The organism is Cutibacterium avidum ATCC 25577 (genome assembly GCF_000227295.1).
Classification (GTDB): domain Bacteria; phylum Actinomycetota; class Actinomycetes; order Propionibacteriales; family Propionibacteriaceae; genus Cutibacterium; species Cutibacterium avidum.
The window spans coordinates 2,325,506-2,382,037 of the sequence record NZ_JH165054.1 but is presented as its reverse complement, the minus strand read 5'-3'; the positions used below and the strand labels follow the sequence as shown (position 1 = coordinate 2,382,037).

Genomic DNA, 56,532 nt, shown 5'->3' with positions numbered 1-56,532 from the left:
AAGCCGAGGGGCTGACGAAGGTGTACACACACCCCACCAGGATCAAGGCCAAGAGCAGCAGCACGGGTTTGGCTGCCCGGCTGTGCCGTTTCGTGGAGAGGACTCTCATCACCACAGTCACCTTTCTCGGGTTGGGGGTCAGCGCACGATGTAGATCACCGAAAACAGGATGATCCACACGACGTCAACGAAGTGCCAGTAGTAGGAAACGACCATTGCCGTGACCGCCTGCTCGTGGGTGAACCGACGAGCCATGTAGGTGCGGGCAAGGGTGAGCAGGAACAGGACCAGGCCGCCGGTCACGTGCAGGCCGTGGAAGCCGGTTGCCAAGAAGAAGGCCGAGAAATAGACGCTCGAGGAGATGGTGTGACCCTCGCCGATGAGGGTGATGTACTCCGCGACCTGTCCAGCGATGAACACCGCGCCCATGATGAAGGTCAGGGTGTACCACTCGCGCATGCCCCAGGAGGTGATGGCGCCGAGGCCCTTGGTCCGCTTGACCTGGCCATGCTCCGCGGCGTGAACACCCATCTGACAGGTCACCGACGACACCACCAGGATGAGGGTGTTGATGGCGGCGGCACCGACGGCCAGGTGACCGGATTCGGTCTGCCAGAGGGTCTGCTGCCCAGCCGTTGCCAAGTCGCTCGTCGTCTGGCGAATCATGAAGTAGGCCGCGAAGAGAGCGGCGAAGAACATGAGCTCGCTCGCCAGCCACACCCAGACACCCATGGGTAGGGCATCGGGACGACCTGCCGGCGCGTTGAGTCGCGTCGGCGCGATCGGATGGATGGCGCCCGTCGGTCGTTGTGAAGTCTGCGCTGAAGTGGCCACGGCCTCATTATGGCCGGAAATGTGTCATTGGTCATGTCGTTTCGCCGTTCCAGTTCGATTCGAGGTTGATTCTCTGGGGTCAGATGGCAAAATGCAGCGCTTTGTCCGAAGGTGTGATACTGGTCGTCTCAGTAGTCAGGATGGTCTCAGACCCAATGAGGCGCCGCAGGCTGTAGCATCACCCATGTTGCATCCGGCCTATTGGTGGCCGGCAGCTCAGTCAGTCCCACACAGTCGAGGGAAAGGGCCGCTCATGGGTGACAAGCACGGGGAGCCGTCGGGCGCTCTCAAGATTCTCGTTTACTCCGATGATCGCACTGTTCGTGAGCAGGTAAAGGTCGCGTTGAGCGGGACGATCGCCTCGGACCTTCCGCGTGCCGAGGTCATCGAGACAGCTACCCAGGCCTCGGTCGTCGATGCCGTGAGCAGCGGTCACTATGACGTCCTGGTCGCTGATGGTGAATCGACTCCGTATGGCGGGATGGGGGTGTGTCATCAGCTCAAGGACGAGGTTGAGGATTGTCCCCCGGCCGTCCTCCTGGTGGCTCGCATCGCCGATGCGTGGTTGGCGTCCTGGTCCCATGCTGACGCCGTCGCCACCCGTCCTGTCGATCCGGTGGCCCTGCCCCAGACGGTGGCGTCAGTGGTTCGTGTTTCCCGTGGCGAGACTGCGAAGCCCGCCGCACAGACCATCTGACTCGAAGGAGTTCTGTGTCCGAGGATCACATCGACGAATTCACCTGGGCCGACCTGCTGACCGATCTGGTCGCGAGGCGCGACATGGATCGTGGCACCGCTGCCGCAGCGATGGAGAGGGTCCTGTCCGGAGAACTGACTCCAGTACAGGTTGCGGGCTTCGCAGTGGCACTGCGGGCCAAGGGCGAAACCGCCGATGAGATCGCGGGTATGGCAGAGGGAATGATGGGCCAGGCCACACCGGTGGAATTGGATCGCGATGCCGTTGACATCGTCGGTACCGGTGGCGACCGTGCCAATACTGTCAACATCTCGACGATGGCGGCCCTCGTTGCCGCTGGCGCCGGGGCCAAGGTCGTCAAGCACGGCAATCGCGCCGCCAGCTCCGCCTGCGGAACGGCAGACTGCTTGGAGGCTCTTGGCGTTGGAGTCGACATTGATCCGGAGCGCCAGGCGGATGTTCTTGACGAGGTGGGCCTGGTCTTCCTCTTCGCCCCGCGCTACCACGCTTCCTTGCGTCACGCCGCCCCGGCCCGCAAGGAGCTCGGCATCCAGACCACCTTCAACCTCCTCGGCCCGCTGACGAACCCGGCCCGCCCGCACGCTGCGGCGATCGGTATCGCAGATGGTGCCATGGCTCCGCTGGTCGCCGACGCCTTGGCGGCGCGAGGCACTCGCGGACTGGTCTTCCATGGCGAGGATGGTCTCGATGAGCTGACGACCACGACGACGTCGCAGGTCTGGGTAATCTCCGACGGCAAGGTTGCCGAGACCGCGATCGATCCGGCCGCCTTGGGCCTGACTCCGGCTGCTCCGGCTGACCTGGTGGGTGGGGACCCACAGTTCAACGCTGGCGTCGTTCGCAAGGTCTTGGCGGGGGAGCGCGGCCCGGTGCGCGACATCGTCCTGCTGAACGCGGCGGTAGCCTTGCTGGCCCATGACGGGCCGACGATTGACGAGGAGCTCGTCCCGCAGCTGGCTCAGGAGCTGGAACGTGCGGTCCAGTCCATTGATTCCGGGGCTGCCAGTGGTCGCCTCGATCGCTGGATCGCTGTTACCTCAGACTGATTGCAAGCGCTATCCACGGCCCGGCCCACAAGGCCGGGCCGTATGCAAATGCTGATCCCCATGGTGAGGGTCGGCGTCGGCGGATGAGTGTCGTCACGATCGCCATTACCGCTCCCAGCACGGTTGAGGCAAGCAAAGTCGTCATGCCAGCCTGGAAGATGTCTGGGTGAGGGGCAAGAGCGCCCGTGGTCGCACCGAGAAACCCCGTCCCGGCTGACAGCCTGACGTCCCCATACCCAAGGGAGGAGCTCAGCCGCCACATCAGCCAGAAGAAACCTGTTGATACCGCTGCCACGGCAACGCACCCGACCAGGGCTGGTAAGTACGGTGGATCCGTGACAGCCAGACCTGCGACGAGTGCGACTGCTGATTCGGCGACACATCGACGCCACAACTTCACCGGCAGGAAGGTGGTTGCTTGATCGACGGCCGCCAGGGTCGCGACCGATCCGGACCAGACCCACCAGGGTCCCCAGCTCCACCGTGGAGCAAGGGTTGAGGATAATCCGCATACGGCGGCTGTTGCGGTGACGATGAGGGTCCGGGTCGGTGTGGCCAGGGAGTCATATCGCGGCTTGATGGCCAGGATCTCGTCACCCACCACCTCGACAGTTGGTTCTGCCAGCCGGGGGGACGGTGACGAGAAGATGCCACAACGCGAGCCCGCAGGAGATTGCAATCCCGATGACGGCCCACATGAGGATGGCTCACAAGGACGTGATGGGCTCGGGGGTGGCGAGCAGACCACGGGCCTCGCATGCCGCTCGACCCCGAAGTCGCGTCATCTCGGTGCACATGTCTTCCTCTCCGTCGAGGAGGGCCTGAGCCTGGGGGATCGTCACGTCGAGCATGGCGGCGATGTCCTCGACGTCACAACCAGTTTTCTGAAGGGCGAGAGCCCTGGTCTGGGTACTTCTGGCTGGTACGACCCTGTCGCGTGCTGCCTCGACATCGTCGACACTGACCGTGAGGATACGCATGGCATCGATAACACGAATCCGTTTCAGGGGCCGGTCACCCTGCCCGGCGAGCCGTCGGACGGTCTGGCTTGGGACGTGAGCGAGGAGGGCGATGACTCGCCATGGGATACGACATTCATGAACGAGGGAACGGACGTGGAGGGAGAAGTAGCGGGCGTCGACCCATGCTGTCGACGTTGCCGAGGACTGTAGATCGGGTCCAATCATGTGACAGGCCTTTCTGTCGGTGGGGTGTCCCGAGGGGTGTTGAACACTCATCTAATGGGCATAAGTGCCACCACAGAAGCCCAATGTGACATCAAAACTGTGTTGTTACATGACTGTTACATTGCGGACCATACAACGACACTGGATTACACAAATGGGAATCGGGCACGTGAGTGGAGCCGTTTCACCTCCGCGAAATGTTCGATACACACGACAACGGGGCCCGTCGAGTGACGAGCCCCGTTGAAATCGTGGAGTGAGAACTCAGCGCTGGGCCTTGGTGAACCCGGCAGCCTGGGCGGCCTCCTCAGTGGCGAACCACACGTCGGCGATGGTGCGGTCATAACCGCCGGAACCGGGGACATGGTACTTCATCGAGCGGTCATTGCCCTTGATGACGTAGCCTTCCGGCGGGTTCTCACCGACGTACGAGGTGACCTTAGACTCCTCGTCCTTCTTGCTCTCCTCGGGAGCCTTGGTGGCGCCGTCCTTGGTGGTCGTCTCAGAGCGAGCGCCCTCGTCGACGAAGACGGTGGTCTCAGCGGTCGTCTCGGGAGCAGCGGCTGCGGGACCACCCTCGTCAGCCATGGCGGCGACAGGGTCGGCCGGAACCGACTTGTCCTCCTTCTTCTTCGACTCGGGCTTGGCAACCGGCTTGGAACCGTGGCTGGCCCCAGCCTTCTCGGCAGACTTGTCCTGAGTCTTCTCCTCGGCTTTGGCGGCCGGCTTCGGAGCGGGCTTGTCGGCCACCTCATCCTTGTCTCCTGGAGTCCAGGAGTAGGTGGCCTTGGGCTCATGGGCCGTCCAGCCATCGTCGGAGGAGCTCATGAAGCGCCGGCTGGCGACGATGGCAGCAGCTGAGATTCCGCCGAGAATGGCGAGAGTGCCGAGCACCTTGCCGAACTTGCCGCGGCGCTTGGCCTTCTTGACCGACTTCGTCTCGATGCCAGCCTTGGTGGCCAGCTCAGTCGACTCGCCCTTGAGGGCGGAGACGGCGGCCTGTCCACGACGGGTGGCCTCCTCGACGGCGGGCAGGACAGTGACCTTCTCGGCACGCTCCTCGAGTCCGGGCAGGACGTCTTTCTGGAAGGTGTCATAAGCCTGGTGGAGAGCCGGGACAACCTTCTCCTGGGTGTACTCCTTCGAGACGTCAAGGGCCTTCTTGCCAGCCTCGACGGCCTGGCCGGAAATGGGTCCGAGCTTCTCGGAGATGGGGCCAATCTTGTCCGAGAGCTGATCGGTCAGCGGCCCGATCTTGTCATTGACCTGCGCGGCCAGCGGAGCGGCCTTGTCCTGGGCGGCTGTGAGGTATGCGGCGGCGATCTCCAGCGCCTGTGCACGCTGCTCCTTGAGCGTGCTGGGGCTGCTTGCGGCGGCGGTCTTGCGGGAAGCCTTCTTCTTGCAGGACACGGTTCCTCCAATTCGTATGGGATAAAGCTCGTGATCGAGCACTCCCCACGGTATCCATCAAATGGCCCTCAGACCAGGGAACCGCAGTTCCTGGTGTTCACTGGAGGGTCAATTCCGGTCAGTCCAGTGTGAGACTCAGTAGTCTGGAATCGACCACATCGTTTCTCATAGGAAGGCAGGCAGGTGGCCTCTACCGCGACTCTGCACACCAACCACGGCGACATCGTCCTCAATCTCTTTGCCGATCAGGCTCCCAAGACCGTCGAGAATTTCGTCGGCCTGGCTGGCGGCACCAAAGAGTACGTCGACCCGCACACTGGTCAGCCGACCACTGGCAAGTTCTACGACGGCTTGACCTTCCACCGTGTCATCGACGGGTTCATGATCCAGGGCGGTTGCCCCCTCGGTACCGGAACTGGCGGCCCCGGCTACCAGTTCGCTGACGAGTTCCACCCCGAGCTCGCCTTCTCCAAGCCCTACCTGCTGGCCATGGCCAATGCGGGCCCGGGCACCAACGGTTCCCAGTTCTTCATCACCGTCGCCCCGACCCCGCACCTGAACCGTCGTCACACCATCTTCGGTGAGGTCGCGAACGAGGAGTCCCGCAAGGTCGTCGACGAGATCGCTCAGGTTCGTACTGGCCGTATGGATCGTCCGGTCGAGCCGGTCGTCATCGAGAGCGTCGAGCTGTCCTGACGCCTTGTGCCCTGGTCCTCGCGGGCTTGTTCGCGAGAACCAGGGTGTCTGCCCCGAGGTGGCCGCACCTCGGGGCATTTCCACCACTGTCGCTTTTCCCCGTCATCGACGGCTCTGGACCGGAGGAGATTTATGCCTGACCGATGGAGTGAGCACCCCGTCCGCCCCGCCCCGGCACTGTGTCCGGCGTCGCTGGCCCTGGCCGTCGTGACCGTGCTGGTGACTATTGCGGCACGATTCACCCCCTTGTCGTCGATGTTGGCCTCTGGAGCCGTGAAGGCCTATGACTTCCAGATCTGGCGGCCGCTGGTCTTCTCCTTGACGACGTCGTCCATCTTCGGTGCCGTCCTGAGCGGTTTGCTCTTGGTGCTCATCGGCCATCAGATCGAGCCGATGACCGGTTCGGTGCAGTTCGCCTTCCTGTACCTGCTGTGTGGGGTCGGTGGATCGACGGCGATCAGCCTTGCGGGGGCGTCGTACTGCTTCGAAGGATCCCTGTGTGGCTTGTTTGGCTTGATGGCGGCATCGGCGGTCGTCAAGTACGTCCAGAAACAGGACGTTCGCGCGGACGTTGTGTTGCTGACGATGTTCATCATCTGGGCCATCGTGATTGGGTCGTACACCTGGATCGCCGATATCGGCGCAGTTGTCGTTGGAGCGGTGTCTGGCTGGGCATGGCTGCAGACCCGGTGGTCCTCACACCGTCGCCAGCTCGGGGCGGGATTGGCAATCCTCGCGGTCTGTCTCGCCGCCCTCGTCGTCACCTGGGTGGTGTGAGGCGGCTACTCGCACGGCGAGTTCTTCCGTGGACATCCAACAGTGGGCTGGCCATGACCATTCCCCGGTGATGTCAACGAGCCGGACCCCAGGTTCTTCAAACCATGATGCAACCAACTCGGCTTCCTCGATGGTGCATGCCGGTAGACCTGCTGGGGGAGGGGCGACGCTCTCCGCCGTTGCGCAGATCGCATCGATGGTGGGCATGGGGTCGGTTCCTGTGCGGCATCGTCCTGCTCCAGCCAGTCGGCCATGTCGGACGACGTGAATCTCCCAGAAAGCGCCTTCCCGCCGAGCCGCCACGATCTGGCGACAGGACGCCAAGGACGTCAACCGGGCACGTCGTCGGGTTGCCCTCAGCGCTTCTCGGGCGTCCTCGGTGTATTCTGCGGCCTCCTCGAAGCGCTCGGCGTCGGACAGGTGGGCGATTCGTTCCGCAAGCCGATCTGTGAGATCACGGACGTCCGAGGTCATGGCCGTGCGAGTGCGGTCGACGATTGCTGAGTAGTCGGTGGCAGGATTCAGGCAAGGGGCTGAGCACCGTCCCATCTCCGCCAACGGGCACCCGTCAGGATGACGTGACAGTGATCCGCTGCACTGTCGAAGGCCAAACGCTTCAGCGAGGACGATGGCGGCGCGAGTTGCCGCTCGACGACTCGTGAACGGTCCCCACGGCGGCTGTGAACCGCGATGGGCCCGTTGCATCACAGAGGGGCGGGGATGAGCTTCGTCAGTGAGGGTGACCCACCACACCGACCCTTGGCGACGCGAACGACGGTTGTACCGCGGCCGGTGGGCGTCAATGAGACGTAGCTCTCGCACTCCCGCCTCAAGACGAGTCGAGCATTCTCGGGCTTTCACCCCTGTTGCGACCCGGACCATCTCGTCCATCCGGCGCCGCGTCTCGGAGGCTGTGAAGTACTGCGACACCCGTCGTCGAATATTGACCGACGTGCCCACGTAAAGTACCTCGGGCGGGGAGGGCGCTGGTTTGTCGAGGCAGAACCAGTACACGCCAGGTCCTTCCGGGAGGCCCTTGGCCCACACCCGGCGGCGTCGCCGAGCTTGAGGGACCCGGTGAGTCATCTCCAGCAGGTCTTCCAAGGTGGTGACGCCGAGGTTTCCCACTCGTTCGATGAGACCGTGCAGGACGTCGACAGTCGCCCGAGCATCAGCCAGTGCGCGATGAGACGGCGTCGTCGTGGTCCGAAACAACTGGGACAGGGTGCCCAACCTGTAGTTGCGAACCTCGTCACGGGGGAGCACGGAGCGAGCCAGCGCGAGGGTGTCCACGACAGCAGGGTTCTCCCACGAGTAGTCATGCTCGGCATAGGCGCGCTTGAGGAAGCCGACGTCGAAGCGGGCGTTGTGGGCCACCAGCACCGTGCCCCGACTGAATTCTGACCAACTCGGCAGGACGGCGTCCAGTGGTGGTGCAGGCCGGACCATGGTGTCCGTGATACCGGTGAGGACCTGGACGGAAGCCGGAATTGGCTCGGACGGGCGGACGAGGGTCTGGAACTCACCTTCGACGTGACCTCCGCACACCTTGACCGCCCCGATCTCGGTGATCTGGGCGTTGTCGCCAGTGCCGGTGGTCTCGAGGTCGACGACGCAGAAGGTGACGTCGGGCAGAGGAGTGCCCAGATCGTCGAAGGAGGGCTGGAGAGGTGCGGCACTCATGATCGGGACGGTAGACACTCCCTGTGACAGGATGTGTTGGACATGGGCGAGACCGATGGAGAACAGCCGTGTCAGAGCCGTGGCGCGCACGGATATCGACGATGGACGCGCACTGGTGTGAGCGTTTTCCCTGAAGAGTTGCCCAGCTCCTGAGGACCACATAAGATTCTCTCAGTCGGCAAGGATGGTCCGGGCTCGACGGCCAAATCACAGTTGGACGGATGATTCGGTCCCACCGCGTCATGGTGCGGTCGGACTGGTCAGGTGATGGTGAAGGGTAGACAGTGGAGCGCAGATTTGGAGCTTCTCAGATGAGTGGTGGCACCCCTCGACGTGGACGGGGCGTCGCAGTAGCTGCGATGACGGGAGCAATCATCCTCGGCACGGTGGCATCGGTTGAGCTGGGAGCTCAGGCTGCTCCTGACCCCATCGATCAGGCGAAGACCCGCCTGGCTCAGCTCGACGAGCAGACCGCCAAGGTGCAGGAGGACTACACCAAGGCCCAGGCTGCTCTCGACAAGACTCAGAAGGATCTCAATCGTTCGCAGAAGGACCTCGGCGCACAGTCTGCCAAGGTGGCGACCATGCGCAAGGCCCTCGGTCGTGTTGCTCTGAGCGACTACCAGAGCGGTCGCGGCGTCTCGACGACCACCCAGCTCGTGACCAGTGGTGACTCCGGCCAGTTCCTGTCCAAGCTGGCAACCGTCCAGAACGTCACCGATCGCACCACTGAACAGTTCCAGGATTTTCAGGCTCAGCAGGCCCGGTTGGCTTCCCTGGAGTCGCAGGCCCAGGCTGACCGAGCCACCATCAAGGCTCAGCGTGACCAGCAGGCCAAGCTGCTGGCTGACGCCAAGAAGAAGGAGCAAGAGGCCAAGGAGGTCGTCGAACGCCTCTCCGCACAGCAGCGTGCCGAGCTCGAGCGTCGTCAGGCCGCCGAAGCGGCTGCTTCGACCGCCAACGTCGTGTCCCGGGCTGCGGGACGTTCTGCTGCCCCGTCAACTCCCCAGTCCGCTCAGAACGCGAAGGGTGATCAGGTCTCGATCCCCGCTCCTTCGGAAAGTGTCTCTTCCCGTGCTCAGGCCGCTCTCAGTTTCGCGATGGCCCAGCTCGGCAAGCCCTACATCTGGGGCGGAACTGGACCGTCCGGGTATGACTGCTCCGGTCTCATGATGGCCGCGTGGGGCAAGGCCGGCGTCGGTCTGCCGCGAACCGCAGCCGCTCAGTACGCGGCAGGTCGCCCAGTGGCGACATCCGACTTGCAGCCGGGTGACCTCGTCTTCTTCTACCCGGGCATCACCCACGTCGGCATGTACATCGGTGGCGGCAAGTTCGTTCACGCATCCAATCCGCGAACCGGCATCAAGATCTCCACCCTGACGTACCAGACCTCGTACCAGGGTGCGCGCCGCTTCGGCTGACCTTCCTTGCTTAGCGTCGGTATAGACATCGGCGGCACGAAAGTCGCCGCTGGTGTCGTGGATGAAAATGGCCAGATCGTTCAGCGTATCCAGTGCCCGACCCCCTCTCGCAGTCCGGAGGCCGTCGAGGACGCGATCGTCGAATCAGTTCGCGAGCTGTCCCACGACCTCCCGATATGCGCAGTCGGCATCGGAGCTGCGGGGTGGATAGACACCGAACAGGCGCTCGTGCGATTTTCCCCGCACTTGGCATGGCGTAACGAGCCGCTGCGAGATCGTCTTTCCGAGCGCATCACCGTCCCCGTTCTCGTCGACAATGACGCCAACGCAGCCGCTTGGGCCGAGTTCCGCTTCGGAGCTGGCAAGGGATCGCGTGTCATGGTGTGTCTCACCCTGGGAACCGGCATCGGTGGGGCGCTGGTCATCAATGGGCGGATGTTCCGTGGTCGTTATGGCATGGCCGGTGAATTCGGCCACATGACGGTTGTTCCAGACGGTCACTGGTGCCCGTGCGGCAACCGTGGCTGCTGGGAGCAGTACGCGTCCGGAAACTCTCTCGTGAGGGATGCTCGCGCCCTCCTGGCAGAAGGAGCTCCCGGGGTTCAGGATCTGTTGTCCTATGTCACCGATCGCGATCCTGATAACCTCGTCGGCCCTGATGTCACCCGCGCGGCCGTGGACGGCGACCGGTTGGCCATCGAACTCATTGCAGACATCGGTATCTGGCTGGGTCGTGGCATGGCCAACCTTGCCGCTGCCCTCGACCCTGACCTCTTCGTCGTTGGCGGGGGCGTCAGTGCTGCCGGGGACCTGCTGCTCGAGCCTGCCCGCACGGTGTACGCCCGCACCCTCACCGGTCGCGGTTTCCGGCCCATGGCCGACATCCAAAAGGCTCATTTCGGCAATGACGCAGGGTTGATCGGTGCTGCCGATCTCGCCCGGCACTCCATCAATGAGCCTCCGGGCCTGGCGCGCGGTTTCTGGCCGCGTCGACGTACTGCCGTCCGCAAACCACGTCGCACACTGCGTCAAAGTCTCACTGAGACCCTTACCGGGCCCGTCGTCCGGGACAGATGAGCGGCTACAGCCGAGAATGATTGCCCCACGGACCGGCGTCGTCGCGTTCCCGTCGGGTGATGGCTTGCCAGATGAGTAGGCTCACTCCGGCTCCTCCTGACGTCATCGCCAGAATGAGCGCTGTATCGGGGACGTTGATCCCTCCCATGGACAGCAACACCGTGACGATGCAGATTGCCACCAGGATGAGTCCGACCTTTGTGACCGGGCTCATCGGGGATGGTGATTCGACGGGTGATGGCCCATCGATCTCATCGGGATCGGGTGCCGGCTCCGGGGGAATGGGAGCCGGGGCACGCCGTGCCGGTCGGTTCTGGGGAGGAGGGCGCCCCGGGGCGGTGACAACCTCCCCGAATTCGCGACCAATGAGCTCCTCGAATGCGGCATCGACATCGTTGTCGTCGCTGTCCATCATCCCTCCACCCGTCAGGGAACTCGAGGTGCCGCTAGGCTTGGTCGCCGAGGAGGCCCCATGTGGTACGAGTTCTTCAAGTATGCGCTCTTCGGACCAGGAGTGCGAGCCCTGTGGCACCCCCGTGTCATCGGTGAGGAAAACATACCCGCCGAGGGTGGGGTGATCCTGGCCTGTAACCACATTGCGGCCCTGGACCCCATCATCGTGGCGTCCATGATTGATCGGAAACTCACCTACCCGGCCAAGAAGGAGCTCTTTGCCGGGGACCGCGGATTCTGGTCGAAGGTGGTTGCGTGGTTCCTGCGCGCGGTTGATCAGGTGCCGCTGGATCGCTCAGGTGGCCGCACCAGCGTCAATGCCATGGGGCCGGTGGAACGCCGACTCGCCGAGGGCGGCCTGGTCGGCATCTTCCCGGAAGGAACTCGCTCTCCTGATGGCCGACTCTACAAGGGTAAGACGGGTGTTGCCCGGATGACCCTGGGCTCGAGAGCTCCGGTCGTGCCGGTGGGCATCAGCGGTACCACGGTGAGGCGCAAGGTTCTCGGCATCCCGTTGCTGGAGCACCCGACCATCGTCTTCGGCAAGCCCATGCACTTCGACGTGCTGGCTGATCGTACCGAGGAGACTGCGGTACTGCGCTGGGTTACCGACGAGGTGATGGGAGCGATCAGCGATCTCACCGGCCAAGGATATGTCGACGTGTATGGCTTCCGGGTGAAGCACGGCAATCTCCGGGGCAAGGATGTCTCGAAGTTCGTCAAACCCCGACCAGGCGGTAAGCCCGTGCCGCCGCCCCGCGTGGCGAAGGCCTGATGGTATGAACTGGTTGCGTCGATCCCATGGCGAGGTGACAGGCCAACCCTTGCCCGCTCAACCAGTGATCGTTGCGGTTCATCTGCGTCGTCGCGGAGATCTGGCGACGGCCGAGCAGTGCCTGTCAGGAGCGAAACGCAAGGTCCACCGGATGTCCGGGCGTCGGTCCAGGGGCGAGCAATCCCATGGCGAGGCACGAGAACACCTGTCTCAGGGTTGCGTCGTCGTCATGGCACCTGAGGGGGTACACAGCTGGGCAGGGCAGATCCATCGGGTTGACGTCGAGGTTGCCCGGTTGGCGCTTGCTGCCGGGGCCCTCGTCGTGCCAGCTCAGGTCACCGACGGAGGGCTTGTCCTCGGTGATCCTGTCGACCTGTCTCGCCATGCCGCCACGCCGCACTCCCACGCGGTCCTGAGAGCGGCTGCCGACGACATCGCTCTGGCTCTGTGTGATCTCACGGGACTGACCTACCAGGACCATCCGGCGGTGAGGGGAGATCTTCGGCCGCGCCCACTCATCTGGATCTCACGTATGCACAAGCTGAGGCGGGATCGCAAGAGGCGCCGTCAGGCCGAGGAGGAACAGTTGAGCCAGGAGAACGCCCGCGACGCCGAGGAGCTTGCCCGCGAGGAGGAGAAGGCCCGACTGGCTGCTCAGCTTCAGGCCCGCAAGGCCTCGCTGGCTGATCGGTTGGCAGAACACGGCATTCACCCGGGCCGGTGAGAGCCGGGTCGAGCACGGGCCTGAGTGAGACTGTCAAGTCCCTCACTGTGCGGAACGGAAGCAATGATGGCGGTGAGGGGAAGTAGACTCCCGGCCATGTCCCAGAGCGTTCCCAGTCTTGAGGCCCTTAACGCCTTGCCCCGGGTCCAGCAACCGAGTTACCCCGATCCCCAGGCGACTGGCGAGGTGATCGAACAGCTTCGCGCTCTGCCTCCACTGGTGTTCGCAGGGGAGTGCGATGACCTTCGCGCCCATCTGGCAGCGGTTGCCAATCGCGAGGCCTTCCTACTGCAAGGTGGCGACTGCGCGGAGACCTTCGCCGGCGTCAATGCCGCCAATATCAAAGGAAAACTCCGTGTGCTGCTGTCCATGGCAGTCGTCATGACCTATGCCGGTCAGCTCCCGGTGGTCAAGGTTGGCCGGATCGCCGGACAGTACGCCAAGCCGCGCTCCAAGGACACCGAGACCCGACGCGGCCTCACGCTGCCCAGCTACCGGGGTGACGCCGTCAATGGGTTTGAGTTCACCCCGGAGGCACGCGTGCACGATCCCAAACGTCTGGTCGGGGTGTACAACGCGTCAGCAGCGACCCTGAACCTGGTGCGGGCGTTTGCCACCGGTGGCTTCGCCGACCTGCGTGGCATCCATGCGTGGAATGCCGACTTCGTGCGTAACTCCAACGTCGAGGCCCGGTACGAGGCGTTGGCATCGGAGATTGAGCGGGCACTGGTCTTCATGATGGCCTGTGGAGTCGAGGACGATCAGCTGTCCACCGTCGACTTCTACGCCAGCCACGAGGCCCTGCTGCTCGACTACGAGCACGCCATGACGAGGATCGACTCACGCTCCCAGCTGCCCTACGACTGCTCGGGTCACCTGCTGTGGATCGGCGAGCGGACCCGTCAGCTCGACGGCGCCCATGTCGAGTTCCTGCGTCATGTACGCAACCCATTGGGAATCAAGCTCGGCCCGACGACGACAGAGGAGGATGCCGTCGCCATCGCAGATTCTCTTGACCCGGACCACGAGCCCGGACGTCTCACCTTCATCACCCGGATGGGCAGCAAGGCAGTACGCACCAACCTGCCGAAGGTCATCGAGGCGGTCGAGACCACCGGCCGCAAGGTGGTGTGGAGCTGTGACCCGATGCACGGCAACACCTTCGAGACCGACAACGGTTACAAGACGCGGTCGTTCGCTGATGTCTGCGACGAGGTCAATGGCTTCTTCGACGTCCACGAAGAGCTGGGCACCTGGCCAGGGGGCGTGCACATCGAGTTGACCGGTGACGACGTCACGGAGTGTCTGGGCGGCATCGACATGCTCGCCGAGGCTGACCTGGCAAATCGGTACGAAACCGCGTGCGACCCGCGTCTGAACCGAAACCAGTCCTTGGAACTGGCTTTCATGATTGCCGAGAGGCTGGCTGACGGTCGTCTCAAGCGCAATGCCGTCAGCCCGCTGGCGAGGTTCCGCGGCATCGATCTGTGATGAGTCAGGTGGGCGAGTTCAGCGGCGAATGTCGCTGAACTGGTTGCCGTCGGCTGGTGGCGGCGGAACACTAGAGACATGAGAATCACGCATCTGGGGCACTCCTGCATCCTCGTCGAAGCAGCCGGGCAGCGGATCCTCGTCGACCCTGGCAACTTCAGCCAGGCTTGGCACGGGCTGACCGGCCTGGACGCCATCCTCGTCACCCATCGCCACCCCGATCACGTTGATCCTGATCACGTTGGTGCTCTGGTCGACGCCAACTCCGGGGCCGTCGTCCGTGCTGAGGAGGGTGCGTGCCACGAGGTCCCTGCCCTTGACGCCGATCCCATCTCTCCAGGTGACGTGTTGCAGCTCGGTGAGGTAAGGATCGAGGCTGTGGGTGGTCATCACGCGATCATCCATCGGGATCTCGAGCCGATCGGCAACGTCGGGTACCTCATCGGTGAGGGACTCGGCACGATCCTCTTCCATCCCGGTGACGAGCTGGACGAGACTCCGCGCGGAGTTGACGTTCTGGCTTGCCCGGCCCACGGTCCGTGGGCGGCCATGAAGGAGACCCTCGACTTCGCGAGGTCGGTGGGAGCCCGTCATGGGTTCCTCATTCATGAGGGCTTGCTCAACGAGCGAGGCTGGCAGCTGTCCTTCGATCGTCACCAAGAGATGGTCCCGACGACGTTCCATGATCTACGCGGTGGCCAGCCCTGGGAAGTTCCTGCGGACTGACCCCTTCCGCACAGGACTCAGAGCATTCGGTCCATGCCGAGCCTCGGAGCCCAGGCCGGATTGACCTGGGGCGCCGGAGGCTCGGTGTGGTGCTGTGGTGCACCGCGACGACGACGAGGCGGGCGGACGACGAGGGCCATGGCGGCCAAGATGGCGATACCGCCGATCGTGATGCGGCCGGTAAGGGCCTCACCGCCGAGCCCAATGGCGAAGATCGCTCCCCACAGCGGCTCGGTGCACATGATGACGGCGGCACGGGTGGACTCCACGCGGGCCTGTCCCCAGCTCTGCATGAAGGTCGTCAAGGTGCCGCAGATGATGGCGAGATAGGCCAGGGCGAGCCAATCCTCCATCTGGGCGGGGGCGCTGAGGCCACCGGGCAACGCTGCCATGGTGCAGACGATGGCGACGGTGATGGTCTGGTAGAGGCCCAGCGAGGCGACATTGGACGGGTTGGCGAACCGCCCGGTCGCGACGATGTGGCCGGCGTAGGCCAGGGCGGAGGCCAAGGTCAGCAGTTGACCGATGCCACCGAACCCGCTCCCGAGGGAGGACGGGTCGAGGGCCAGCACTCCCATGCCGACGGTCGCCAGTGCGACAGCTCCCCAGACGGCGTTGGACACCTTCTTGCGGAAGATGACAGCCGCAATCAGCGGGGTGAAGACGACGTACAGGCTGGCGATGAAACCGTTCGTGGCGGCTTGGGTGCTCCCCAGCCCAACGCCCTGAAGCAGCTGGCCGAGAGCGAAGAGGACACCAAGGATCGCTCCCTTGGCAATGGTGCGCATGTCAGCACGCCAAGCCTTTGGGAAGAGGATTCCGAAAGCAGCGGCTGCAAGGGTAAAACGACACGCGAGAAGGTTCTCGGGGCTCATGTGGGCGTAAACGCCCTTCATGACCACCAGAGTCGACCCCCAGAGAGCAGCCATGAGAAGAAGAGCGGGCACAGCAAGGCGCGAAGAACGAAAACCAACCACGAATCAGATGATACGCGGGATAATCTTCGCTCTGCAACCCAAAATGACGTCAAATATTTTGTGAGACGGTGTGCACTCCGGATGATTCGTTGTGAACGGCTGTTCGAGCGACCGAACTTGTTCCTGGAAGCCCGCTCGCGGAGTACTGGGAGGACGCGAAGTGGAAGACCAGATATGCGCACAGCACCGCCACCAGGACGATGAAGACGGTGGCGATGCCCCCGCGACGACGGCGATGGACGGCGTCCTGCGCCAATCGGGATTGCGGGGTTGGCTGGTTGGTTGGTCGATGTGCAGGACGCGGTCGACCACGGTTGACGAGTGCGGCGGGCCGGCTTGGTCGGGGAGCGGGGCGCCGATCCATCGGTGACGATGGAGAATCCGGTGTCGAGACGGGAGTGCGCGGGGACACCGGTGTGGCGTTGCTGCGTGACCACGGCGGTACCGACGCCGTCCCGGGGTGAATCGGCTCACCACGACGGCGGGTGGAACGATCAGTGGATCCCTGGGGAGCATGTGCCACGGGATCGGTGATGACGACACTGGGCCGGGATGCGCGTGCCTGCAGGGCAGCCAGAGCCGGGTCGTCACTTCGCCCCGTCGAGAGGGCGTGGCGAACACGACGCATCAGGTCGAGAAGGGCTCGTCCATCGGAAGGACGCTTGGCTGGGTCGCGCGATGTGCATGCCCGCACCAAGCCGTCGAGGTAGCCCGGAATGAGCCAGGCGATGTCTCGCTCAGCACGGGTGCCATTGGCCAGGTACTGGGAGGGGGCGGGCACGTCCTTGTTGACGTGCGCCCATGCCACCTGAATGGGGGAGTCCCCGGTATGGGGTTTGTGGCCGGTGAGCATCTCGAAGAGCACGATGCCGGCGGAGTAGATGTCCGAGCGTTCGTCGGAACTGCCTCGCGTCACCCTTTCGGGAGGAATGTAGGACACCGTCCCGATCAGCTGCCCGGAGGTCGCCGACATCGTCTGGTTGCCGACGGCACGTGCCAGACCGAAGTCAGCGACCTTGATCTGGCCGCGGTCGGAGATGAGGACGTTCTCGGGCTTGACGTCGCGATGCACCAGCCCGTCTTCATGGGCGCTGGCCAAGGCAGACACCACCGGCTCGAGGAGATCAAGGGCCCGCACTGGGGTGAGGGGCGCCTCCTGGGTGATGATGTGGCGCAAGGTGCACCCAGGCACGTATTCCATGACGATGAACGGGCGATCCCCATCTATCCCCTGGTCGAAGACCGACACCACATGAGGGTTGACGAGCCGGGCTGCCGCTTTGGCCTCGGAGTCGAATCGTTCCGCAAGTTCCGCATCGAGTCCCTCGTGCATGACCTTGACCGCGACAATGCGAGGAAGGCACAAATCCTGGGCTCGATAAACGGTTGCCATCCCGCCACGAGCGATTTTGGACACGATCTCGTAGCGACCCTCGAGGATGTGACCCACCAAGGGGTCAGTGCTCATGGTCATGCTCACGATTACGCCTCACGCACGGTCGGGGAAGAAGGGGGTGCGGCCCACCTCGAAGTGTATGCGCAGTCCCCATGAGGGGATCGGAGGATGACCCGGCGAGTCCTTAGGCTGAACTTATGTCTGTCGCGCATTGGCTTCGTTCCTGCCGTTGGTCCGTCTGGCTCGTCGCTCTGCTGTCTGCCGTAGTCATGGGCTGTTCTGCCCCCTCCAGTCCAGCTTCGGTGAGTTCCACGCCAATCTCTTCGCGGGCGACCATCTCGGCGACCGCACGGTCCTCTGACGGTCTTCCCACCATCAGGGAGGACCAGCTCCCATCGGAGGCTCAGCACACCCTTAATCTCATCGATGCCGGCGGACCGTTCCCATTTCGACGTGACGGCATCGTCTATCACAACAACAGCGGGGCGTTGCCCCATCACGAGGATGGGTGGTATCACGAGTACACCGTCGTCACCCCGGGAGTCAGCGGTCGCGGCCCGCGTCGCGTCGTCTGTGGCTCTGACGCGGCATGCTTCTGGACCGCCGACCACTACTCAACGTTCCGGAGGATCGTCCGATGACAATCGAGAATGACGACCAGGCAGGTCCGCAGGCCGGAGGCCCCGTTGGGCCCGGGATCGTGCTCCTCGACCCGGCAAGTGCTTCTGATCCATCCGAGGTCGTACGAGTATGGCGCAACGCGGGATGGCGAATCTTCCACATGGCCGGAGGGGCAGACCTTGACGCCGTCCTGACGGGCTTCGGTAACACTCTGTCCTTTCCGAGCTGGTACGGCCACAACCTCGACGCGTTGCGTGACTGTCTGGCTGATGTCGAGGGCGACACCGCCGTGTTGTGGACGGGCTGGCAGCCCTTCCAGCGCGGCAATCCCCAGGACTGGGGACGGTTGGTCGACGTCATCGGGCAACGTCTCGACGAGGACGACCTCGACGGCTTTGCCTTCTTGCTGGGCTGAGACAGTTACCTCAGAAGCGACGCTCGACGCACTGGCGTGCCAGCTCGCGCAGAGCGGTCCTACCTGCCTCGGCCATCTCAGCGCCATCCAGTGCTGCCACAGCGCGTCGGTGGCACTCGTCGATGGTGGACTCGACGGCATTCTTGGCCCCGCTGGTCTCGATGATGTGGCGGGCGGTGGCGACATCGGAGTCGTCGAGGTCGGGGCGACCGAGGAATCTTTCCAATCGGGCGGCGTCCTTGGCGTCAGCCTGGTTGAGGGCATGGGCGACGAGTACCGTGCGCTTGCCTTCTCGCAGATCGTCCCCGGCCGGCTTGCCGGTGAGCACGGCGTCACCAAAAATGCCGAGCAGGTCATCGCGGTACTGGAAGGCCCGCCCGATGGGGGAGCCGAAATCGGCCATCGTCTGCTGGAGGCGATCTGAACCTCCTGCCAGGGCCACCCCGATCTGGCAAGGACGCACCACGGTGTAAGAGGCACACTTGTACTCCACGACCCGGCCGACGAGATCAAGGGCTGACTCGGAGTCCGCCCCTGCCATTCCTGACTGGGAGGTGACGTCGAGGACCTGGCCGCAGGTGACCTCGGTGCGCATGGCGTCCAGGAGAGGCGTGGCGGCAGCGAGCTTGCTGGCCTCCAGGGATGCAGAGGTGAACATCTGGGCTGACCACATCAGCAGCAGGTCACCGAGCAGGATGGCGATGTCGAACCCGAATTGCTCGGAGGGGCCGTCACCCTTGGCTTCGGCATGAGCAGCCTCGAAGCGACGATGAACCGACGGGAGACCGCGCCGGGTGTCGGAGTGGTCCATGAGGTCGTCATGCACCAGGGCCGACACGTGCAGCAGCTCGAGGCTGGCGGCGGCCTGCAGCAGCCCGCTCGGTTCCGCGGGCTGTCCTGCGGCAGCCACATGGCCCCAGTAGCAGAAGGCGGGACGAAGCCTCTTGCCGCCACCGGTATAGTCGCGGGCAGCGTCAAGAACAGGGGACAGCTCGGCACCGATCGCGTCGACAACCCCCTTCTCGCCGTCGAGGAAGGTGGCGATTCTCGCACTCACAGACTCTCGGAAATCGGCGCTGACCGGAGCGGACGGGTCAAAGGGGAACATGAAGCCAGCATAGGGCGGTCTGACGGCTGCAGACGAGTCCGCAGGCTGGACAGGAGGCTCATCGGATGGACGCGCCGCCTAGCCTGACGCCATGCAGACCCAGAAGCCGACCATTGCCGACCTGCTGGCCGCGGGGGATCGCCCCCTGCACTCGTTTGAGTTCATGCCACCGCGCAGCGAGGACGATGTCTATCGGCTCTGGAGCGCCACCGACGCTCTCGTCCCGATGGCTCCTGACTTCATCTCGGTGACCTATGGGGCAAACGGGTCACGACGTGATCGCACTCTCCGCTGCACCCAGCACATGGTCTCGACGGGGTTGCGAACCGTCGGTCACCTCACCTGTGTCGTCCAGTCGGTGTCCGACCTCGAGCAGATGGTCGCTGACTATGCCGAGTCGGGGGTCAACCACATCCTTGCCGTCCGAGGAGACATGCCCGGTGGGGCAGGGCAGCCCTGGGTCGCCCATCCCGAGGGCCTGCCCAACGCCACCGAGCTCGTCCGGCTCGTCAAACGGGTTCACCCCGAGGCATGCGTCGGAGTCGGGGCCTTCCCGGACGGTCATCCGGAGTCCGCCGACATCGACCTCGACGCGCGCATCCTCGTCGACAAGGCCGAGGCGGGGGCATCCTTCGCCATCACCCAGCTGTTCTTCCTCCCCTCCCACTACCAGCGACTCGTGGATCGGGTGCGCGCAATGGGCTGTGACATCCCGATCATCCCGGGAATCATGCCGATCGCCTCGTACGGCCAGATTCGTCGCTTCGCCGAATTGTCCGGCACCGACGTCCCGGCTGAGCTGGTGGCCAGGATCGAGGCCGTCAAGGAGGACAAGGCAGCCGTGCGGCGCATTGGTCTGGAGGCCGCCGTCGACATGTGCTGTGAGCTCCTCGACAGCGGCGCTCCCGGTCTGCACTACTACACGCTTAACAGGTCTCGTGCGACCACAGAGCTTCGGACCATGCTCGCCCGGCGTCGGCCGCAACTGGCTGATCTGCCTGCAGATTTCGAGGCGACTCCAGCTGCTTGAGCCCGACGACTGCCAGACGCTGGGTCGGACGGGTGAGGGCGACATAGAGCACCCGGACGCCGCTCGTGGGGTTCCCCGTCTCGGAGACGATGCGTTCCGGATCGACGACGACTGCGCCGTCATACTCGAGTCCCTTGGCCTGCATCGTCGTCACCGGGATGATGCGTGGATCCGTGGCGAGGTCGCCAGCCTGGTCGACCAGGCTCGCCGGGCAGACCAGACCAATCGTCCCGTCAACCTCCTGAAGCATATCGTCGAGCTGGGAGCGCACTTCGGCCCACAGGGCATCGGTACGCACCACGGTTGGCTGCACCCCCACCGAGCGCACCGCCTGAGGAAGGTCGGCATCGGGCTGGATGGTGACGACGACCTCCGCGGCAAGGTCGAAGACCTCCGCCGGGGATCGGTAGTTCTTCGTCAGCGTGAAGGTTCGTGAGGGAGCATTGCCCACCAGTTCGTCGAGGGCAGACCGGGTCTGCTCCGGGTGGGGGAAGGCCGACTGGGCCGGATCCCCGACGATCGTCCAGGAGGCTTGCGGGCCACGTCGCCCAATCATTCGCCACTGCATCGGCGAGATGTCCTGGGCCTCGTCGACGAGGACGTGGGCGTAGGTGTCTCGCGGCTCGTCCTCATCGATCTGACGAGCATCATGGAGGCGGTCGCTCAGGGTGACGAGCTCTTCGGCGTCCCCGCCCTCGATGAAGACTGGGTCCTCCGCATCAGGCTCGGGCGGAACTGGACCTAGCAGAGCGGCCAGTTCATCCAGCAGGGCCATGTCTGCCACCGACCAGTCACGGCGTCCACGCCGGTCCACCTCGGTGGGGATGGAGTTGACGACGAGCTGACAGATCTCGTCATCCCAGTCCGGAGCAACCGCCTTGACGACCGCCGGGTCAGCCATCCGGGCTAGGACGTCCGTGGCCGACAGGGTCGGCCACCAGGCATTGAGGAACATTCGCCAGGACGCCTGGGAGGAGACCAGGTCGTCGAATTGCTCCTTGCTCAGGTCATGGGCGGAGCTGACGTCTTCAGGAAGGATGTTCCACAGCTGATCCTTGAGCGAGGCCTCAACAGCTTCGCGACCGTCGTTGTATCGGTTGCGTTTGAGGATGTGATGGCGGGTGGCGGCCAGGGCGTGAGAACCCAGGGTGAGCACCTCACCCTTGACTGTGACTCGAAGGCGCATCGAATCCGGTTCGGCCGACATCGGTAGATTGACCAGTCGGGTGAGCACATCGACCATGTCAAGGCTGCCCTTGATGTTGGCCGTGCGGGGCTCGTCGAGGCGATCGGAGGAGAACCTCAGGATGTCAGAGGGTACCTGGCCGACGGAGCGGAGGGTGACGGAGTCCTCGCCGAGACTGGGGAGCACCCGCTCGATGTAACTCATGAAGACCGAGGACGGTCCGATGACGAGCACCCCGCCGTTCTCCAGCCGGGCTCGATGGGAGTACAGCAGGAAGGCGGCACGATGCAGGGCGACGACCGTCTTGCCGGTTCCAGGCCCGCCCATGATCGTCGTCACGCCCTGGTAAGGGGCACGAATGGCCTCATCCTGTTCTGCCTGGATGGTCGAGACGATGGAGTGCATCTGGGTGTCGCGAGCCCGTGAGAGGGCGGCCATGAGGGCTCCCTCCCCGACGATCGGCAGGTCGGCCTGCGAGGTGGAGTCCAGCAGGTCGTCTTCGATGCCAAGGACCTTGTCGTCCCGGCAGCGCAGCACACGACGACGGATCACACCCATCGGATCGGACGGGGTGGCGCGATAAAAGGGCTCGGCGGCGCGGGCGCGCCAGTCGATGACGAGGGGCTCGTAATCAGCGTCACGCACGCCGATGCGCCCAATGTGACGCACCTCGTCATCGTCAGCGAGGTCAAGTCGACCGAAGACCAAACCCTCGTGTTCGGCATCGAGGATTGCCAACCTCTTGGCCGCGTTGTAGGAGAAGGCATCGCGTTCGAACATCGCCGTACCGTCCTCTTCGCGGACCCAACTGGTGCGATCGGAGCGGTACATGTCCTGGCCAGCCGTGGCCAGCATGCGAGCCTTGTTCTCGTCGATCTCCAGTTGAGCGCGGACCCGGTCGACATGGGCCTGTTCCTTGGCGATCTCAGCTTTCACAACGCGAGGATCAGTGGTCGAAGTGCCGTGTTCGGTCAAAGTCGTCCTTCACGAGAGTCTGCCTCGGACTCGGTGTCGCGGGGCTAACGGGCAAGTTTACGCGCGGAGGCCCCATTGGTGGAACCATGCCCTCGCCGCGGACGACCCGCCGCACCGATGGCCTTGTTGGTGGGGCGAATGTCCTCTCCGGTGAGACGTTCGTGGGTGAGATAGGCCGCCAGAGCCCCGGTCAACAGTTGCGCCCAGGGTTCCGGGCCGCCATGGGAGGCGGCAGAGGCGGGCAGGGTTGGAACTGATCCGTGCAGACTCCATGCCATGGGGGGACGATCCCGCCACGCCGACCACACGGTGCCCATGCCAGGGTCGGCGACCGGGTGGGTGTGGTCGTGGCGGATCCGGTGCGTTTGGGTGCCGTCCCACCAGGTCCATGTCTCGACGAGTCCCTCGGGCCGCCACTCCATCCTGTGATCCATGTTGTCGTGAGCGGGCTGCTCGTCATTGGTGGTGACGGTGACGGTGGGGGATGACCAGGGACGAGGCGCGCGACGCCACCAGGAACGGCGAGGGGGTGGGGGGATGGTGTCGATGATGGCGTCCGGGGTCGGTGTCGGGGCCGGATCGATCTTCACTCCGCGTCTGATCAGCCTCTGGTCGAGGAGGTCCAACAAGGGCTGAAGGTCGGTGGGACCCTGGGGGCCGACGAGATTCCAGCATCCGAAGACGCGCATGACGGCGAGCTGGGTCTCATCTGCGGACAGTTCGGCAAGAGGCGAGCACAGATCGACATGGATGGGCTCCGGGAGAGGGGTGGGTCTTGAGGTCACTGCGTCCTCGACTCCGTTGCGACGGCGAGCTTGCCAGACGTCATCGGCGTGGTCGAGGACCTCACGCCATTTGTTCGCCGTGCACTCGCCGTAACGGTCCCGGACGGTGTGGATCTGCGCTCCCCGTTCCGTCGGCATCGTCACCGTCTCATCTCCTGCCAGGACGTGGCGATCAGGTTCCTCGACCAGATCGATGTCGATCCCAGCCAGTTCTGCCTCCATCGCGCGTCCAGATTTTGCGAAGAGGTCCCGCCACGCGGAGGGCAACTCCAGGGTGGCGCCAATCTCGGGCGCCAATGGACGTTCGGCGTCAGCTCGCCACCGCGGTGAGGAGGTGACGACGGTGACGTCGTGTCCGACCCGGGCCAATCTCAAGGCGGCGGCCAGAGCCACGAGTCCGTCCCCGGGGATGTGAACCGTTCCCATGTGCCTGTGCCTCCTGTGGTTGTGGGGTCGAAATACCGGCCGCAGGTATCGTGCCAGAGGTGAACACGGATCTTCCTGTCGTCGCTGTCCATGGAATCACCAGTTCGCCAACCACCTGGGGCGGGTTGGTGCTGGCATTCAACGTCGAGAGAGTTCCCGTCCATCAGTTGTCCCTGCTGGGCCACGGACCCATCGACACTCGTCGGGGAGTGGGAACTGACTATCCTCTCGAGGCCTTCGCGACCGACATCATCGAGCAGATGGACGCCCGCAAGATCGAAAGGTGTGCCCTGGTTGGCCACTCCCTGGGGGCTCTGGTGGCGTCAATGGTTGCCCAACGTCAGCCTGAACGATTCGATCGCGTGCTGCTGGAGGACATGCCGGTGCTGCGACGGGTTCGACAGGATCCTCCGCCCATGAGGAGATACGCAGACGCTCTGATCATGGAGGTGGCGGCTCTGGCTGGACGCAAGAAGTTCGATCCCAAGATGGTGTGGAAGGTCAGCCGCGAATTACTCAAACCTAATCCGCAGTGGTGGAACGGATGTGCCCGAATGGCGATGCCGGTTCTCATCATCGGGGGAGGGAAGTCGTCATACCTGCGTCAGGACAGGCTGCGGGACGTGGCGAAGGCTCTACCGGATGCCAGATTGACCACCATTGGGGGAGGCCACCGCACCCACATCACCAAGGCGGACGAGTTCTGCGACGTCGCAGTTCCCTTCCTCACCAACGGTCGACACATCAATCGAAGGCACAACGGAGTTCAGGACATGTGAGCCTTGAGCGAACTACACGCAACCCTCTTGTTGAGTCGGGGTGACTCATGGTTAAACTTGAGTCATCACGACTCAGACTGAGTCGATGCAGGAAACTGCTGAATCCACAGGAGTGTTGACATGGCTCGTACCTTTGACCCGTTCCGTGAGATGGATCGTCTGCTCTCCGACGTCACCAGGACGCCGGCGGCCGTGGCGGTTCCCATGGATCTTTACCGAGATGGCGACAACTACATGGTGGCTGTGGACCTTCCGGGAGTGGACCCGGCGTCCATTGACATCGACGTCGACGATCGCACCTTGACCATCCGCGCCGAGCGCGCCGCCAAGGTGTCCCAGGAGGTGCAGTGGCTCTCCCGAGAGCGCGCCATGGGCACCTTCGCCCGCCAGCTCACCCTTGGGCATGGATTGGCCACTGATCAGATCACGGCCGAGTACACCGATGGTGTGCTGACCTTGACGATCCCGGTCGCCGAAGCTGCCAAGCCGCGCAAGGTGGAGGTCAAGCATGGCTCGACCACCATCGACGCCGCGGTCGACCAGGCTCAGGTCGGCTCGGGTGATCATCAGGAGCAGTGAGTCCTCGAGGACTGACACGGCGGCCGGTTCCCGCGTTGGGGGCCGGCCGTCGTGTGTTGTCGCGCAGGTGTGGTCAGATGATGACGGAGACCAGCAGTACGAGCAGCAGGCCACAGACCGACAGCACCGTCTCCATGAGGGACCAGCTCTTGATGTTCTCGCCCACGGAGATGCCGAAGTACTCCTTGATGAGCCAGAAGCCGGCGTCATTGACGTGGGAGAAGAAGACCGAACCACAGCCGATGGCGAGCACCAGCAGGGCGGCATGGGTGGACGGCATGGTGGCGGCCACCGGCTCGAGGATGCCCGCAGCGGTGACGGTTGCGACGGTTGCCGACCCGGTCGCCAACCGAATGACGACAGCCACCAACCAGGCCATCAGCAGCGGCGAGACGGAGGATCCGGTGATGTCATTGGCCAGTAGCTTGGCAATGCCGGTGTCGACGAGGATCTGCTTGAAACCGCCGCCGGCGGCGACGATGAGGAGGATGCCGGCGATCGGAGGAAGGGAGGCTCCGATGCTGACGCTGATGGCCTCCTTGTCCATCCCGGATGCCTTGCCCAAGGTGAAGATCGCCAGCAGGGTGGTCAGCAGCAGGGCGAACATCGGTTGGCCCAGGAAGTCCAGGATGTTGCGGACGACGGTGCTCTTGTTGGCAAGGATGTCCGCGAGGGCCTTGCCCATCATGAGGATCACGGGCAACAAGACGGTCATGAGGGTGACCGAGAATTTCGGGTGACCGGGGGCAATACCGGAGCGTCCGTTCTCATCGGAATTGAGGAAGAGGTCAAGGGCATCGACGGGCACCCAGCGGGCAGCCAGCCGAGAGAAGAGCGGACCGGCGACGACGACCGTCGGGATGGCGATGAGGACGCCCAGCCCCAGGGTCACGCCGAGGTCGGCCTTCAACAGCCCGATGGCAGCCAGCGGGCCAGGATGCGGCGGAACGAGGGCGTGCATCGTCGACAAGCCTGCTAGGGCCGGGATGGCGACCTTCATGAGGGGCAACTTGGACCGGCGGGTCACCAGCAGGATGACGGGGACCAGCAGTACGAGGCCGATCTCGAAGAACATCGGCAGGCCGATGACGGCACCAATGAGGGCCATGGCCCACGGCAGGGTGGCGGCGGAGGCCTTAGACACCAAGGTGTCGACGATCTCGTCAGCGCCACCGGAGTCGGCGAGTAATTTACCGATGATCGCCCCTAGGGCGATGAGAACGCCGACCGACGCGACCGTCGATCCCACTCCCGTGGAGTAGGACTCCAGCATTTCCGTGAGGGAGAGCTGGGCGATGGCTCCGACAGTCAGCGCACCGATCGTCAGGGAGAGGAAGGGGTGGAGCTCGAACTTGGTGATGAGAGTGATGATGAGGGCGAATCCGATGATGGCTGCCGCGATCAACTGGCCGGCGCCGGCCGTTGTCTCGAGGATGACGGGCATTGACTCCTCCTTGAGTCCGGGGTGTGGTGTCAGTCGAGGTTGGCCAACCAGGTGGCTGCCTCGTCGGTGAGTTCCTCTCGGGTAGCGTTGAAGTTGAGGGTGATGCCGACCTCATCAGCGGCAAGGGGTTCGAGGGTGGCGTACTGGGAATCAACGAGGCTGGCTGGCATGAAGTGGCCGGCGCGAGCCTTGACTCGCTCGGTGACGACCTCGCGATCGCCGGCCAGATGGACGAAGACGAGGTCCGGGCAGGCACGCCTGAGCTGATCGCGGTAGATGCGCTTGAGGGCCGAGCACGCCACGACGGCCCCGCCGTCAGTGCGCTCACCGAGCCAGGTTGCGATGTTCGCCAACCAGGGATGCCGGTCGTCGTCGCTGAGGGAGTGTCCAGAAGCCATCTTGTCGATGTTGGCCTGAGGATGGAGGTCGTCGCCGTCCATGAAGTCCACGTCGAGGCGTTGGGCGAGCATGGCGCCGATGTCCGTCTTGCCAGCTCCAGCCACACCCATGACAACGATTGGTGGCACGCGGTGGCGCGATTGGATGACACTCATGAAGGTCCTCCCCAGATGTCTCAGTCGTCATTGACCTGACCGAGTGTACGCGTTGAGATCAGATCTGTACAGGGAATTAGGGTTTGAAATCACATCCCGAAAAGAGGGTCATGACGTCGTTGTGTGCCAGGTGTGGGCGGGTTGGTATCGCTAGGGTTATGGTCATGCCAGATTCCTCTATGGCCATCACGGTCTCGAACGTCATCGGGGCTCGGATCGTCAGTGGCGACGTCGCTCCTGGAACAGCGATGAGGCTCGAGGAACTTGACGCAGAATTCGGAGTTTCCAGGTCTGTCACCCGAGAAGCGGTCAAGCTTCTCGAGGCTCTTCACATGGTGCGTGCCCGGCGACGGGTTGGCATTGTCGTCACGGATGAATCAGAGTGGGACGTCAGTTCCCCCGCCGTCATTGAGTGGTTCCTGGCTGGTCCCAGAAGGGACGAGGAGATCACCTGGATCAGTGAGCTGAGGTCGGCCGTCGAGCCGCTGGCTGCCGAGTTGGCCGCCAAGCGCGCCACCCGAGACGAAGCGGCGACGATGTCTCTGGCCGTCACTGGGATGATCGCGGCCGCCGCTGATGGTGATCTTGACGAGTATCTGCACTGCGACATAGGTTTTCACACCGCTCTACTTCAGGCTTCTCACAATCCGCTCGTCGCCTCTCACGTCAATATTGTCGCCGCCGTCCTGAAAGGACGTACTCACCTCATGCCCTTCGAGCCTAGACAAGAGGCGATTGGATTCCATCGCAACATTGCGGATGCGGTTGCTGCCCATGATCCAGAGGCTGCTGCGGACGCCATGAGGGAGATCGTCGCGGAGGCTCACCAGGCAATGAGTTCGCAGTGATCACTGCCTCGAAAAACCTCAAAGGATCTCAGGAAAGGCACAGCTCGAAGAAATCCCGCGTCGGCGGGGTGTAAACATCCTATGAGGGGATGAAACCGTTGTTACGCGGCACTGTCGATACCAATTGGTGAGCTTTCCCAAGGGGAATCGGGCCGTGTTGGGAGACATGCGTTATCGTTCCTTTCATGCCTCAGGAATTCCTCGCTTCATCGGTCGCGAGCCGCTTGGGCGCTCGTATCGTCGACGGTGATCTTCAAGCTGGTGACGTGCTGCGGTTGGAGGACATCGAGCAGGAGTCAGGAGCATCTCGTTCCGTCTGCCGCGAAGCAGTCAAGATTCTCGAGTCCTTGAACCTGGTGCGCTCCCGGCGCCACGTTGGTGTGACAGTGCTGCCACCCCCATCAGTGGGACGTGCTGTCTCCCAAAGTGGTGCACTGGCACATGTCTGGCAACAAACGTGAGCAAGAGATGACCTGGACGAACGAGCTGCGTATTGCGCTGGAACCCACTGCGGCTCGACTCGCGGCCGAACGTGCTGACGGGGCCGACCTCAAGTTGTTGCAGGACGCCGTGTCCGGCATGACAGAGGCCATTCGTAATGGTGATTCCAAGGGCCTCGCCCATCACGACCATGCTTTCCACCGTGGCCTTCTCGCGGCGACTCGCAATCCGTTGTATGTCGCTCACGTCCCGATGATGCTCAGCTACCTTGCTGAGCAGTACGAGGACCGAGAGCTGACCGAGGAGGATCGCGCCAACCTGGTCCAGCATCGTGACATTCTTGATGCCATCACGATGAGCGATCTCGACGCTGCCGAGCGTGCCACCCGCGCCCTCGTCCTGGGGAGTGACAGGGTCATCTCGCAGGCAGCTTTCTGACCCATCCCGAGCCGCGAGGCTGCTCCCCACCCTGACGAACAACTGGCCGGGGCCCGATCCACACGGATCGGGCCCCGGCCAGTTCTGACTCTGATCAGTCCTCCAACGAATCAGTCCTCAAATGCCTCGGGAGGCGGACAGGTGCACACCAGGTGACGGTCTCCGTAGGTGTTGTCGACTCGGCCCACCGGAGGCCAGTACTTGGCCTGGATCCGGGTGAAGGCGCTGACGTCCAGCCCGCGTTCCTGATCGCGCTGCACGCCCAGACGCATGCCGGGATAGCAGCCCAACTCGCGAGAGTAAGGATGGTTCCACTCGACGGCCACTAGGCGGGCGGCCGGATGCGGAGCATTGACGAGCGGGTTGTCGTCGGCAGGCCAGTGACCTGATTGCACCATTCGAGCCTCCTCGACAATCGCTAGCATCGCGTCGCAGAAGCGGTCCAGCTCGGCGAGGTCCTCCGACTCGGTCGGCTCGACCATGAGGGTTCCGGCAACTGGGAAGCTCATCGTCGGGGCGTGGAAGCCATAGTCGATGAGCCTCTTGGCGACGTCGTCAACGGTGATACCCGTCTCGGCCGTCAGCGGGCGCAGATCGAGGATGCACTCATGAGCCACGTAACCGTTCTGACCGGTGTAGAGGACCGGGATCTTGTCCTGAATACGGTGCGCAATGTAATTGGCGTTGAGGACAGCCACCTCCGTTGCGAACTGCAGGCCCTCAAGACCCATGAGTCGCAGGTACGCCCACGAAATGGGCAGCACGGACACCGATCCGTAAGGGGCTGCGGACACCGCGTGACCGTCGTGGGTGACCGTCCCGCCACCATTGAGCGGATGCTCGTTGCGCGGATTGAGCGGGTGCCCAGGCAGGAAGGGGGCCAAGTGCGACTTGGCAGCCACGGGGCCGACACCAGGACCGCCACCACCATGGGGGATGGCGAAGGTCTTGTGCAGGTTGAGGTGGCTGACGTCGCCGCCGATGTGGCCGAACTGTCCCCATCCGACCAAGGCGTTGAAGTTCGCCCCGTCGATGTAGACCTGCCCGCCAGCCTCATGGACCATGTCACAGACCTGACGCACGCCGTCCTCGTAGACGCCGTGGGTCGAGGGGTAGGTGATCATGATCGCTGCGATGCGACCCTCATTCTCGGCGATCTTGGCAGCCAAGTCGTCTCGGTCGATGGTGCCATCGTCATTGGACTTGACCACGACGACTTTGAGGCCGGCCAAGGCCGCCGACGCCGCATTGGTGCCGTGGGCCGAGGCCGGAACGAGGCACACGGTGCGCTCGGTGTCCCCACGAGACAGGTGGTAGCCGCGGATGGCTGCCAAGCCGGTGTACTCCCCCTGGGAACCCGCATTGGGCTGCAGGGAGACGGTGTCGTAGCCGGTGAGCTCGGCGAGCCAGATCTCGAGGTCCCTGATGAGCCTCAGGCTTCCGGCCTGATCCTCCACCGGGGCGAAGGGGTGCATCTGGCCGAATTCCTGCCAGGTCATGGCCTCCATCTCGGCTGCCGCGTTGAGCTTCATGGTGCACGAGCCGAGCGGAATCATGCCGCGGTCCAAGCCGTAGTCACGGTCCGCCAACCTCTTGAGATAACGCATCATGGCAGTCTCGGTGTGGTAGCTCGAGAACACCGGGTGCGTCATGAAATCGGTCGTGCGGCGCAGATCCTCCGGCCAAACTTCGTCAGTCGGAGACGTGAGGCTCTCGCTGTCGCCGCCCAGTAGCTGGGCGAGTTCGCGCAGTTCGTCAGGGGTCACCGTCTCGTCCACGGCGATCTGGAGGGTGTCCCCGTCGACGAGATCCAGGGTGTACCCGCCTTCGCGGGCCCTGTGCCACAGCTCCTTGGCGCCGCCCGTGGCGGTGATGCGGATGGTGTCGAAGAACAGATCATCGGAGACGTCGAGGCCACCGGCGCGCAGGGCGGAGGCGAGCTGGTGAGCGCGATCGCGTACCTGCATGGCGATCCGGGTGAGCCCCTTCGGCCCGTGCCAAATGGCGAAGGCGGCAGCGATGACGGCAAGGAGCACCTGAGCGGTACAGATATTGCTGGTGGCCTTGTCGCGACGGATGTGCTGCTCGCGAGTCTGGAGGGCCAGACGGTAGGCAGGATTGCCGTCGGCGTCTGTGGAAACACCCACCAAACGTCCGGGGATCTGACGCTCCAGACCGGCGCGCACCGACATGTATGCCGCATGCGGTCCGCCATTGCCCATCGGAACGCCGAAGCGCTGTGAAGAGCCGATGGCGACGTCTGCGCCGAGTTCTCCGGGCGGGGTCATGAGGGTCAGAGCGAGCACGTCGCACTCGGCGATGGCGATACCGCCAGCCTGATGGACGGCCTCGAAAACCTCGGAGGGGTTCCACAGCGCACCAGTGCTGTCCGGGTAGGGGGCCAGCACGCCGAAACAGCCAGCCTCGACCTCGGGTCGCCAGGACCCCGGGTTGCGCAGGTCCGTCTCGACGACCTCAATGCCAGCCGCCTTAGCATGCCCGAGGACGACGTCTCGAACCTGGTCGAAGACGTGGGTGTGGACGAGGAAACGGTTGGACTTCACCTTGCGGGACGCGCGGCGGGCCAACAGCATTCCCTCGGAGGCCGCAGTGGCCTCGTCGAGCAAAGAGGAGTTCGCCAGAGCCAGACCGGTGAGATCTGTGATGAGCTGCTGGTAGATCGTCAGGACCTCGAGACGGCCCTGGGAGATTTCCGGCTGGTACGGGGTGTAGGCGGTGTACCAGGAGGGGTTCTCCAGGATGTTTCGACGGATGACCGGCGGGGTCAGGGTTCCGTAGTAGCCACGTCCGATGAGGGCGCGGGTGACACGGTTACCCTTTGCGATGTCAACGAGCTCGGCCCGGGCGGTTGCCTCATCGGCGGAGGGCGGCAGGCTCGGGGTGTGGACGGAGGAGCCATTCCTGTCGGAGTTGAGGACGGAAGCCGGGATGGCGTCGCGAACGATCTGTTCGCAGCTGGTCACACCGACCGTCTCGGCGATGTGACGCAGGTCCTCGACAACGGATCCGACGTGGCGGCTCGAGAAGGGGCGCGGCCCCTCGAGGCCGCGCCGATCCCCAGCGTGGTCTGTCATCGTCATCACTTGGTGGTGAGCTTGAGGTAGGCGTCGCGGTCCATGAGGTCATCGGCGAGCTGTCCGCCGGAGACCTTGAACAGCCATCCTTGGCCGAAGGGGTCAGAGTTGACGAGTTCGGGCGACTCGGAGATGGCCTCGTTGACCTCGGAGACGGTACCGGACACCGGGCTGAAGAGGTCTGATACCGATTTGGTGGACTCGACCTCGCCGATGGCCGATCCGGCCTGGACCTCGTTGCCGGCCTCGGGAATGTCGACGAAGACGACGTCGCCCAAGGCCTCGGCGGCGTAGTCGGTGATGCCGACGGTTACGGTGTCGCCGTCAACGGCGACCCACTCGTGCTCGGCGGAGTACTTGAGATCGGACAGTTCCATGTCTGCTCCTAAGGGGTTGTCTGGGGGCGGGTTGGTGGACGGTGTCAGGAACGCTTGTAGAAGGGCAGCTCGACGACGGTGACGTCGAGGGCCTTACCTCGCACGTCGACGCTGAGCGAAGTGCCAACCGCGGCGACACCGGGATCTACGAAAGCCATTGCGATCGGGTGGCCCAGGGTGGGGGAGAGGATGCCGGAGGTGATGGACCCGACCTCATTGCCCTCATTCATGACGGCGTAGCCAGCGCGCGCCGCGCGCCGTCCCTCGCCAGCCAGACCGACGAGAACACGGTCATCAGTCGTCTCGCGGTTCTCGAGGGCAGAGCGACCGACGAAGTCACCCTCCTTCTTGAAGTTGACGACTCGCCCAAGGCCGACCTGGGAGGGATGGATGTCGGTTCCCAGCTCATGCCCGTAGAGGGGCATGCCGGCTTCCAGACGCAGGGTATCGCGACAGGCGAGCCCACACGGGGTGAGGTCATCGCCGCCGGCCTCCATGAGAAGATTCCAGAGGTGTTCGGCGGCCTCGGCCGGTACGTAGAGCTCGTAACCGTCCTCACCGGTGTATCCAGTACGGGCGACGAGCGTGGGGGAGCCGTCAAGCTGTCCGGTCAGGCAGCGGTAGTACTTGACGTCGCGGACCTCGTCGGAATCGAGGGTGGTGTCGGCCTTCGCCAGGGCCGCCAGCACGATCTCGACGGCCTTGGGTCCCTGCACTGCGACGAGGGCCGTCTGAGCTGACTCGTCGGAGACGGTGACGTCGAAGCTGGCACACCTCTTGGAGAACTCGGTCAGATCGGTTTCGGTGTTGGCAGCGTTGGCAACGACGAGATAATCACCGTCAGGCAGGTGGTAGGTCACGAGGTCATCGACGACGCCCCCGGCCTCGGTGAGCATGAGGGAGTACTTCGCGCGGCCCTCCGCGACGGCTGAGAGTTTGCCTGCCAGGGCGTAGTCGAGAGCTGCCCCGGCATCGGGCCCGGAGACTCTGATCTCGCCCATGTGAGACAGGTCGAAGATGCCGGCATTCTTGCGGACGGCGTGGTGTTCAGCCAGGTCTGAGGAGTACCGCACGGGCATGTCCCAGCCCGCGAAATCGGTGAAGGATGCTCCGAGACTCTCGTATACGGCCGCCAGTGGTGTACGTCGAAGCGTGGTCATGCTTGGAAGTATGGCATGACGCGGGACCGCGTGCTTGCCCGCAGCCAGAACTGAGGAAGTAGACTTGGTGACGTACGACGGAGTTCACCCCGCAAGCTCCGTGGCCGGTCAGGTAGGAGTTCGAGATGCCCTTGTCAGCAGAGGAGCAGCGGCGCCTTGCCGAGCTCGAGGAATATCTGTCCACCGACGACCCTGACTTTGCCCGATCGTTCTCGCGGAAGGCCTCGGCGACCCGTCGTCCCCATCCCGCCGGGGATGCCCTGGAGCAGCGGCGGAGACGGCATCGTCAAGCCCGTCGCCGTCAGATCCTCCTTGGCTCAGGCATGATGGTGCTGGGTCTAGCAGGGATCGTCGGCGGGGTCGTGATGAGCAGTGGCCTCCTCGCCGTCGTCGGTTTCGTGATCATGGCCGTTGCGGTCGGAGTGCTGCTGTCCACGGGCCAAGGCACGATGCCGGGCAGCAATGGAATTCGGCCGCGTGGTGGGGGCCGTGAGAGCAATCCTGACTCCTTCACCGCTCGGATGGAGGAGAGGTGGCGTCGACGTCAGTCGCGATGAGACACGGTCGTCAGTCGTGGTGATTCTCACCTCATGAAGAGGGATGTCGGCATCCAGACAGCCAACCAGTGTGGTTTGGGGGTGTGCATCTTTCCGAGCCAGTCCTTGGCCGTCATGAGGTCGGAAGCCATCGAGTCGTAACGACCTTCCCTGCCCGACCAGCGGTCCCTTTCCTCGGCCAAGGCCAGCCGATTCACCGCCTGTGCAGTGGACTCGTCCATGTCCTGGGTCAAGGCGGTCGCCTGGTGGCGAGGCGTGCCGTCGGGCCAGGGCAATCCATGGTCAATCCACAGTCCGCGTAGCTCCTGCCAGGTGTCGGCTGCCGACCCGCTCGAGATTCGGCGCCGCGAGATGAGGATGCGGGTGAGCATCGGCAGGACGAGCAGGAGCAAAACGATCAGCGCTCCGAGGAGGAGCGGCCAGTTAACGCCGCCGTGTTCAGTGCTGCTGACGGGAATCGGGCTGCTCGACGCTGTCGGGGTGCTGGACGCCGTGGGAGGCGGCGTCGATGACGTCGATGCGGATGACTGGGCCGAGGGAGTCGGGCTGGTCGACGGGGTCGGAGTGGGAGACTGTGTGGCTGCGGCCTTACGGGTCCAGGCCGGTGCCGGGGCCACCGCGGCAGTCGGCTCGAACCTCACCCATCCGTAGTCCTGGAAGTACAGTTCCGGCCACGCGTGCATCTGGTTGGCACGCACCTTCCAGCTGTCGCCCTTGTGACTCCCGGGGAGGAATCCGATGGAAACCCGTGATGGAATCCCCTCGATGCGGGCCATGAGAGCCATCGACGCGGCGAAGTGAATGCAGTATCCCCGGTGGGTCCGCAGCAAGAAGGTCTCGAGCACCTGGAAGCCGTTGCCCTCGGGGGCGTTGATGTCGTAATGGAACCGGGAGTCGTCACGTAACCAGTTCTGGATGGCGATGGCCTTGGCCACCGGGGCGGTCTTCCCCCTGACGATTCGGTGTGTCAGCTCCTTGATGTCAGTAGGCGCTGCGTCCGGGACATCGGTGTAGACCGTGCCGTCAGGAATGCCGGCCTTCGCATCGTCGAAGGTCGCTGGATCAGGGTCCGGCTCCTGGGCGGAGATGCTGTACTGCATGTCGTCAGTCGCGTGGTCTCGATCGGCAGAGGTCGAGACGATCGTCAGACTGTCGGGGTCCCAGGCCCAGGTCTGGTCGACGTCAGCATCGATCGGACCGTAAGGAGCCGGAAGGTACTGCGATGAGAAGCCGTTGACGGTGACGTCGACGGTGCGGGTCTGCGAATGACCGGTCAGTCCCGGAACCTTTCCGGGAGCAGAGTGCTCCAGGTTGACCGGGACGAGTCCCCACCCTCGATCCGTCATCTTGGGCAGAGAGGTCATGCGCAGGTATTCGCCGTCACGACTGTTGGTGATGTAGTCGATCACCGACACCGTTGACTTGTTGTGGAGGTTTCGGCGCAGATCGATGGTGGGATCACTCATGTGCACCGGGGCCGAGGAGGCTCCTGACGGGCGAGCCAGGTCGACGTGGCCCCACACCGGGGCGATGGTCGCGAGAACCGTCGCGAGGGCGATGGTGATGGCTCCGACGATGACCGCTGACGGTCCGGTCAGTCGGCCGCCGTCGCGCAGTGCGTGATCGACGGCGAGGATGAGGAGCCAGCCGGCTGCGACCAGGGTGAAACTCCACCACGGGGCATCGCTGGTGGCTGTCAGGACAGCGGGGAGGTGTGTTGCCAACAGCGGGGCGAGGGACCAGCCCGGGCTCTCCAAGGTGATGGTGAGCAGATCCGTCACGACGGTGAGGACGCCGACCACTGTCGTCACCAACCAGATGACGCCGATCGACGGGGGCAGCGGGCCGTCGGTTGTCTGGATGAGGGTGATGGTGTCTCGGTAGAGATGCAGGAAGTTGAACGGGAAACTGCCTGACGAACCGGCAGTGGATGCGCAGATTCCTCCCATCACGGCGGCGATGACGAGAACGAGGACGGCTTGTACGCCTTGCACCTCGGCGTGGTCCCAACGATGACGTCGGCACAGCAGGGCTACGGCTTCGATGACGACGATGATGGCCGTCGGTCCGACCCAGTACCAGGGGTCGGCGGTGAGATCCGACAGCGACAGGGTTGCCAGAATCATGGCTAGCGCGACCGCAAGATGGATCGCCACCCCGTGGGAGTACTCGGGTGGCTGCTCGACCGGTCCGAGGAATGTCGAGACCCGGGATTCAGGCTGGGCAGCGCGACGTGGATTGCTCATGAGATAGCCGTCCTCCCGTCGTGGAGCAGCTGGCGCCATGCTGTCTCGACGGAGGTGTGGGAGTTGACGGGGACAACCGTCCACCCGGCGTCGGACAGATCGGTCAGGGCTCGTTCGTGTTCCGCGGCCTGCTCGACGGTTCCTCGGAACCGTCGAGCCGTGAAGGAGTCGGCGTCGAGGACAAGAGCGAGTCCAGCAACGCGGTCTCGTCTCAGGTCCACGAGATCCGCGACGTCAGCCGATTCCAGCCGGCCGAGGATCGCGATGGCTGGGCCGTCAATTCCTCGGCAGGATTCGACCGCCTCATCAAGAGTGATGTCAGGACGTAGCGGTTCGTCGACGAGTGCCTCGAGGAGACTACCGGTGAGAGGACCGGCCGAATCGACGACGTGAGTGACGTATCCGTCCGTCTTGAGCCGAGTGGTTATGGACGCCACTGAGTTGACGGCCCACTCGAAGGAGGCGTTGGGGCCGGCGCCGGCGTGGTGATGAGCACGGGAGTCCAGCACGACCACCACCGACGGATTCCAGGCCTGTTCCTCACGACGAACCATGAGGTCGCCGCGGTGTGCCGTGGATCGCCAGTGGATGCGTCGCACCGAGTCCCCGGTGTGCCAATCGCGCACCATGGCGTCGTCGGGACCACGCCTACCGGCGTTGACGGCGGAGGATCTGGCGGCGAAGCCCTGGCTACTGAGCTCTCCAGAAGGGCCCAGATCGACGATTCTCGGTGTCACGACGACTTCCGCTGTCTCCCCGAGGTCGGAGTGGCGACAGGCCATGCCGAAGGGGTCGACGGTACGCATCATGACGGGCCCGATCGTGAATCGGCCACGAGTGGTGGGCACGACGGGCGTCTGAATCATTCCGGCTGACCACCGAGCCTGGCCCAGGGCGGCGGGTAGGGTGTCAGTGAATCGTGCCGCTCCCAGCGGCAATCCTCCACGACGCTCCACCGTCACCGTCTCGACGGTCTCGGACCCCAACGGTATCTGCACCGGAGCCAGACTCCGCGCGGTTCGGATCCGTGGACAAAACCATGCCACGACAGCAGTGGCGACCAAGGGCAGCAGGATGAGGAGTATGCCGATCCGGACCAGGTCCCGTTGATCAATGCTCAAGCCGATGACCGCCAGGACGATGCCGACGATTCCGACGGCACGCCCCCGTGTAGTGAGAATCCCCCGGCGGCGAGGGGAGTTGGACGCCGACGAGGAATTCATCGGTCCTGATGGGTTCGCTCGGGCAACGGCACCTGACGCATGATCGAGTTGACGAGGGACTCGGCTGCCCGGGCAGTGTCGTGGCTCGCAGCCCCGCTGCGTCCTGAGAGCACCAGACGGTGAGCCAGGACCAGGGTGGCGAGGGCCTGGACGTCGTCAGGAATGACGTAGTCACGACCATTCATGGCAGCGCGAGCTCGACAGGCCCGAACCAGGTGGAGGGCCGCGCGTGGAGACGCCCCCAACCGAATGGACTCGTGACTGCGGGTCGCAGCGACAATGTCCAGGACGTACTCATGGATGTCGGTTGCCACGTGGACTCCGAGAACAGCCGAGATGAGACCCCGAACCGTCACGGCGTCGGTGACCGGGGTGACCTCGTCGAGAGGTGAGGCTGCACCGTGGTGTTCGAGCATGGCGAGCTCGGCGGGGCGAGTCGGGTAGCCCATGGTGATGCGGGCCATGAAGCGGTCTCGCTGAGCCTCCGGCAGGCGGTAGGTGCCCTCCATCTCGAGGGGGTTCTGGGTGGCCACCACCATGAAGGGGGCGTCAAGGACGTGAGTCTGACCATCCGCCGAGACCTGACGCTCGGCCATCGCCTCAAGGAGAGCGGACTGGGTCTTGGGGGAGGCCCGGTTGATCTCGTCACCGACGACGATGTTGGCGAAGATTCCGCCGGGTTTGAAGACGAACTCCCTCTTCTCCTGGTCATAGACGCTGACGCCGGTGATGTCGGAGGGCAGCAGGTCCGGAGTGAACTGGATGCGGTGCACGGTGCAGTCAATGGCGCGGCCGAGCGCACGGGCAAGCATCGTCTTGCCGACGCCGGGTACGTCCTCCACCAGGAGATGGCCTTGGGCGAGCAGCACCACGAGGGCGGTGTCGATGCGTCCGTCCTTGCCCTCGATGACCCCGGCCACAGCCGAGCGGATGGCATTCGTGACGGCCACCACGTCGTCAATCGTCGCTGTTGGGGCTGCGACGTCGTCGAGGGGTTGGGAATGGGCCGGATGGACCGGCTGCGGTTCTTCGTGGCTCAACGGAATCCTCCTTGCGTGCACGGCAGTGACCGGAGCCCATGCTATCCGGGCCTTCTGACGGTGATGCCCCTCTCGCTGTCGCGGTCCTCCGAACAGGGGCGAACGGCCTTCTCGGACTCACATTGACATTTCTGACACCCACTTCACCGCGTCATCACGCGGTGGGAGTGGTGGGAAGTGGAGGTCGAGGAGTCGGGATGGTGACTTAGTGGAGCATTGTGGAGTATGGTGGAGGTAAGTGGAGGAGATCGCCCCGATCGTGGAGCAAGGAGGTGCCCGGTGTTCCTGGGTACGCACACTCCAAAGCTCGACGAAAAAGGCCGCTTCTTCCTACCGGCGAAGTTCCGCGACGAGTTGGACGACGGGTTGGTCATCACCAGGGGCCAGGACAGGTGTCTGGCGATCTACCCGACCAAAACCTTCGTGGAGACGACCCGGGAGATCGCTAAGGGTTCGGTGAGTGTCAAGAAGGTTCGTGACTACCAGCGCATGTTGGCAGCCGGTGCCAGCGACACCACTCCGGACAGGCAAGGGCGGGTCATGATTCCGTCGATGCTGAGGCGCTACGCCGGTCTCGACAAGGAGATCGTCGTGGTGGGTGCGATCACCCGTGTCGAGGTGTGGGACGCGACCGAGTGGGAGAAGTACTCCGAAGCCCAGGAGGAGATCTTCGCCGACATGAACGAGGAGGTCTTCGCCGAACAGTGATCGCGTGATCCGCGGCTCCGGTCCGACCGGGCCCCCTGACACAACTTCCCCTGTGCCAGGTGGTTCAGCCGGAACGGAACCCCGGACCACGGGTCGTCGACACCGGTCGAAGACGTTGCTGGCAGACCATGCCGGGGAGGGGATGCTCATGGCGACCGATGCCATTGCCGGCGATGCCGTTCACATCCCTGTCATGCGCACCCGCATTCTCGACCTTCTCTCCCCGGCCCTCGAGGGCGAGAACCCCGTTCACCTTGATGGCACCCTTGGTATGGGAGGTCACGCCGAAGCTGTTCTGAACCGGTTCCCTCGCGTACAGCTCGTCGGTATCGACCGGGATAAGCAGGCCCTGGCCATGGCGGGTGCGCGACTCGAGTCGTTCGGGGATCGCGTCCATCTCGTCCATGCCGTCCATGACGAGCTCCCCGATGTCCTCGATGACCTTGGGTTGGGAAACGTGAATTCGGTGCTGCTCGATCTGGGGCTGTCCTCCTTGCAGATTGACGAGGTGGGCCGCGGGTTCTCATACTCCGTCGATTCCCGGCTGGACATGCGCATGGACCAGTCTGGTGGACGTACTGCCGCCGAGATCGTCAACGCGTCCGCCCCAGGCGACCTGGTGCGGATCCTGCGCGAGTACGGCGAGGAGAAGTTCGCCGATCGCATCGTGCGGGCCATCGTCGCAGAGCGGGATCGTCAACCCATTGAGACCTCCGGACGCCTCGTCGACATCATCTCCGAGGCGATCCCCGCCGCTGTTCGGCACAAGCGTTCGGGGCATCCCGCCAAGCGCACCTTTCAGGCACTGCGTATTGCCGTCAACCGCGAGATGGAGACCCTTCCAGCGGTACTTCCCCGAGCACTCGACCGGCTCGCCGTCGGCGGCCGGATGGCAGTTCTCGCCTACCACTCCCTGGAGGATCGGCCAGTCAAGGAAGTCTTCCGGGACGCTTGCGCCGACACCGCTCCAGCGGGTCTGCCGATGGTTCCAGAATCAATGGCAGCCAAGTTCAGCCCTGTCACTCGAGGAGCTGAACGTCCTGACGCCGATGAGGTGTCCACGAATCCACGATCCGCGTCAGCACGGTTGCGGATCATCGAGCGGATCCGCCCAGGATCCGTCAGTTCTCAGCATGCGACGAAGGAGAGCCGATGAGCGCCGAACCAGCACCGCGTCCCCACCCGGCCAAGGTTGCCGCAGCGCGTACCGCCCCGTTACGTCCGGTGCTGCGGGCCCTGCCACGGCGGGTTCAGCAGCAGAGGATGGGACGGCTCGGCTTCGCCATCCTCATCGTCGTCATGCTGGCTGCCGGGTTGGCCGGTCTCCTGGTGCTCAACACCACAATCCAGGCACAGTCCATGCAGATTGCCCAGGAGACGCGCAATCTCAACGTCCTGCAGCACCAGCAGGCCGTGCTCGGGGCTGAGGTCGACCACTTGCGAGGACCGCAGAACCTGCAGGAAGAGGCCAAGAAGCTCGGCATGAGGCCGAATCCCTACGGCTCTTACATCGACCTGCGCACTGGCACGGTGATGGGAACCCAGACGAGGGTTGACGGCAAGGAAGCACCAGGACTCATCGGTGAGACGGCCAAGCCAGAGCTGGGTCAGCCGTGAGCGATTCCCGGCGTTCCACGGATCCAACCCGGCGTCCCGGTTCCGCCCGACCGCCTGCGTCCGGGCGTGGATCCGCGCCATTGCGCCCCGGTTACCGTCCGGGTCATCCTGCGTCGAGCGCGAGGCCAGCCCCACGGATGGCCTCCCAACGAGGCCGTCTGACCATCATCATGGCGGCATTCCTCGTGCTCGCGATCGGTCTGGCCAGCCGCGCTCTGCAGTTGCAAGCCATCGAGGCTCCTGCGTACGCGGCCTCGGCGGCCGCGCGGATGAAGTACACATACGACCTGCAGCCCGACCGCGGACGGCTCACTGATCGCAATGGCACCGTCATGGCGCAGACTCAGCCGGCCGTGTTGGTATTCGTCGACCCTCGCATGATCTCGCGCAATGGCGTTGACGAGCGGGTCACCATGAGTCGTACCCAGCGGGAGAAAGCCGCTGCAGCCCCCAAGGCGATTGCCAACATCCTGGCCAAGCACCTCGGCGGACGTCCGGAGGATTACCGCAAGGCTCTCACGGCCACCGACTCCAAGGGCAATCTCAGCCGCTACTCGGTGGTGCGTCACCACGTCGATAGCTACACCTTCGACCTCATCAAGAAGGACATGAAGGAGGGGGAATGGTACGGGATCTTCAGCTCGAATGACCCGATCCGCACCTATCCCTCCGGGAAGGTGGCGTCCAATGTCGTCGGATTCGTCAATGCCGAGGGCAAGGGCGCTGGCGGCTTCGAACACAGCCACGACAAGGCCTTGGCAGGTGTGCCCGGAAAGGAGTCCTACGAAGCTTCGACGTGGGGACGCATCCCGCTGGGATCCAACACCCTCGTTCCTGCCGTCAATGGCACCAGTTACGCCCTGACCCTTGACGCACAGCTGCAGCTCATGGCCCAGCAGGCACTGGGCACGGCCATCAAGAACGCCAAGGCCAAGAGTGGCGAGATCATCATGATGGACGTGACGAATGGCGAGGTACTCGCCATGGTGTCGATGCCCACCTTCGACTCGAACAAGCCGGGGAAGGCCAAGGAGAGCCAGACCCGCAATCGGACCATCCAGGATGCCTACGAACCGGGGTCGGTCCAGAAGGTACTGACGATGGCCGCCCTCACCGACCAGGGAGTCCTCACTCCCGATACCCACATCGTCGTTCCTCCGGCCTTGTCCTCCGGGGGCGGCAAGATCACGGATGCCGAGCCCCACGGCACCGAGCACCTGACCGCTCGCGGTGTTTTCGTGCACTCCTCGAACATCGGGACGACCCTCTTCGCCCGAAACCTCGACAAGGGGACCATGGCCTCCTACCTCAAGTCCTTCGGCCTAGGGGCACCTACCGGGATCGGTCTTCCCGGCGAGGCCCACGGCCAGATTCCCAAACCGGACATGCCCGACTACACCCGTGACCAGGTGGCCTTTGGCCAGGGGTTGTCGGTGACCGCGATCCAGGAGGCTGCTGCGGTGGCTGGCATCGTCAACGGTGGTGTATACCACTCCCCGACGATCATCAAATCAGCTGTCGACGGTCACGGTGAACCTGCTGAGATCCCCGACACGACGACCCGCCGAGTGATCTCCCAGCAGGCTTCCGGGCAGGTCCGCGACATGATGGAGAACGTCGTCTCGACGGCCAAGGGCCGACCGATCCCGGATTACCGAATGGGGGGAAAGACGGGTACTGCGCAGCGTGTTGACCCGCAATGCCACTGCTATCGCGGTTACATCTCCTCATTCATCGCCGTCGCTCCCATCGAGAAGCCGCGTATTCTCACCTATGTCGTCATCAACCAGCCCACCAACGGACACACAGGTACGGAGGTGGCGCAGCCGGCGGCGCGGCAACTGATGTCCGTCGCCCTGCCGCGCTACGGTGTGCAACCGTCCACCGACAAAGCGCGCAAGGAACCCTTGGAGTACCAGCCGTGAGCCCTGAACCCACTCCCACCCCCACATCACCTGCAGACACCGCCCTGCGGCCCTCGGAGGTGAATTCCATTGCGTGGGGTGATCTGGTGGCCGAGCTCGACGGGTGTCGGGCTGATGAGAACGGTCCTGCGATCAGCGGGATCACCCTGGACTCCCGTCAGGTACGTCACGGCGACTTGTACGTCGGTCTGCACGGTCTCCACGCCCATGGGGCTCGATTCGCTGGCTCGGCAGCACAGTCCGGTGCGGTGGCAGTCCTCACTGACGACGAGGGTGCGACCCTCGCTGCGGATGCCGGTGTGCCGATCATCGTCGTCCCGGATCCCCGGGCTGCGATGGCGGTCGCGGCTGCCAAGATCTTCGGCCATCCCGCTGATGCCATGACGATGTTCGGTGTCACTGGTACCAATGGCAAGACGACGACGGCCTTCCTGGTGGAGGCAGGTCTGCGAGCTGCTGGACGCCACGTCGGGACGATCGGGACGATTGGATTCCAGCTCGACGGTGTCGAGTTGCCGAGCGCTCGTACCACAGTGACGACCCCGGAAGCTCCGGATCTCCAAGGTCTCTTCGGCGCCATGGCTGAGAGGGGAGCGACCGACGTCGTCATGGAGGTCTCCTCCCACGCCCTCGCCCTGCAACGGGTCGACGGCACCCGTTTCGATGTCGCTGCCTTCACCAACCTCGGTCGCGATCATCTTGACTTCCACAAGACCCTCGATGATTACTTCGAGGCCAAGGCTCGTCTGTTCACCTCGAACCTGGCCCGGCTCGGCGTCATCAACGTTGACGACCCGCGCGGACGTCAACTCGTCGAGAGGATGCAGGCCAGTGGCGTCACGGCCGTGACGACGTCGATCCACGAACCCTCCGACTATCAGGTGATGTCGTGGCATCCGGGACCGCACGGGGCCGTCCTCGAGGTCACGACCCCGTCGGGGGAGCGCACTCTCGAATTGTCCCTGCCCGGTGAGTTCAACGTCCGCAACGCGGTCATGGCCCTGGCAATGCTGGAAGCCGCAGGGCTCTCCTTCGACGAGGTTGCGCACGGATTGTCGTCTGCTCAGGTGCCAGGTCGGATGGAGCGCGTCGACCTCGGCCCTGACTCACCGACCGCTCTGGTCGACTTCGCGCACACTCCGCAGGCGATTGCCTCCGCCCTTGATGCGGCACGGTCCTCGGTCGATGGGGGGCGTCTCATCGCCGTCCTGGGCGCTGGGGGAGACCGTGACGCCGCCAAGCGTGGCCCCATGGGTGATGTTGCGGCTGAGAGGGCCGACGTCGTCATCATCACCGACGACAACCCACGTACTGAGGATCCGGCAACGATCCGCGCAGCGGTGTTGGAGGGTGCCCACGAGGCCGCCGAGGACGGTGTCATCGTCGTCGATGGCGGACGCCGTCGTGAGGCGATCAACGAGGCCTTGAGAATGGCCGAGGTCGGAGACGTCATCTGCGTGCTCGGCAAGGGGCACGAGACCGGACAACATGTTGGCGGCGAGGTGCTGCCATTCGACGATCGTGAGGTCATCCGAGCTGAATGGCACACCATGGCTCGGCAGGCCGAGGAGGATCAGACACGATGAGAGTTGTCGACATTGCCACTCTTTCCCCATGGGTCGGGGCCGAACCGGTTGACGGTTCTGCACAGGTGGGCCCCGACGTCGTCATCGACACCCGTGAGGTGACTGCGGGGGCTCTCTTCGTCGCTCTGCCTGGCGCCCGGGCGGACGGACACGACTTCACGAAGGCTGCTCAGGAAGCTGGCGCGGCTGCCGTGATGGGTACGCGCGCCACCGACGCCCAGTTGCCGCACCTCATCGTTGACGACGGCCAGGCCGGACTGTCTCGATTGGCCCGTCACGCCGTGGACACCGAGCGTGAACGCGGCATGCGGACTATTGCTCTCACTGGGTCCAGTGGCAAGACGAGCACCAAGGACATGCTGGCCCAGGTTCTCGAGGCCTTTGGCCCGACGGTGGCTCCGGTGGGGTCGTTCAACAATGAGATCGGCGTGCCCCTGACGGCATGCCGCGTCAACGAGGAGACCGCATTCCTCGTCTCCGAGATGGGGGCTCGCGGACTTGGCCACATTTCGTGGCTGACCTCCATCGTCACCCCCGACGTCGCCATGGTCCTCAACATCGGGACCGCCCACCTGGGCGAGTTCGGATCCCGTGAGGTCATCGCCCAGGCCAAGGGCGAAATCGTCGAGGCTCTCAGCTCTGACGGCTGGGCTGTCCTCAATGCTGCCGATGACCTGGTGGCTGGGATGGCCCCGCGGACCAGTGGCCACATCGCATGGTTCAGCCCTGATGCCGATCACCGGCGTCCGGATGCCGAGGTCGAGGTGTGGGCGGAGTCGATCACTTCTGACGATCTGGATCGTCACTCTTTCACCCTGGGGGTTCGTAGGGGCGAGTCGACCTGGGCCAGCCAGGTCCGGTTGACGACGATGGGGGGCCACCAGGTCGCCAATGCTGTTGCCGCCACGGCTGCAGCGCTGGCAGCTCTGGAGCTCAATGGCGCTGTCGACGGGGACACCGTCGGTCGCATTGCCGATGCCCTGAGCAAGGCTGTGTCGCGGTCTGCCATGAGGATGCAGTTGCGTGAGCGAGCTGATGGCCTGGTGCTGGTTGAGGACTGTTACAACGCCAACCCTGACTCGATGGCTGCTTCCTTGAAAGCCATGGGTCACGTCCTCGCGACTCGCCGGGCCGCTGATCCCCAAACCCGTGGAATCGCTGTGCTTGGCGACATGCTTGAGCTCGGCAAGGATTCCCCTGAACTCAATGCCGAATCAGGTCGACGTGCTGCTCAGGCCGGGTTTGACGTCGTCATCGCGGTCGGTGACGAGGCCGAGAACATTGCTGCCGGCGCGTGCGCCGAAGGCGCACATGTGTTCGTCACCACCGTGGAAGAGGCTGCTGAGTCGCTAAGTTGGACCTCGCACGATGTCGTTCTCCTCAAAGCATCCCGAGGCCTGGCGCTGGAACGGGTGGGGCGCGCTGTGTTCGAGGATAGGGAGGCTCAGGCGTGAAGAACATCCTGCTCGCCGGCGCGGTGTCGATGATCGGCACCCTTGTCGGCACGCGGTGGTTCATCCACTGGCTCGCCGCAAGAGGATACGGTCAGTTCATTCGCGACGACGGCCCGACCACCCACAAGACGAAGAAGGGCACCCCGACCATGGGCGGTGCCGTCATCATTGTGTCGGTCCTGTTGGCCTACATCGTCGCGCATCTGGTGACCTGGACCCACCCGACTCTCTCAGCCTTAATGGTCCTCTGGCTCTTCGCCGGTCTGGGATTCATCGGATTCCTCGATGACTGGACGAAGATCTCCAAACAGCGCTCATTGGGCCTCAAACCCAGGGGAAAACTGCTTGGACAGGCGTTTGTTGCCATCACCTTCGCCATCGGAGTGATGTACTTCCCGGATACCCACGGGGTCACTCCGGGGTCCTCGGCGATCTCATTCCTGCGCGACATCTCCTGGCTTCATCTGCCTGTCTGGTTGGGCATCATCTGGGTGATCCTGCTCATTGCTGGTAGTTCCAATGCGGTGAACCTCACCGACGGCCTGGATGGGTTGGCGACGGGGGCCACCACCATGGTCTTCGGCGCCTACACCTTGCTGAGCATCTGGCAGTTCAACCAGTGGTGTTCGCGTCCGACCACTGCCGGCAACCATTGCTACGCAGTGCGTGATCCGCACGACATCGCCGTGGTGGCCATTGCCATCGCAGGAGCCTGTTTCGGTTTCCTGTGGTGGAATGCGAAGCCGGCCAAGATCTTCCTTGGTGACACCGGGTCCCTGGCTCTCGGTGGCGCTGTTGCGGGTATGGCTGTCGTCAGCCGTACCGAATTGCTGTTGGTCATCATCGGCGCACTGTTCGTCATCGAGACGATCTCGGTGATGCTCCAGGTGAGTGTGTTCAAACTCACCGGTGGAAAACGAGTTTTCAAGATGGCCCCGTTGCATCACCACTTCGAGTTGAAGGGGTGGGCTGAGGTGACCGTGGTCATCAGGTTCTGGATCATTTGCGGTCTGGCCGTGTCGGCCGGCCTGGGAATCTTCTACGCAGAATGGGTGGCAGGACAGTGACGTTCTCCGGAAAGGTTGATCTGAGCTCGGCCGACCGGCTGTTCGACTGGTCGGGAGTACACGTCGTCGTCGCCGGTCTGGGTACTTCTGGTTACGCCGCTGCCGACGCCCTGCTCGAGCTCGATGCCACGGTGCTCGTGCTCGACGACTCCGACGACGATGGTCATCGCGACAAAGGCGGGCTGCTCGAGGTGCTCGGTGCCGAGGTGCGACTGGGGGCCGGGGCGGCAGCTGAACTTCCTGAGGGCACCGACCTCGTCATCGTGTCCCCGGGGTGGCGTCCGACCCAGTCCTTGGTGGCCAGTGCTCTACTCCAGGGGATTCCAGTCTGGGGAGAGCCAGAACTGGCCTGGCGTCTCATGCATCCGGACCGCGTCGTCCCGTGGCTTGCCATCACTGGCACCAATGGCAAGACGACGACCACCCAGATGACCGAGTCGATTCTCAACGCGGCGGGGTTGCGAGCCTGCGCCGTCGGTAACATCGGTCGGCCCATCCTGGAGGCGATGGCCGACGAGATCGGCTACGACGTCTTCGCCGTGGAGCTCTCCAGCTTCCAGCTGCACTGGTCGAATTCCCTCTCCCTGCACTCGGCTGCCGTCCTGAATCTGCAGCAGGATCATTTGGAGTGGTATGCCCACGAGGATGACCCCTTCGCCTCCTATGCGGCTGACAAGGCTCGGATCTATCACCAGGTGACGAATTCCTGCGTCTACAATGTCGCCGACCCCGCGACCGAGCACATGGTCGAGGAGGCAGATGTCGTCGAGGGAGCTCGCGCCATCGGCTTCACTACCGGAATCCCCGGCCCCTCCATGATCGGTGTCGTCGATGATCTCATCGTCGACCGTGCCTTCGTCGACCAGCGGGCGACCTCCGCCATGGAGCTGGCCCACCTCGATGACGTCCGTCCTTTCGCCCCACACAATGTCGAGAACGCCTTGGCGGCAGCTGCCCTGACTCGCTCCTTCGGCGTGCCGGCCCGCGCCGTGGGTCAGGGTCTGCGCGATCTCCACCTTGGCGGGCACCGTATCGAGACCGTCCATAAAGCTGGTGGCATCACCTGGGTCGACGACTCCAAGGCCACCAACCCTCACGCCGCGAACTCCTCGATGCGCGCCTTCGAGCACATCGTGTGGATCGCCGGAGGCCAGGCCAAGGGCACCAACTTTGACGACCTGGTCACCACCCACGCCGAGAAGCTGCGCGGAGCCATCGTGCTGGGAACCGACCGTGACGTCGTCGCCAAGTCCTTGGCCGAGCACGCCCCGCATGTCCCCGTCGTCGTCATCGATGACATGTCGCGAGAATGCATGGCCAAGGCAGTTCGCGAGGCTGCCGAGATGGCCCGCCCCGGCGACACCGTCTTGATGGCTCCGGGGTGCGCGAGCCTCGACATTTGGCCTGGATATGCTGCCCGCGGTGACGATTTCGTCAGCGCGGCACGACAAATTGACGGGCCGGATGCCGATGGCTGAGAAGTCGGTCGACACCCGGACTCCTCGGCAGATGAATGGAGCCCGACGCCGGACCCCCGCCAGCTGGCTGACACACTTCCTGCGACTCGACAGCGGTGACGGACCCTCAGGTGGCTTGCTGACTCAACCCTTCCTGGATTACTACGTCATCCTCGCCACCACCGTACTGCTGTGCGGCATCGGAGCGTTGATGGGGTTGTCCTCGTCCTCGGTGTACTCCCAGTCGCTCGGACGCGGGCCCTACCACTTCGCCATTCGCCAGATCCTCTTCCTCGTCGTCGGAGCGATTGCCTCAGCGGTGGTGTCCCGGTTGTCGGAAGCACATCTGCGCCATCTCGGCGGGCTGACCTACGCCGTCGTCTGCCTGATGCTCGTAATGGTGCTGACCCCCCTGGGATCGGACGCTGGCAAGGGGAACCAGTCGTGGCTGGCTCTCGGCCCGGTCAGCCTGCAGCCCTCGGAGTTCGCGAAGTTCGCGCTGGTCCTCATCGGGGCCAGCTACATGGCGTCGCGTCGAGACGAGATGGCGACGTCCAAAGGCGTGGGCATTTATCTTGCGCTGTATGGGGTCATCGGGTTGCTGGTCGTCGCTCAGGGAGACCTTGGGACGACGATGATCATCGGACTCATCATGTTGGCGCAGATGTGGGGATTCGGCGTGCCGAAACGTTATTTGGGCGCTCTCATCGGTCTGGGCCTGCTGGCGATCCTGATGCTCATCGCGATCACTCCCTACCGAGCTCAGCGCGTGCTGTCCTTCCTGCATCCTGACAATGGCGCGACGACCTCCCAGCAGCCGCTCTCGGCGATCTACGCCCTGGCGACCGGTGGCTGGTGGGGGGTCGGCATCGGTGCGTCCCGTCAGAAGTGGGGAGGACTCTACGACGGTGCGCAGAACGACTTCGTCTTCGCCGTCCTCGGTGAGGAGATGGGTCTGCTCGGCACCCTCGGCGTCATCCTGCTGTTCACCCTGCTCGTGTGGGCAGGAGTGAGGACGGCGATGCGCCAGGACTCTCTCTTCCGTCGTTCGGCCGCATCGACGGCCACCGCATGGATTGCGATCCAGGCGATCATCAACATGTCTGTCTCACTGAATCTGTTGCCGGTCGTCGGCGTGCCGCTTCCTTTCATCTCTATCGGTGGATCGGCCTTGGTGTCGGTGTTGTTGGCGGTCGGCATCATCTTGGCGTGTGCCCGTACCGAGCCAGACGCTCGGCGCAGTACTGAGGCTTCCCGACGCACCGAGCCCGCCCGTGTGACGAGTGTCGTCGACGGAGGTAATCGTGGCTGATCTCGACGCCATATCCCATTCCCCCGAGGAGTACCCATGGTGAACGTTGTTCTGGCTGGCGGAGGAACGGCTGGCCACACATCTCCCCTTATTGCCACCGCGAAGGCTCTGCAGGAGCGTGGCGTCACGGTCTCCTGCATCGGGACGCCGAAGGGTCTTGAGGGACGAGTGATCCCCGAGGCCGGTCTCGAGCTCGACATGATTCCTCCGGTGCCGTTGCCGCGCACGGTGAACGTCGATTTGTTCAAGGTTCCTGGTCGGTTGGCCGGAGCGGTACGGAAGGCAGGTGCGGTGCTCAAGCAGCGCCGGGCTGATGTGGTCGTCGGCTTCGGCGGTTACGTCTCGTTGCCTGCATACCTGGCTGCCAGGAAAGCCAGGATCCCCGTCGTCATTCACGAGCAGAACGCTGTTCCCGGGCTGGCGAACAAGATCGCCGCACGGTTTGCGGTTTTCGTCGGTACGGCGTTCCCCGACACCCCTTTGCCGAAGGCCACCTTCGTCGGTATGCCGCTGCGCACGCAGATCACTGACCTGGCAGACGCCAGCGACGCGGATCGAGCCGGGCGTTGTGCCCTCGCTCGCGCCGGTCTGGGGCTGGACACCGACCGTCCCACCCTGCTTGTCTCCGGAGGATCTCAGGGAGCGGTCGCCATCAATGACGCCGTCGTCGCAGCACGTGACACCCTCCTTGCCGACGGTGTGCAAATCCTCCACGTCGTGGGCCCGAAGAACATCAAGGGCAACACCAAGATCGTTGATGAAACGACGGGGGCTGCTTGGCTGCCGGTCGGATATGTTGACGACATGGCCAGTGCGTACGCGGCTGCCGACCTGATGGTGGCTCGTTCCGGCGCTGGGACAGTGGTGGAGACCGCGACCGTCGGCCTGCCGACGATCTACGTTCCGTTGCCACACGGCAATGGCGAACAGGCGCGCAATGCCACCTCGGCCGTTGACGCCGGGGCTGGTGTCGTCGTCACGAACGCGGAACTGGATGCCCAGCGGCTCCTCGCCGAGACCGCGCGCATTCATGACGCCGATGCGCTGGCCAGAATGTCAGCTGCCGGTCGGGGACTCATGCCTGCTCATGCCGCTGAGGAGATGGCGGCACGGGTGGTCTCGGCCACCAATTCGAAGTGATCGACCCGACGACTGTTCGAGGAGAAAACTCATGTCATTGCGGGAACCTGTCGAGCTGCTCGGCCCCAGCATCATTGGGCCGGTTCACTTCATCGCCATCGGCGGAGCCGGAATGAGCGGTGTGGCGCGGATCTACCACGACATGGGAGTGGACGTTCGCGGCTCCGACCAGGTCGATTCAGCCAACCTGCGTGATCTGGCAGCTGCTGGGGTCCAGACCTGGGTGGGCCATGACCCTGCCCATCTGGCCGGAGCTCGCACGGTCGTGGTCTCCTCGGCGATCCGTCCTGACAATCCGGAGCTGGTGGAGGCCAATCGTCTCGGCCTGCGCATCTGGCACCGCTCGGCCGCTCTGGCTGCCCTCATGTTGGGTCGGGAGGGTGTCTCGATCGCCGGTACCCATGGCAAGACGACGACCACCGGGATGGTCGCCACCATGCTCGATCATGCCGGAGCTGATCCGTCCTACGTCATTGGTTCACCGCTGGCATCCACCGGAGAGTCGGCCCACCTGGGTGGGGGAGAGGTCTTCGTCGTCGAGGCTGACGAGTCCGACGGCTCCTTCCTGCAGTACCCCAGCCAGATCGTCGTCGTCACCAACGTGGAAGCTGACCACCTCGACAACTGGGGTACCCCGCAGGCCTACTTCGATGGCTTCGTCTCGATGGCAACCCGCCCCGAGGTGCGCTACGTCGTCACGAATGTCGATGATCCGGGGGCGGCCGAGCTGGCGGATCGCCTGGAGAGCACCGGAACGGTCAAGGTGGTCACCTATGGTGAGTCGGAGCAGGCAGAGGTCCAGCTCGTCGACCTCGACCTGGCGGGCACGACGGCCTCGGCCACCCTCGTCCACGGGTCCACCCGGGGTCGCATCGAACTCCAGGTTCCCGGGCGCTACAACGTCTCCAACGCTGCTGCCGCCTACTGCGTCGGCTCCCTGTTGGGGATTGACCATGACGAACTCCTGACGGGAATTGGCGCCTTCACAGGTACTCTGCGGCGCTTCCAGCTGGTGGGACGCGTCGGTGGCGTGGCAGTCTTCGACGACTACGCCCACCATCCGACCGAGCTGCGCGCCACTCTCGGGGCTGCGCGCCGCGCAGTGACCGGGCAGGGGAGGGTCATTGCCTGTTTCCAGCCTCATCTGTTCTCCCGTACCCGGGACTTCGCCGAGGAGTTCGGCCAGGCCCTCACCCTGGCTGACCGCGTCATCATCTCTGACGTGTACCCCGCCCGGGAGGACCCGATTCCTGGGGTCACGGGCGAGATGGTGCACGATGCGGTCATCGTGGCAGGTGGTGATTCCCGCTACGTTCCTGACAAGCAGGACCTTCCGGAGGCTCTTGCCGAAGAGGTGCGGCCCGGCGACCTCGTCATCACCCTGGGAGCTGGAGACGTCACCTTGGTGGGTCCGGTCCTGGTGGGATTGCTGGAGGACAAGTCCTGATGCCGGTTTCCGACATCAACGTTGCCATCGAGTTGCGACGCCGACGCCGCCGACGTCGCAACCAGATCATCGCAGGGATCGTCGCTGCGGTGGTGGTCCTCATCCTGGTGGCGATCTGGGTGGTGCGCAGTTCCTCCGTGTTCAGCGTCGACACCGTCGAGGTACACGGAACGCATCTGGTCACGGTCTCCCAGGTCGAGCAGGCCGCCAAGGTGCAGAAAGGCCAGCCCCTGGCGCGGGTCAACACTGACGAGGTCGTTGCTCGCGTCACCTCGATGGACATCGTCCACCAGGCTGAGGTGCACCGGAAGTGGCCTCACACCCTCGTCATCGACGTCACCGAGTTGAAGGTCTCGTATCAGGTGAAGACTCCTGGGGGATATCTGTGGATTGACCCCACCGGGGCGATCTTCAACCGGACGGCCAAGCCGACCCCGAAGGTGGTGTGGGCCACGACGTCGTCGGGCAATCGTGCCCTGCTGCGCGACGTCGCAACCGTGGCTGATTCCTTCCCCGTCGAGCTGAGGCGACAGGTCGACCACGTCGAGGCCAAGTCTCGTGACGCCATCGTCGTGGTGCTGTCCGGTAAGCGGACGGTGGTGTGGGGATCGGCGGATCAGTCCGAGCTCAAGGGCAAGGTCACCGCCGCGATGCTCAATGTCAAGGCAACCCGTTTCGACGTCTCATCCCCGGAGCATCCGACCTCTCGGTGAGCAGTCTCAAGCCGGGGTTGAGGGTCGAGGTCAAGGTGGCCTACGGCGTTGGACACCCTTCTGACGTGCTCATACCCTTGCCCTAGACCGGTCCGTCAGACAATAGTGAGGCAGAACTCCAGTGGCTATTCCATCCCAGAACTACCTCGCCGTGATCAAGGTCGTGGGGGTAGGCGGTGGCGGCTGCAATGCCGTTAACCGCATGATCGAGGCGGGACTCAAGGGAGTTGAGTTCCTCGCCGTCAACACCGATGCCCAGGCCCTCCTCACGAGCGATGCCGACGTCAAGCTCGACATCGGCAGGGACCTCACCCGAGGACTGGGTGCAGGTGCGGACCCTGACAAGGGACGTCAGGCTGCCGAGGATCACGCTGACGAGATCGAGGAGTCCCTCAAGGGCGCCGACATGGTCTTCGTCACCGCCGGTGAGGGCGGTGGGACTGGCACAGGTGCTGCTCCCGTCGTCGCCAAGATTGCTCGTTCCCTCGGGGCCCTGACCATTGGTGTCGTGACCCGCCCGTTCTCCTTCGAGGGCCACCGCCGTTCGTCCCAGGCCGAGTCCGGTATCGGCAATCTGCGCGACGAGGTCGACACCCTCATCGTCATTCCCAACGACAAGTTGTTGGACATGACGGACCAGCAGATCGCCATCCTGGACGCCTTCAAACAGGCCGACCAGGTGCTGATGCAAGGTGTTTCCGGCATTACCGACCTCATCACGACGCCGGGTCAGATCAACTTGGACTTCGCCGACGTCAAGTCGGTCATGTCGAACGCCGGATCGGCCCTCATGGGCATCGGACGTGCCTCTGGCGAGGACCGCGCCCGTGCTGCCGCCGAGATGGCCATCTCGTCCCCGCTGCTCGAGGTGTCCATCGACGGTGCTCGCGGCGTACTGCTGTCCATCGCCGGTGGCTCCGACCTCGGTCTGTTCGAGGTCGCCAGTGCGGCCAATCTCATCGAGGCCGCCGCTCACGACGAGGCCAACATCATCTTCGGCACCATCATCGACGATGCCCTCGGCGATGAGGTGCGCGTCACGGTCATCGCGGCCGGGTTCGAGAATGGCCAGCCCACCAGCACCAAGCAACCTGGCATCAGCCAGCGTCCGGCCTCCCGTCCGGCAATGAGCAATCGTTCCTCGGCAGGAGTCTTTGGTACCGGGGCAGCCCCGTCCGGATCTGCCTCCAGCGCGAACCGTCAGGGCAGCGGCAACCAGCAGCCGACCCCGATTCGTCCGCAGACCCAGGGCAGCCCGTTCGGTCATCGTCCCTCCCAGCCGGAGCAGTTGAACCAGCCGGTCCAGCAGCAGGACGAGCGTCCGCAGGTCGATGAGCCCGAGGATGATCTGGATATCCCCGACTTCTTGAAGTGACGTGCTGAGATTCGTCATCGACCCCGACGCCAACAATGGCGTTGGGGTCGCCTTCACGGATCGCGTCGACCCTGCCGGCCGGGGCCTGGGTGGTCACGGTTTCGACGGGTTCAATCTCGGACGCACTGACGAGGATCCCGCCGTTCTCGAGCACCTGGAGGCGCTGCGTGCCCGCCTCGGCCTTGGTCCGGTGATGGTCTGTCATCAGGTGCACGGCAAGGACGTGTGGCGAGTCGGGGCTGACGACGTCGAGGGGTGGACTCCGCAACGCTATCTTGGAGACCGCGTCGCAGGCCAGCGGAAACTCCCCGTCGCTGATGCCATGGTCACCGTCCTCCCCGGGGTCGCACTGGCCATTCGGGTCGCCGATTGCATGCCCGTCGTGCTGGCTGACCCGAAAACTGGTGTCATCGGGGTTGCTCACGCCGGTCGAGTGGGATTCCTGGCGGGGGTCCTTCCGGCCACCGTCAGCGCCATGCGAGACATGGGAGCCACTGACGTGCTGGCATGGGTGGGGCCTCATATTTGCGGCAACTGTTATGAGGTCCCCGCTGACATGGCAGAGCAGGTGTGGGCCGAGTACCCGGCAACCCGGGCCGTGACTCGTCGAGGGACTCCGGCCCTTGATCTGGGTGCCGGAGCCCTGGTCCAGCTGGAGTCCCTGGGCGTGGCAGCAGTCGGGCTTGACCCCTGTACCTTTGAGGGACAAGATCTGTTCTCCCACCGGAGGGATCACGGTGCGGGACGTCTTGCCGGTCTGGTGTGGAGGACTTCCAACCCTCGATGAGGACGGATCCCGCCGGTCCATGATGTGTCAGCAGTTCGCGTGTCTCGTCAAACCGTGGCAATATCCGTGGCAGGCTTGAATGGTGAGATCCCCGTCTTGGGGACGCACCCACGAGAAGGAGCTCCAGATGGCAGGAATCGGCAGGAAGATCGCCTCGTATGTCGGCATTGTCGACGATCGTCGCTACGACGAGGAGGATCTTCCGGACGAGGAGCTCACCACGGAGGTCTACTCCGACGACGGGTACGAGCCATCTTCGGAGGTGACCCAGTTGCATCATCACGACTCCACCGGGCAGCGCGGCAGGGAACACAAGGCGGTCCAGCAGCGTCGCCCGGAGCTCGACGAGCCGAGCATCGCCGACATCAACCGCATCCTGACCGTCCATCCGCGCAATTACAACGAGGCTCGGACGATTGGCGAGCAGTTCCGTGACGGCATTCCCGTCATCATGAACCTCACCGAGATGGACGACGCCGACGCCAAGCGCCTGGTCGATTTCGCTGCCGGTCTCATCTTCGGTCTGCGAGGAACCATCGAGCGGGTGACGAGCAAGGTCTTCCTGCTGTGCCCGCGCAATGTCAATGTCACCCCGGAGGACAAGGCCCGCATCGCCAGTGGCGGGTTCTTCAACCAGTCCTGACGGAGTCAGCCATGATCCTGGCCGGGACCATTCTCACGTGGCTCATTCAGATTTACACGGTGTTGCTCATCGTGCGGATGCTCATGTCTTGGGTGCCGTTGCTGGTGCGCGATTTCGAGCCGCACGGCGCATTGGCAGTGGTGTTTGAGATCGTCTACACGATCACGGATCCGCCGATCAAGTTCTTTGATCGACTTGTGCCGCCGGTGAGGTTCGGCAATGTCGGATTCTCGGTCGGGTTCATCATCGTTTTCGTCCTGCTGGCCGTCCTTCAGAGGCTGGTTGTCGCCGTCTTCTGGTGAGGGGGTATTGGCCATACCCCGAAGGTGAGGTTGAGCCTCCCGAGTGACGCGAGCGCCGCGGTGGAGTACCCTTGTCGACATCTCGTGTCCACCCCGGACCATACGGTCCGCCTCACGGGTCCTGACTGTTCCCGACATCTTGGAGTGCACAATGACGCTGACCCTCGAAGAGGTGCGCAAGGTTCGTTTCCCGATGGTCAAACGCCCCGGCGAGGGCTACCGCGCCATTGAAGTCGATGATTTCGTCGACAAGGTTGAAGCGGCGTTCATGACCCTCACCG

General features: G+C 64.0%; 53 protein-coding genes and 2 pseudogenes (2 of these 55 only partly in view). 35 read left to right on the top strand and 20 right to left on the bottom strand.

Annotated features, from left to right (window positions below; all coding sequences use genetic code 11):
• Both qcrC and ctaE read right to left on the bottom strand, forming a co-directional pair.
• On the bottom strand, positions 1 to 109 hold the 5' portion of the coding sequence (gene qcrC / locus HMPREF9153_RS10675; RefSeq protein WP_036979822.1) for a cytochrome bc1 complex diheme cytochrome c subunit. 695 nt of this gene lie to the left of the window's left edge; 109 of the gene's 804 nt are visible here — the first part of the coding sequence; it begins with the start codon at positions 107 to 109; the stop codon falls past the left edge of the window.
• A gap of 29 nt (positions 110 to 138) precedes the next feature.
• Positions 139 to 834: an aa3-type cytochrome oxidase subunit III gene (gene ctaE / locus HMPREF9153_RS10670; protein WP_442486008.1), complete on the bottom strand. Its 696-nt coding sequence runs from the start codon at positions 832 to 834 to the stop codon at positions 139 to 141.
• Between the two features lie 184 nt (positions 835 to 1,018).
• On the opposite strand from ctaE, the gene HMPREF9153_RS10665 reads away from it, so the two are divergent.
• Both HMPREF9153_RS10665 and trpD read left to right on the top strand, forming a co-directional pair.
• A complete protein-coding gene (locus HMPREF9153_RS10665; protein ID WP_370882833.1) occupies positions 1,019 to 1,531 on the top strand; it encodes a response regulator transcription factor in 513 nt (170 codons plus the stop codon).
• Between the two features lie 14 nt (positions 1,532 to 1,545).
• Positions 1,546 to 2,598: an anthranilate phosphoribosyltransferase gene (gene trpD / locus HMPREF9153_RS10660; RefSeq protein ID WP_004811853.1), complete on the top strand. Its 1,053-nt coding sequence runs from the start codon at positions 1,546 to 1,548 to the stop codon at positions 2,596 to 2,598.
• Here the strand turns inward: trpD and HMPREF9153_RS10655 are convergent.
• From HMPREF9153_RS10655 to HMPREF9153_RS10645, 3 genes and pseudogenes are all read right to left on the bottom strand, one after another.
• A pseudogene (locus tag HMPREF9153_RS10655) lies at positions 2,585 to 3,296 on the bottom strand (A24 family peptidase). The gene trpD and the pseudogene HMPREF9153_RS10655 sit on opposite strands and share 14 nt — an antisense overlap.
• Before the next feature lie 9 nt (positions 3,297 to 3,305).
• Positions 3,306 to 3,785: a hypothetical protein gene (locus HMPREF9153_RS10650; RefSeq protein WP_004811851.1), complete on the bottom strand. Its 480-nt coding sequence runs from the start codon at positions 3,783 to 3,785 to the stop codon at positions 3,306 to 3,308.
• A gap of 264 nt (positions 3,786 to 4,049) precedes the next feature.
• A complete protein-coding gene (locus HMPREF9153_RS10645) occupies positions 4,050 to 5,195 on the bottom strand; it encodes a sunset domain-containing protein (RefSeq protein WP_036979819.1) in 1,146 nt (381 codons plus the stop codon).
• 183 nt (positions 5,196 to 5,378) lie between these two features.
• Here HMPREF9153_RS10645 and HMPREF9153_RS10640 point away from each other — a divergent pair, with 183 nt between their 5' ends.
• Both HMPREF9153_RS10640 and HMPREF9153_RS10635 read left to right on the top strand, forming a co-directional pair.
• Positions 5,379 to 5,891, top strand: coding sequence for a peptidylprolyl isomerase (locus HMPREF9153_RS10640; protein ID WP_004811849.1), 513 nt, complete (start codon positions 5,379 to 5,381; stop codon positions 5,889 to 5,891).
• Positions 5,892 to 6,089: 198 nt separating this feature from the next.
• Complete coding sequence (locus HMPREF9153_RS10635) at positions 6,090 to 6,668, top strand: rhomboid family intramembrane serine protease (protein ID WP_036902339.1); 579 nt, start codon at positions 6,090 to 6,092, stop codon at positions 6,666 to 6,668.
• On the opposite strand, the gene HMPREF9153_RS10630 is transcribed toward HMPREF9153_RS10635, so the two are convergent.
• Complete coding sequence (locus tag HMPREF9153_RS10630; RefSeq protein WP_174266646.1) at positions 6,588 to 8,351, bottom strand: DEDD exonuclease domain-containing protein; 1,764 nt, start codon at positions 8,349 to 8,351, stop codon at positions 6,588 to 6,590. The genes HMPREF9153_RS10635 and HMPREF9153_RS10630 overlap by 81 nt on opposite strands.
• A gap of 311 nt (positions 8,352 to 8,662) precedes the next feature.
• On the opposite strand from HMPREF9153_RS10630, the gene HMPREF9153_RS10625 reads away from it, so the two are divergent.
• Both HMPREF9153_RS10625 and HMPREF9153_RS10620 read left to right on the top strand, forming a co-directional pair.
• Positions 8,663 to 9,772 (top strand): C40 family peptidase, encoded by a 1,110-nt coding sequence (locus HMPREF9153_RS10625; protein WP_023032513.1) that lies wholly within the window; start codon positions 8,663 to 8,665, stop codon positions 9,770 to 9,772.
• Positions 9,773 to 9,778: 6 nt separating this feature from the next.
• Positions 9,779 to 10,849, top strand: a complete 1,071-nt coding sequence (locus tag HMPREF9153_RS10620) for an ROK family glucokinase (protein ID WP_004811845.1) — start codon at positions 9,779 to 9,781, stop codon at positions 10,847 to 10,849.
• Positions 10,850 to 10,853: 4 nt separating this feature from the next.
• Here HMPREF9153_RS10620 and HMPREF9153_RS10615 read toward each other — a convergent pair whose 3' ends face one another.
• Positions 10,854 to 11,261 (bottom strand): hypothetical protein, encoded by a 408-nt coding sequence (locus tag HMPREF9153_RS10615; RefSeq protein WP_036979815.1) that lies wholly within the window; start codon positions 11,259 to 11,261, stop codon positions 10,854 to 10,856.
• 60 nt (positions 11,262 to 11,321) lie between these two features.
• Here HMPREF9153_RS10615 and HMPREF9153_RS10610 point away from each other — a divergent pair, with 60 nt between their 5' ends.
• The 4 genes from HMPREF9153_RS10610 to HMPREF9153_RS10595 all read left to right on the top strand — a co-directional run bounded on the left by HMPREF9153_RS10610 (position 11,322) and on the right by HMPREF9153_RS10595 (position 15,018).
• Entirely contained in the window at positions 11,322 to 12,077 is a 756-nt protein-coding gene (locus tag HMPREF9153_RS10610) for a lysophospholipid acyltransferase family protein (RefSeq protein ID WP_004811843.1), read from the top strand.
• 151 nt (positions 12,078 to 12,228) lie between these two features.
• Positions 12,229 to 12,801, top strand: coding sequence for a 1-acyl-sn-glycerol-3-phosphate acyltransferase (locus HMPREF9153_RS10605; RefSeq protein WP_174266676.1), 573 nt, complete (start codon positions 12,229 to 12,231; stop codon positions 12,799 to 12,801).
• 72 nt (positions 12,802 to 12,873) lie between these two features.
• Positions 12,874 to 14,292, top strand: a complete 1,419-nt coding sequence (locus HMPREF9153_RS10600; RefSeq protein ID WP_174266645.1) for a class II 3-deoxy-7-phosphoheptulonate synthase — start codon at positions 12,874 to 12,876, stop codon at positions 14,290 to 14,292.
• 78 nt (positions 14,293 to 14,370) lie between these two features.
• On the top strand, positions 14,371 to 15,018 hold the full coding sequence (locus tag HMPREF9153_RS10595) for an MBL fold metallo-hydrolase (RefSeq protein ID WP_004811840.1): 648 nt from the start codon (positions 14,371 to 14,373) through the stop codon (positions 15,016 to 15,018).
• Between the two features lie 17 nt (positions 15,019 to 15,035).
• On the opposite strand, the gene HMPREF9153_RS10590 is transcribed toward HMPREF9153_RS10595, so the two are convergent.
• Both HMPREF9153_RS10590 and HMPREF9153_RS10585 read right to left on the bottom strand, forming a co-directional pair.
• Positions 15,036 to 15,995 (bottom strand): DMT family transporter, encoded by a 960-nt coding sequence (locus HMPREF9153_RS10590; RefSeq protein WP_021108668.1) that lies wholly within the window; start codon positions 15,993 to 15,995, stop codon positions 15,036 to 15,038.
• A gap of 49 nt (positions 15,996 to 16,044) precedes the next feature.
• Positions 16,045 to 17,469: a protein kinase domain-containing protein gene (locus HMPREF9153_RS10585; protein ID WP_036979813.1), complete on the bottom strand. Its 1,425-nt coding sequence runs from the start codon at positions 17,467 to 17,469 to the stop codon at positions 16,045 to 16,047.
• A gap of 191 nt (positions 17,470 to 17,660) precedes the next feature.
• Here HMPREF9153_RS10585 and HMPREF9153_RS10580 point away from each other — a divergent pair, with 191 nt between their 5' ends.
• Positions 17,661 to 18,032: a guanyl-specific ribonuclease gene (locus tag HMPREF9153_RS10580; RefSeq protein ID WP_036980178.1), complete on the top strand. Its 372-nt coding sequence runs from the start codon at positions 17,661 to 17,663 to the stop codon at positions 18,030 to 18,032.
• Positions 18,029 to 18,427, top strand: a complete 399-nt coding sequence (locus tag HMPREF9153_RS10575) for a barstar family protein (protein WP_004811836.1) — start codon at positions 18,029 to 18,031, stop codon at positions 18,425 to 18,427. Before HMPREF9153_RS10580 ends, HMPREF9153_RS10575 begins: the two co-directional genes overlap by 4 nt.
• Positions 18,428 to 18,437: 10 nt before the next feature.
• Here the strand turns inward: HMPREF9153_RS10575 and HMPREF9153_RS10570 are convergent, their stop codons facing one another.
• Entirely contained in the window at positions 18,438 to 19,535 is a 1,098-nt protein-coding gene (locus HMPREF9153_RS10570; RefSeq protein WP_004811835.1) for a polyprenyl synthetase family protein, read from the bottom strand.
• Between the two features lie 91 nt (positions 19,536 to 19,626).
• Here HMPREF9153_RS10570 and metF point away from each other — a divergent pair, with 91 nt between their 5' ends.
• Positions 19,627 to 20,565 carry a methylenetetrahydrofolate reductase [NAD(P)H] gene (metF, locus tag HMPREF9153_RS10565; protein WP_004811834.1) on the top strand — a complete coding sequence of 313 codons (939 nt, stop codon included), beginning with the start codon at positions 19,627 to 19,629 and terminating at the stop codon, positions 20,563 to 20,565.
• Here the strand turns inward: metF and HMPREF9153_RS10560 are convergent.
• Positions 20,462 to 22,687, bottom strand: coding sequence for a HelD family protein (locus HMPREF9153_RS10560; RefSeq protein WP_174266644.1), 2,226 nt, complete (start codon positions 22,685 to 22,687; stop codon positions 20,462 to 20,464). The genes metF and HMPREF9153_RS10560 overlap by 104 nt on opposite strands.
• An 83-nt stretch (positions 22,688 to 22,770) precedes the next feature.
• Positions 22,771 to 23,937 (bottom strand): hypothetical protein, encoded by a 1,167-nt coding sequence (locus HMPREF9153_RS10555; protein ID WP_004811831.1) that lies wholly within the window; start codon positions 23,935 to 23,937, stop codon positions 22,771 to 22,773.
• Positions 23,938 to 23,987: 50 nt separating this feature from the next.
• Between HMPREF9153_RS10555 and HMPREF9153_RS10550 the strand changes: the two genes are divergently transcribed.
• Together HMPREF9153_RS10550 and HMPREF9153_RS10545 are read left to right on the top strand one after the other, a co-directional pair.
• Complete coding sequence (locus HMPREF9153_RS10550; RefSeq protein WP_004811829.1) at positions 23,988 to 24,716, top strand: alpha/beta fold hydrolase; 729 nt, start codon at positions 23,988 to 23,990, stop codon at positions 24,714 to 24,716.
• Positions 24,717 to 24,836: 120 nt separating this feature from the next.
• Positions 24,837 to 25,295, top strand: a complete 459-nt coding sequence (locus tag HMPREF9153_RS10545) for an Hsp20/alpha crystallin family protein (RefSeq protein WP_004811828.1) — start codon at positions 24,837 to 24,839, stop codon at positions 25,293 to 25,295.
• Between the two features lie 73 nt (positions 25,296 to 25,368).
• Here the strand turns inward: HMPREF9153_RS10545 and HMPREF9153_RS10540 are convergent, their stop codons facing one another.
• Positions 25,369 to 26,739 (bottom strand): GntT/GntP/DsdX family permease, encoded by a 1,371-nt coding sequence (locus HMPREF9153_RS10540; protein WP_004811827.1) that lies wholly within the window; start codon positions 26,737 to 26,739, stop codon positions 25,369 to 25,371.
• A 29-nt stretch (positions 26,740 to 26,768) separates the two neighbouring features.
• Complete coding sequence (locus HMPREF9153_RS10535; protein WP_004811825.1) at positions 26,769 to 27,293, bottom strand: gluconokinase; 525 nt, start codon at positions 27,291 to 27,293, stop codon at positions 26,769 to 26,771.
• Between the two features lie 158 nt (positions 27,294 to 27,451).
• On the opposite strand from HMPREF9153_RS10535, the gene HMPREF9153_RS10530 reads away from it, so the two are divergent.
• Positions 27,452 to 28,141, top strand: a complete 690-nt coding sequence (locus HMPREF9153_RS10530) for a FadR/GntR family transcriptional regulator (protein WP_004811824.1) — start codon at positions 27,452 to 27,454, stop codon at positions 28,139 to 28,141.
• A 185-nt stretch (positions 28,142 to 28,326) separates the two neighbouring features.
• Positions 28,327 to 29,020: pseudogene (locus HMPREF9153_RS10525) on the top strand (FadR/GntR family transcriptional regulator).
• A 110-nt stretch (positions 29,021 to 29,130) separates the two neighbouring features.
• Here the strand turns inward: HMPREF9153_RS10525 and gcvP are convergent.
• From gcvP to gcvT, 3 genes are read right to left on the bottom strand one after another with little or no spacing between them, the layout of a single operon-like run.
• Positions 29,131 to 32,121, bottom strand: a complete 2,991-nt coding sequence (gcvP, locus tag HMPREF9153_RS10520) for an aminomethyl-transferring glycine dehydrogenase (protein ID WP_004811818.1) — start codon at positions 32,119 to 32,121, stop codon at positions 29,131 to 29,133.
• Complete coding sequence (gcvH, locus tag HMPREF9153_RS10515) at positions 32,121 to 32,492, bottom strand: glycine cleavage system protein GcvH (RefSeq protein WP_004811817.1); 372 nt, start codon at positions 32,490 to 32,492, stop codon at positions 32,121 to 32,123. The genes gcvP and gcvH overlap by 1 nt, the downstream gene beginning before the upstream one ends.
• 44 nt (positions 32,493 to 32,536) lie before the next feature.
• Positions 32,537 to 33,652, bottom strand: coding sequence for a glycine cleavage system aminomethyltransferase GcvT (gene gcvT / locus HMPREF9153_RS10510; protein WP_004811815.1), 1,116 nt, complete (start codon positions 33,650 to 33,652; stop codon positions 32,537 to 32,539).
• Between the two features lie 125 nt (positions 33,653 to 33,777).
• Here gcvT and HMPREF9153_RS10505 point away from each other — a divergent pair, with 125 nt between their 5' ends.
• Positions 33,778 to 34,209 (top strand): DUF3040 domain-containing protein, encoded by a 432-nt coding sequence (locus HMPREF9153_RS10505; RefSeq protein ID WP_004811814.1) that lies wholly within the window; start codon positions 33,778 to 33,780, stop codon positions 34,207 to 34,209.
• 26 nt (positions 34,210 to 34,235) lie between these two features.
• Here HMPREF9153_RS10505 and HMPREF9153_RS10500 read toward each other — a convergent pair whose 3' ends face one another.
• From HMPREF9153_RS10500 to HMPREF9153_RS10490, 3 genes are read right to left on the bottom strand one after another with little or no spacing between them, the layout of a single operon-like run.
• Positions 34,236 to 36,455 (bottom strand): transglutaminase TgpA family protein, encoded by a 2,220-nt coding sequence (locus HMPREF9153_RS10500; RefSeq protein ID WP_004811813.1) that lies wholly within the window; start codon positions 36,453 to 36,455, stop codon positions 34,236 to 34,238.
• Positions 36,452 to 37,678, bottom strand: a complete 1,227-nt coding sequence (locus HMPREF9153_RS10495) for a DUF58 domain-containing protein (RefSeq protein ID WP_004811811.1) — start codon at positions 37,676 to 37,678, stop codon at positions 36,452 to 36,454. The genes HMPREF9153_RS10500 and HMPREF9153_RS10495 overlap by 4 nt, the downstream gene beginning before the upstream one ends.
• A complete protein-coding gene (locus tag HMPREF9153_RS10490; RefSeq protein ID WP_004811810.1) occupies positions 37,675 to 38,718 on the bottom strand; it encodes an AAA family ATPase in 1,044 nt (347 codons plus the stop codon). Before HMPREF9153_RS10490 ends, HMPREF9153_RS10495 begins: the two co-directional genes overlap by 4 nt.
• Before the next feature lie 279 nt (positions 38,719 to 38,997).
• Here HMPREF9153_RS10490 and mraZ point away from each other — a divergent pair, with 279 nt between their 5' ends.
• The 17 genes from mraZ to HMPREF9153_RS10405 all read left to right on the top strand — a co-directional run.
• Positions 38,998 to 39,426: a division/cell wall cluster transcriptional repressor MraZ gene (gene mraZ, locus HMPREF9153_RS10485; RefSeq protein WP_004811809.1), complete on the top strand. Its 429-nt coding sequence runs from the start codon at positions 38,998 to 39,000 to the stop codon at positions 39,424 to 39,426.
• Positions 39,427 to 39,568: 142 nt separating this feature from the next.
• Positions 39,569 to 40,582, top strand: a complete 1,014-nt coding sequence (gene rsmH / locus HMPREF9153_RS10480; RefSeq protein ID WP_004811808.1) for a 16S rRNA (cytosine(1402)-N(4))-methyltransferase RsmH — start codon at positions 39,569 to 39,571, stop codon at positions 40,580 to 40,582.
• 107 nt (positions 40,583 to 40,689) lie between these two features.
• A complete protein-coding gene (gene ftsL, locus HMPREF9153_RS10475) occupies positions 40,690 to 41,043 on the top strand; it encodes a cell division protein FtsL (RefSeq protein WP_021108644.1) in 354 nt (117 codons plus the stop codon).
• A gap of 137 nt (positions 41,044 to 41,180) precedes the next feature.
• Positions 41,181 to 42,968 carry a peptidoglycan D,D-transpeptidase FtsI family protein gene (locus HMPREF9153_RS10470; RefSeq protein ID WP_004811806.1) on the top strand — a complete coding sequence of 596 codons (1,788 nt, stop codon included), beginning with the start codon at positions 41,181 to 41,183 and terminating at the stop codon, positions 42,966 to 42,968.
• Complete coding sequence (locus tag HMPREF9153_RS10465) at positions 42,965 to 44,554, top strand: UDP-N-acetylmuramoyl-L-alanyl-D-glutamate--2,6-diaminopimelate ligase (protein WP_004811805.1); 1,590 nt, start codon at positions 42,965 to 42,967, stop codon at positions 44,552 to 44,554. The genes HMPREF9153_RS10470 and HMPREF9153_RS10465 overlap by 4 nt, the downstream gene beginning before the upstream one ends.
• A complete protein-coding gene (locus HMPREF9153_RS10460) occupies positions 44,551 to 46,008 on the top strand; it encodes a UDP-N-acetylmuramoyl-tripeptide--D-alanyl-D-alanine ligase (RefSeq protein ID WP_004811804.1) in 1,458 nt (485 codons plus the stop codon). Before HMPREF9153_RS10465 ends, HMPREF9153_RS10460 begins: the two co-directional genes overlap by 4 nt.
• On the top strand, positions 46,005 to 47,075 hold the full coding sequence (gene mraY, locus HMPREF9153_RS10455; protein WP_004811803.1) for a phospho-N-acetylmuramoyl-pentapeptide-transferase: 1,071 nt from the start codon (positions 46,005 to 46,007) through the stop codon (positions 47,073 to 47,075). The genes HMPREF9153_RS10460 and mraY overlap by 4 nt, the downstream gene beginning before the upstream one ends.
• Positions 47,057 to 48,553 (top strand): UDP-N-acetylmuramoyl-L-alanine--D-glutamate ligase, encoded by a 1,497-nt coding sequence (murD, locus tag HMPREF9153_RS10450; RefSeq protein WP_004811802.1) that lies wholly within the window; start codon positions 47,057 to 47,059, stop codon positions 48,551 to 48,553. The genes mraY and murD overlap by 19 nt, the downstream gene beginning before the upstream one ends.
• Before the next feature lie 115 nt (positions 48,554 to 48,668).
• Positions 48,669 to 49,844: a putative lipid II flippase FtsW gene (gene ftsW, locus HMPREF9153_RS10445; protein WP_174266673.1), complete on the top strand. Its 1,176-nt coding sequence runs from the start codon at positions 48,669 to 48,671 to the stop codon at positions 49,842 to 49,844.
• 36 nt (positions 49,845 to 49,880) lie between these two features.
• Positions 49,881 to 50,984 (top strand): undecaprenyldiphospho-muramoylpentapeptide beta-N-acetylglucosaminyltransferase, encoded by a 1,104-nt coding sequence (gene murG / locus HMPREF9153_RS10440; RefSeq protein ID WP_004811800.1) that lies wholly within the window; start codon positions 49,881 to 49,883, stop codon positions 50,982 to 50,984.
• A 31-nt stretch (positions 50,985 to 51,015) separates the two neighbouring features.
• Positions 51,016 to 52,431 carry a UDP-N-acetylmuramate--L-alanine ligase gene (murC, locus tag HMPREF9153_RS10435; protein WP_004811799.1) on the top strand — a complete coding sequence of 472 codons (1,416 nt, stop codon included), beginning with the start codon at positions 51,016 to 51,018 and terminating at the stop codon, positions 52,429 to 52,431.
• Positions 52,431 to 53,144, top strand: coding sequence for a cell division protein FtsQ/DivIB (locus HMPREF9153_RS10430; RefSeq protein WP_004811798.1), 714 nt, complete (start codon positions 52,431 to 52,433; stop codon positions 53,142 to 53,144). The genes murC and HMPREF9153_RS10430 overlap by 1 nt, the downstream gene beginning before the upstream one ends.
• 121 nt (positions 53,145 to 53,265) lie before the next feature.
• Complete coding sequence (ftsZ, locus tag HMPREF9153_RS10425; protein WP_004811797.1) at positions 53,266 to 54,519, top strand: cell division protein FtsZ; 1,254 nt, start codon at positions 53,266 to 53,268, stop codon at positions 54,517 to 54,519.
• A 1-nt stretch (position 54,520) separates the two neighbouring features.
• Positions 54,521 to 55,306, top strand: a complete 786-nt coding sequence (locus tag HMPREF9153_RS10420) for a purine nucleoside phosphorylase YfiH/LACC1 family protein (RefSeq protein WP_004811796.1) — start codon at positions 54,521 to 54,523, stop codon at positions 55,304 to 55,306.
• 127 nt (positions 55,307 to 55,433) lie between these two features.
• Positions 55,434 to 55,949: a cell division protein SepF gene (locus HMPREF9153_RS10415; protein WP_015582987.1), complete on the top strand. Its 516-nt coding sequence runs from the start codon at positions 55,434 to 55,436 to the stop codon at positions 55,947 to 55,949.
• An 11-nt stretch (positions 55,950 to 55,960) separates the two neighbouring features.
• Positions 55,961 to 56,251: a YggT family protein gene (locus HMPREF9153_RS10410; RefSeq protein WP_004811794.1), complete on the top strand. Its 291-nt coding sequence runs from the start codon at positions 55,961 to 55,963 to the stop codon at positions 56,249 to 56,251.
• A 151-nt stretch (positions 56,252 to 56,402) separates the two neighbouring features.
• Positions 56,403 to 56,532: the 5' portion of a DivIVA domain-containing protein gene (locus tag HMPREF9153_RS10405; RefSeq protein WP_004811793.1), read on the top strand. Its footprint extends 962 nt past the window's final position; only the first 130 of its 1,092 coding nucleotides appear in the window; the start codon lies at positions 56,403 to 56,405; the stop codon falls past the right edge of the window.

Excerpts from the sequence above, each read along its gene's own strand:
- HMPREF9153_RS10665 (WP_370882833.1), top strand. The coding sequence starts at position 1,019 with ATGTTGCATCCGGCCTATTGGTGGCCGGCAGCTCAGTCAGTCCCACAC.
- HMPREF9153_RS10650 (WP_004811851.1), bottom strand. The coding sequence starts at position 3,785 with ATGATTGGACCCGATCTACAGTCCTCGGCAACGTCGACAGCATGGGTC.
- HMPREF9153_RS10630 (WP_174266646.1), bottom strand. The coding sequence starts at position 8,351 with ATGAGTGCCGCACCTCTCCAGCCCTCCTTCGACGATCTGGGCACTCCT.
- HMPREF9153_RS10625 (WP_023032513.1), top strand. The coding sequence starts at position 8,663 with ATGAGTGGTGGCACCCCTCGACGTGGACGGGGCGTCGCAGTAGCTGCG.
- HMPREF9153_RS10615 (WP_036979815.1), bottom strand. The coding sequence starts at position 11,261 with ATGGACAGCGACGACAACGATGTCGATGCCGCATTCGAGGAGCTCATT.
- HMPREF9153_RS10610 (WP_004811843.1), top strand. The coding sequence starts at position 11,322 with ATGTGGTACGAGTTCTTCAAGTATGCGCTCTTCGGACCAGGAGTGCGA.
- HMPREF9153_RS10605 (WP_174266676.1), top strand. The coding sequence starts at position 12,229 with ATGTCCGGGCGTCGGTCCAGGGGCGAGCAATCCCATGGCGAGGCACGA.
- HMPREF9153_RS10595 (WP_004811840.1), top strand. The coding sequence starts at position 14,371 with ATGAGAATCACGCATCTGGGGCACTCCTGCATCCTCGTCGAAGCAGCC.
- HMPREF9153_RS10585 (WP_036979813.1), bottom strand. The coding sequence starts at position 17,469 with ATGACCATGAGCACTGACCCCTTGGTGGGTCACATCCTCGAGGGTCGC.
- HMPREF9153_RS10580 (WP_036980178.1), top strand. The coding sequence starts at position 17,661 with ATGGGCTGTTCTGCCCCCTCCAGTCCAGCTTCGGTGAGTTCCACGCCA.
- HMPREF9153_RS10575 (WP_004811836.1), top strand. The coding sequence starts at position 18,029 with ATGACAATCGAGAATGACGACCAGGCAGGTCCGCAGGCCGGAGGCCCC.
- HMPREF9153_RS10570 (WP_004811835.1), bottom strand. The coding sequence starts at position 19,535 with ATGTTCCCCTTTGACCCGTCCGCTCCGGTCAGCGCCGATTTCCGAGAG.
- metF (WP_004811834.1), top strand. The coding sequence starts at position 19,627 with ATGCAGACCCAGAAGCCGACCATTGCCGACCTGCTGGCCGCGGGGGAT.
- HMPREF9153_RS10555 (WP_004811831.1), bottom strand. The coding sequence starts at position 23,937 with ATGGGAACGGTTCACATCCCCGGGGACGGACTCGTGGCTCTGGCCGCC.
- HMPREF9153_RS10545 (WP_004811828.1), top strand. The coding sequence starts at position 24,837 with ATGGCTCGTACCTTTGACCCGTTCCGTGAGATGGATCGTCTGCTCTCC.
- HMPREF9153_RS10540 (WP_004811827.1), bottom strand. The coding sequence starts at position 26,739 with ATGCCCGTCATCCTCGAGACAACGGCCGGCGCCGGCCAGTTGATCGCG.
- HMPREF9153_RS10535 (WP_004811825.1), bottom strand. The coding sequence starts at position 27,293 with ATGAGTGTCATCCAATCGCGCCACCGCGTGCCACCAATCGTTGTCATG.
- HMPREF9153_RS10530 (WP_004811824.1), top strand. The coding sequence starts at position 27,452 with ATGGTCATGCCAGATTCCTCTATGGCCATCACGGTCTCGAACGTCATC.
- gcvP (WP_004811818.1), bottom strand. The coding sequence starts at position 32,121 with ATGACGATGACAGACCACGCTGGGGATCGGCGCGGCCTCGAGGGGCCG.
- gcvH (WP_004811817.1), bottom strand. The coding sequence starts at position 32,492 with ATGGAACTGTCCGATCTCAAGTACTCCGCCGAGCACGAGTGGGTCGCC.
- gcvT (WP_004811815.1), bottom strand. The coding sequence starts at position 33,652 with ATGACCACGCTTCGACGTACACCACTGGCGGCCGTATACGAGAGTCTC.
- HMPREF9153_RS10505 (WP_004811814.1), top strand. The coding sequence starts at position 33,778 with ATGCCCTTGTCAGCAGAGGAGCAGCGGCGCCTTGCCGAGCTCGAGGAA.
- HMPREF9153_RS10500 (WP_004811813.1), bottom strand. The coding sequence starts at position 36,455 with ATGAGCAATCCACGTCGCGCTGCCCAGCCTGAATCCCGGGTCTCGACA.
- HMPREF9153_RS10495 (WP_004811811.1), bottom strand. The coding sequence starts at position 37,678 with ATGAATTCCTCGTCGGCGTCCAACTCCCCTCGCCGCCGGGGGATTCTC.
- rsmH (WP_004811808.1), top strand. The coding sequence starts at position 39,569 with ATGCTCATGGCGACCGATGCCATTGCCGGCGATGCCGTTCACATCCCT.
- ftsL (WP_021108644.1), top strand. The coding sequence starts at position 40,690 with ATGGGACGGCTCGGCTTCGCCATCCTCATCGTCGTCATGCTGGCTGCC.
- HMPREF9153_RS10470 (WP_004811806.1), top strand. The coding sequence starts at position 41,181 with ATGGCCTCCCAACGAGGCCGTCTGACCATCATCATGGCGGCATTCCTC.
- HMPREF9153_RS10460 (WP_004811804.1), top strand. The coding sequence starts at position 44,551 with ATGAGAGTTGTCGACATTGCCACTCTTTCCCCATGGGTCGGGGCCGAA.
- murD (WP_004811802.1), top strand. The coding sequence starts at position 47,057 with ATGGGTGGCAGGACAGTGACGTTCTCCGGAAAGGTTGATCTGAGCTCG.
- murG (WP_004811800.1), top strand. The coding sequence starts at position 49,881 with ATGGTGAACGTTGTTCTGGCTGGCGGAGGAACGGCTGGCCACACATCT.
- murC (WP_004811799.1), top strand. The coding sequence starts at position 51,016 with ATGTCATTGCGGGAACCTGTCGAGCTGCTCGGCCCCAGCATCATTGGG.
- HMPREF9153_RS10430 (WP_004811798.1), top strand. The coding sequence starts at position 52,431 with ATGCCGGTTTCCGACATCAACGTTGCCATCGAGTTGCGACGCCGACGC.
- HMPREF9153_RS10415 (WP_015582987.1), top strand. The coding sequence starts at position 55,434 with ATGGCAGGAATCGGCAGGAAGATCGCCTCGTATGTCGGCATTGTCGAC.
- HMPREF9153_RS10410 (WP_004811794.1), top strand. The coding sequence starts at position 55,961 with ATGATCCTGGCCGGGACCATTCTCACGTGGCTCATTCAGATTTACACG.